Raw genomic sequence first — 45,659 nt, 5'->3', positions numbered from 1 at the left:
GCCCTGCCGTTGCGACAGCTGACACACAGCCGCCATCGTGTCGCCGCGGCGAGATCCTCGGACTCCCGGTGATCCGGATGGCGGGTCGGTCGTGTCGTGGTCGCCCGGTCGGACAGCCGCTACCTCGCCGTCGAGCTCGAGCTGTCGCGGCCGCTCGGACGCGGCTCGCGTTCGGTGAGGTGATGGACCTGACCGATCCGCCCTGACGGCACGATCATCGGCGAGCGCGCAGCGGGCCGGCCAGAGAAGGCGTGGCACTCGACCCCGGGGGCGGTACCGACATCTATGGTCGTCTTCATGGCCGTCGTTTTCGATGGCGAGCTGTGGATATGGGCTGCCCGGCGCGTCGACTTGACGATGAACTGGGCGATGAACACGAACGCGGCGAGCCGGAACACGATGATCCCGTTCCATGCCAGCGGACCCGTCCTGAAAAAGGGCAGCAGAACGGCGGAACGAAGGATGTCGGCGCCCAGATGTTCACGTAGGCCAGCCACCGAGGAAAAACAGGTACCTGGCGCTGGTCGGTGAGGATACCGAACGAGAACGAGAAGTTCTGGGCCATGAACGGAGGCCACGTTATGATCAGGACAATCCAGCTCATGTCGTCGAGGGTATGTGTGATCTCGATCGGGCGTTCGGGCTGGAACGCGGTGGCGGCGAACAGCATGGCGGGCATGAAGAACGTGAAGCAGTCATGCTTTCAGCAGGGTGCAGACGTCGATGTTGCGCTCGAGGCAGGCGCCGGCCTCGTCAAGGCCGAAGACGAACGGCGCGAAGTCGAGGAACCCGACCCAGGTGGCCCCGGCATTGATGTAGGTGAGCCAGTGGTCGGCGACCTGGCGGGCGTTGCCGTGGACGAAACTCCTGCTCTTCATGGCGCGGGAGACCCTGGCCATGACGGCGTCGTTCTCCTCCCTGGTCACCTCGTTGGGCAGCAGGTGCAGCGTGTAGTTGTAGTCGCGTGGACGCGCCAGCTCCACATCTGGCTCCAGCTCCCATTCAGCGTGCGCCATGCGGCCGTAGATCGATGCAAAGGACGTGACGAACTCGCTGTGGTCGATCGCCTTGTCGATCGCGGCCCGGTCCTCGTGGATCAGCGCGATGGCCTCGATGGCGAAGATGAAATCGTCGGGGTCCCGGCCGTACTTCTCCAGCGCGACCTTCATGTCCCTGACGGTCTGTGCGTAGTGCTCGATGTGCGCGAACGCCGCGGGCACGACCGTGAGCCAGCCGTCGGCGTAGCGCGCGGCGATGTCCAGCGCCCTGGGGCCGGCGCCGGCGACGAGCATCCTGGGCCTGTGGGTGCGGGCCCCGCCGATATAGGCGTTCCTGAAGTGCCAGAAGTTGCCCTCGAAGCTGAAGGGTTCGGTCTTCTCCCATAACAGCTGGTAGAGCCGGAAGTGGTCCTCCAGGCGAGCGAGGCCCTCCTTGCGGCTGTAGCCGAAGGGGACCGTGTTCTGCTTCTCTCCCACGCCGACGCACACGACCGAGTTGCCCTGGGACGCGTCCGCGATCGTCATCGCCATGCGCATTATCTCCGCCGGTCCGTTGCGGATGCCGTTCGTCGCTGACACCGAGAGCCCGAGGCTCTCGGTGGCGCCGCCCGCCAGGCCGAGCAGGGTGAACGGGTCGTAGAAGCTGTCGCCGTCGGGCAGGACATTGGCCACGGGGGAGAAACTCTCCCCCCAGGCCACCCGTGGAAGGATCCCGGTCAGGAAGTCCCACGTGAAGACCTGGTCAACTCCGGCCTGCTCGAGACGCTGGGCGTAGGGGATGATGCTCTTGGCGGGCACCCCGCGGACTCCCGGGAACCACACCGCGGTCTGGACGTTCGACACCGTTGTCTCCTTCGTCATTCCAGGGGCAACGCCCATGAGTCCATCGTCAGGGTCTGGGGCGGGCAAGAGTAATCCGCTACTCTCGCTGTGCATGCAGTACGACGCCGTCATGGAGTTACCCTGGCCGTTGACCGGGCGGGCCGCGGAGCTCGACCTCGTCCGGTCGTCCCTGACGTCTCATTCCCCCCGCAGCGTGATGCTCGTGGGGCCAGCGGGAGTCGGCAAGACCCGCCTGGCTCGCGAGGCCCGGCTGCTTGCGAGCAGGGCCGGGCTTTCCAGCGTCTGGGTGACCGCGTCGCACTCGATCGCCCGGACACCCCTCGGGGTGTTCGTACCCCTTCTGCCGGCCCTGGACAGGGAACCCGCTGGCACGGTGCACGACCTGCTCGAACGTTCGGCCCGAGCCCTGGTCAGCCGCGCCCGCGGGCGGGGTGTGGCGCTGTTCGTCGACGACGCGCACATGCTCGACGAAGCCTCGGCGGGTCTGTTGCACCAGCTTGTCGCGAACCACTCGGTTCTCGTCGTGCTCACCGTGCGTGCCGGCGAAGCGGCCCCGGAAGCGGTCACGGCGCTGTGGAAGGACGACCTCGCGCTCCGGTTGGAGCTCTCGCGACTGGACACCAGAGCCATCGACGCGTTGCTCACCGCGGTGCTCGGCCACCAGGTCGACCGCGCTGCCGTCGTCGAGCTCGCCGCGCGCTCCGGCGGCAACGTGCTGTATCTGCGCGAGCTGACCCTGGGCGCACTGGCGGACCGCACCCTGGTCAGGGACGTCGGGGTGTGGCGCCTGAAGGCCCCGCTGGCCCCCTCCGGGCGCATCATGGAACTGGTCGACACACGGCTGCGTGGCCTCGACGACGCGTCGATCGCCCTGCTCGAACTGGCCGCCTACGCGGAGCCCCTCGGCGGCGCCGAGGTGGCGGAGCTCGCCGACCCCGAGCTGATCGACGCGCTGCAGCGACAGGGCCTGCTGGCCAGCGGGTTCGAAGGTCAACGCCTGCAGGTGCGGCTCGCCCACCCGCTCTACGGGGAGGTCCTGCGAGCGCGCACGTCCGCGGTGCGGGTGTCGGCGATGAGCCGGGCGCTGGCAGACAGCGTCGAGCGCACCGGTGCCCGTCGCAAGGGCGATGCACTGCGGATGGGTATCTGGCGCCTTGATGGCGGCGGCGGTCAGCCCGCGCTGATGCTGCGCGCCGCCCGCGACGCACGATGGCACTATGACTTCGCCCTGGCGGAGAGACTGGCGCGCGCCGCTGGGCATGCCGGAGCGGGGTTCGACGCCTGGCTTCTCGCGGGACAGACGCTGGCGCTGCAGGGCCGGCCCCTCGACGCGGAGCGGGAGCTCGCCAGCCTCACCTGTCAGACCCGCGACGACCGCGATCGGGTGCGACTTGCCATCGCCCACATCGACTGTCTGTGGTTCTACCTCGGTCGCATGGACGATGGCCTTCGCGTGGCCCAACTGGCCGAAGCCTCGATCACCGAACAGTCCCTGCGAGACGAGGTGTCGGCCCGACGCGCCGGTCTGCTCCTTGGCAGCCAGGGGCCGGGTGCGGCCGCTGAGGTGGCGGTACCCATGCTCGCCGCCGCCAAAGGGCCGTCACTGGTCTGGTTGGGCCTCGTGGCGTCCTATGGCCTCGGGCGGCTGGGCCGCATCGAAGAGGCCCTCGACGCGGCCGACCGCGGCTACGACGCCGGCATCGTGCTGAGCGAACCGGACGACTGGTACCCCTGGTTCAACCTCTACGCCCGTTGCGAAGCCCTCGCGCACGCGGGCCGCTTCACCGAGGCCGAGGCGCTCGCCAGGCAGGAGCATCAGCGCGGGCTGGAGGAGGGCAGCAGCGAAGCGCGCGCGTGGTTCCTGTGGCACATGTGCCGCACCGCCAGGGACACGGGCAACGTGCAGTCGGCGGGCCGCGACGCCCGGGAAGCCATCGTGCTGCTCCGCCGACTCGGGCGCCTGGGTTTCCAGCACAGTCTCCTCTCCCTGCTCGCCCAGTCCCAGGCACTGTCCGGGGATCATCAGGGCGCACGCGCGACCCTGGCGAGAATCGACGAGCTGGGTGTCCAGCAACCCCGCTGGAGCTGGACGGAGTTCATCAGCGCGCATGCCTGGACCGCCGTCGCCGAGGGCCGGCTGTCCGTCGCGAGAGAGACGTTCGAACGTGCCGCGGAAGCCGGCGAACGTGTCGGCGACCGCACCGGAGCCTGCGCCGCCCTGCACGACATCGCACGCATCGGTGCGCCCCATGCCGTCGTCGACCGGCTCGTTGCTGTGGCTGCCACCGTGGAGGGCGAACTCACGGGCGCGCGCGTCGCGCACGTCCTCGCCCTGGCCGAGGCAGACCCACCAGGGCTTGCCGAGGTCTCGGACAGGTTCGAGGCCATGGGTGTGTTCCTGCTCGCCGCCGAGGCCGCGGCCGACGCCGCCGTGGCGTGGCGCAGGCTCGGCAAGCCCAGGAAGGCCGACGCCGAGCTGCACCGCGCAGCGATCCGGCTGAGCCGCTGCGAGGGAGCGAGAACTCCTGCCCTGGCCCCGATCAGCGTACGTTCACAGCTCACCCCAGCCGAGCGCGAGACCGCTCTCCTCGCCGCGAACGGGCTCACCAGCAAGGAGATCGCTGAGCAGCTTCGCATCTCCGCCCGGACCGTCGACAACCGGCTCCAACGCATCTTCCGGAAACTTGGCATCTCACGACGGGCGGAGCTGGCCGCTCTGATGCGGTAGGACCAGCGAAGCCTCACTCTGGATCCACCTGTGCCCTCATGTCATGTTCTCGGCCGTGAGCCGTGAGCCGTGAGCCGTGCGGTGAAGGTCGCGATCTCTGCGCGGACCGATGGTCGTTCAGCCCGGTGCGGGTAGGTCCGTTTCCGTGTGATCAGGCGGTGGTGCCACCGTAGGACGATGCCGGGGTGACCGGATCGCCTTTGCGCTGACACGTAGCGCAGAAGCCCTGGTCAGGGCCTACGGACGAGATCCGGGCACGGACAGGATTCCAGGATCCCGCGGGCGGACGTGAGAACATCGTCGCCGGAGGAGTCTCACGCAACGAGGCAGGGGATGGATCCGATGCATCGTGAACAGCGGGCGGTCGCCGACCGATTATCGCCCGCGCCGGCCGATCTGCCCCCGGCCGCCTGGCCCCTGATCGGCCGGGACACCGAACTCGACGCGCTGACCCACGCCCTCACCGGTGCGGCCCCGCACAGCGTCATCATCGTCGGCCCCGCCGGCGTCGGTAAGACTCGCCTGGCCCGCGAGGCAATGCTGATCGCCGCTGCGGCCGGCCACGAGGCGCGCTGGGTGACGGCGACGCGCTCCGTGGCGCGGGCTCCGTTCGGGGCCTTCGCACCCCTGTTGGCCGTGCCCGAGCCAAGGGACGGGCTCGGGCCGGCGGACTCGTTCGAGGGACTGCTGCGGCGGACGGCGTACGCCCTCGTCAACCATGGCGGCGTGGGCCGCCTGCTGCTGTTCGTCGACGACGCGCAGTTGCTCGACGAGGCGTCGGCGGGCCTGATCCAGCAGCTCGTGTCGGCGGACGCCGTGCTGGTGGTTGCCACGGTCCGGGCGGAAGAGCCGACGCCCGCGGCGGTGACCTCGCTGTGGAAGGACGACCTTGCGATCCGGCTCCGCCTGAGCGATCTGGCCGACAGCGTCATCGACGACCTGTTGACAGTGGTCCTGGGGGATCAGGTCGACCGTGCCACCGTCGCCGAGCTGACCGCTCGTTGCCAGGGCAACGTGCTGTTTCTCCGGGAGCTCGTGCGCGGCGCGCTGGCGGACGGCACCCTGGTCCGCCACGGTGGGGTGTGGCGGATGACCGGAGCGCCGGCGCCCTCGGACCGGATCGTCGAGTTCGTTGGCGCCCGCCTGGCCGGGCTCTCCCCCGATGCTCGAGCGCTGCTGGAGCTGACGGCCTACGGCGAACCTCTCGGGGGCGCGGAGCTCGACGCGCTGGGCGACGAGCGCCTGGTCGAGAAGCTGGAGCGAGAGGGTCTGCTTGTCAGCGCGTTCGACAGCCGCCGTCTGCAGATTCGTCTTGGCCATCCCATCTACGCAGACGTGCTGCGTGCGCAGACATCGGCCGTGCGGGTCGGCGCGATGGCCCGCGCCCTTGCCACCATCGTCGAGCGGACCGGCTGCCGCCGACGCGACGACCTCCTGCGGATCGGGCTCTGGCGCCTCGATGGCGGCGGTGGACAACCCGATGTGCTACTCGAGGCCGCGCGCGCGGCTCGGTGGCACTACGACTTCCCGCTCGCCGAGCGTCTGGCACGTGCCGCCGTCGAGGCGGGGACCGGCTTCGACGGCCGGTTGCTCGCGGCCCAGACGGCCGCCCTGCAGGGACGGGGGGAGGCGGCCGAGCAGGATCTCGCGGAGCTCGCAGGCTGCGTGGCGAACGACGAGGAGCGTGCGCGCGCGGCGATCGCCCGGATCGACGTCCTGTGGCTCTCGCTCGGCCGGATGCAGGACGGACTGCGCATCGCCGAGGATGCGGAGGCCACCATCGCCGACGTCGGCCTGCGGACGGAGGTCTCGAGTCACCGCGCAGGGCTGGTGCTGGGGAGTGAGGGTCCACGGGCCGCGGTGCGCGTCCTGGAGCCGCTGCTGGCCGAGGCGCGGGGACGGTCGCTCGTGTGGATGGGCGTCGTGGGCGCGTTCAGCCTCGGGCGCCTCGGCCGATTACGCGAGGGTCTGGACCTGGCGGACCGTGCGTATGCGGCCGGTGTCACCCTGACGGAACCTGACGACTGGTACCCGTGGTTCAACCTCCATGGCCGCTGCGAGCTCCTCGTGCAGGCGGGCCGGTTCGTGGATGCCGAGCGGCTGGCTCGCGAGCAGCACCAACGCGGCCTTGACGAGGGCAGTAGCGAGGCGCGGGCCTGGTTCCTCTGGAACTTGTCGCGTACCGTCCGCGATCGCGGCAACGTCCGGACCGCGACCCGCGACGCCCGGGAGGCGGCAACCCTGCTGCATCGGCTCGGGCGGCTGGGGGTCCAGCACACGCTGCTCTCACTCCTGGCCCAGGCACAGGCGCTCGCGGGTGACGCCGCCGCGGCGCGGCGCTCCCTCGCGGCCATCGACGCCCTCGGGATCGAGCAGCCACGGTGGAGCTGGACCGACCACCTCGCGGCCCAAGCGTGGACGGCCGTGGCCGAGGGGCGGATCACTCAGGGCCGCGATCTGCTCGCCCGCGCGACCCAGGTGGGCGAGCAGATCGGCGACCGTACCGGCGCAGCAGCCGCGCTCCACGACATCGGCAGGCTCGGGACGCCGCGCCGGGTCGTGGACCACCTTGTTGCTCTCGCCCGAGAGCTGGAAGGCGACCTTGTCGCGGCGCGGGCCGCGCACGTCGTCGCCCTCGCCGAGGATGATCCACGCGCGCTCGACGCGGTCGCCACGACCTTTGAACACCTCGACGCCGAGCTGCTGGCCGCCGAGGCCGCCGCCGACGCTGCGGTCGCCTGGCGCCGGGCAGGCGACGTCCACCGCGCGGATGCCGGGCTGCACCGAGCGGCAGCGCTCGCGGCGCGCTGCAAGGGCGCCGTCACCCCGGCACTCGCGCCGATCGAGTCGCGGGTGCAGCTGACCGACGCCGAGCGTGAGACCGCGCTGCTGGCCGCGGCGGGACACACCGACCGCGACATCGCGGCCGAGTTGCAGCTGTCCGTGCGGACTGTCGGCAACCGTCTGCAGCGCATATACCACAAGCTCGGCGTGTCCCGGCGGACCGACCTGGCGCGCTTTCTCCGCTGACCGCGCCGACGGGCAACACGCCGCGCGCATCGTCCCGCGTTCGTTCGTGGACGCCTGCTCGTCTGCGCCCAGACAGAGTATGTTCCTACTCTGTTGCGTCCGAAATGGCCGGTGTTAGCTTCCCGGCCATGGTCACCACGGAACACGCGCTCACAAGCGCTTCGGAGGGTGTGGAGCGGCGCATCGAGGAGCTGCGTCGACGTCATCCCGTCGAACCGGCCGTCGATGAGGTCCTCAGCACGAAGCTGCGACGTCGGGGGCACGACGTGCACACCGCCCGCAGCGTGGAGGACATCAGCGAGCGCCTCCACGCCTTTCTTGCCCACCGGCTGGACGGCCCCTTCACCATCAGCGGCCTTGCCCGACTGCCGGGCGGCGCGTCGAAGGAGCAGTTCGGCTTCGACCTCGAGTGGACGGAGAACGGCGAACCGCGCCGCGACCGGATGGTGCTGCGGATGAACCCGCCTGCGTCCGTCGTGGAGACGCACCGCGTTCGCGAGTTCCAGCTCCTGCGGGCTTTGGAGGGCGTCCTGCCCGTGCCGCGCGCCTACTGGGTGACCCAGGACCACGCCGAGCTGGGCGAGCCCGCGATGGTCTGCGGCTTCGCCCGTGGTGTCGCCGCGCCGACAAAGGGTGAGCACAGGGCGTCCGGGCTCGGCACGGTCTACGGGCCGAAGCTGCGGGCCAAGCTCGCCCCCCAGTTCGTCGCCCACCTGGCCACGCTGCACGCCCTGGATCCGTCGACCGTCGCTCTGGACGCATTCGGGGTGCCGGCGGCCGGCACGACGCAGGGGGTCGACTGGCGGCTCGGGATGTGGGACAGGGTGTGGGAGGAGGACTCCTTCGAGCCGCACCCGACGGTCACACTGACCCGCCAGTGGTTGTGGGACAACCGCCCGCCGATCGACCGGATCTCGATTGTGCACGGCGACTACCGCAACGGGAACTTCCTGTTCGACGAGGACACGGGCGAGATCACGGCGATCCTCGACTGGGAACTCAGCCACCTCGGCGATCGGCACCACGACTTGGCGTACGCGATGCTCGGCGGCTGGGGCCACCTGGATGACGAAGGCCGTTTTCTCTGTAGCGGCCTTGTCGACACGGAGACCTTTATCGCGGAGTACGAACGCATCTCGGGCCTCTCCGTGGATCCGGAACGGCTGCGCTACTACACCGTGCTGAACATGTACTGGGTGGTGGTAGCCACCAGCGCATCAGGTATCCGGATCACCGAGGACCGCATGACGCACCTCGACGTGATGATGAATTTCCTCAGCGGCCTCGGTGCGTCGTCCATGGCCGAGCTCAACCGTGTTCTCGAAGGAGCCTGAACCATGGTCCCTACCATCTCACAGCAGTTACGGGGCATCCGTTCGGCCATGGTCAAGTCGATTGTTCCGGCGCTGCCCGCCGACGACAGTTTCGTCCAGGAGCAGGCCGGTCTTGTCCTGGCGACCCTGGAGTGGGTGCTCGACGTCCAGGAGTCCGAGACCCTCTACGAGGCGACCGAACGCGATGAGTACCGCGAACTGCTCGACCGTCTCTCGGCCCTGTCGTCCGTCCCCACCACCGACGCGCACGCCGTCCCGGCCCCCGACCCCTCGGCGATCCCCGACCTCGCGCTCCTGCGGGCGGAGGCCCGGGCGCTGAAGGTGGCGGTCGACGCCCGTGTCACGGCGATCGCCGCCGACGGCAGCGCTGAGGACCGCGCCGCGGCTCGCGAGCTGCTGGTGGGCGTCGCCGCCCGCCAGAGCGCGCGCGAGCAGGCGTGGTTCCGGATGACCGGGTTTCCGAGCGAGGTCCCCGGCGACATCCGCTCCGTGCTGACCGGGAACGCCACGACGCCGGTGCGGGACGCGGAGTGAGCGGGCACACGCGAGAGAGGATCGCGCGAGAGAAGACAAGGAGCGGCGAGATCACCCCGGAGCACGGCACGGCGGGCGGCGGCTTACCGGAGCCGATCGACGAGCTCGGGATCTACCTGCTACCGGGCCGGGTGAAGGACCCGGCCCGGGCGATCACGGAGGCGATCGACGCGGAGCGCCTCGGCCTCACCTCGGCGTGGATCGCCGAGCGGCTGGACATGAAGGAACTCGGAGTGCTCTGCGGCGCGGTCGCCGCGAGCACGCAGCGGATCCGCCTGGGCATGGGCTCGATCGCCGCGGGGAGCAGACATCCGCTGATGACCGCCGCCGCGGGTTCCACGATGCAGGAGACGTTCGGTGACCGGCTGCTGCTCGGGCTTGCCCGCGGCCTCGGATCGGTCCTCGGCGACCATGGCATGCCTGTTCCGAAAATGGCCGCGTTCGAGGACTACGCGTCGATCCTGCTGCGCCTGTGGGACGGCGAGACCATCGACTACGACGGTCCGCTGGGACGGTTCCCGAACCTGCGCATGGTTGATCCACCGACGGCACCCCGGCCGCGGCTCCTCCTGAGCGCGTGGTCCCCCCTGCCGAAGGCGACGGCGCTCGCGGCCCGGTTGTTCGACGGTGTCTTCCTTGGCTCGGAGCTGACAGTCGAGGCCGTCGCCGCTGTGTCACGGCGCCTGGACGAGGCGTGTGAGCGGATCGGGCGCGACCCGCGGTCACTGAAGCTCTACGCGATCGTCATCACCGCTCCCGATCTGTCGCCGGAGGAAGAGCTGGCAGTCGTCAACGCACGGATGATTACTCACCTGGACTTCGGCGGGGTCGGCGAACTCATCATGCGTGAGAACGGGTGGGATCCCGAGCCGTTGCGCCGTTTGCTGCGGCAGGAGAAGCTGGATGGCGGCGGCACGGCCGATCAGAAATTCCACCGGAGCGAACTGCTGGAGCTCGGTACGCAGCTGCCGCGGGAGTGGGTGGAGACCGGGTGTGTCGTTGGGTCCGCCGCGCACTGCGCGGTGCGTCTGCGGGAGTATCTCGACGCCGGGGTGGACCACATCGTGCTGCACGGCAGCGGACCGAAGCAGCTTGAGGGGCTCGTGCGGGCGTGGCACGAGACGTCCGTATCCGGGACTCCGTAACAGAACTTGTTCGTTCTGCCGGAGCGCCGGCACGGTTACCTCACTTTGTCACTTCTGGTCGGCGACAGCCCCTCCACGCTCCCGTCTGCCGACTGTCGGCGCCGGTGTTACGACGCCGACCCGATCGCGGCGTCCGCGGCGGCGATGTCCTTGTGGAACCGCTTGTGGACGTTCAGCTTTTCGCCGGTCGCCTCCGTCTTTCCCCACAGGCCGCTGAGCGGTCCCAGCACGGTCTGTCGCGGCAGCCGCGCGAGCGGGGTGTCTCCCTTCGGCTTGCTCGGGACGAGCTTGCCGGCCCTGAGCACCAGAATGCTCTGGTCGGTGACGATCACGATTCTGTAGTCGATCCAGAAGATGATCAGTGTGGTGAGGAGGAAGAAGTACGGTGTCGGCCCGGTCTGCGCCAGAAAGACGTGTTGCACCTTCTCGCCGGGGGCGAGGTAGGGCTGGGCGCGCTCGGTGAGCTTGTCGCGGAGAGCCATCGGCGGCGATCCTTACTGTCCGTCAAAGATGATCAAATGATAAATCCGGACAATAGCGTTCTCATCGGACCAATCAAGGTCTCCCCGCGGGCGTAGTTTCTTCGCGGTGTCCTTGTTGTCCGGGCTGCCCTGCCGTTGCGACAGCTGACACACGGCGCCATTGTGTCGCCGCGACAACATGGTGTTGCTGCGGCAGGCGTGCACGCGCTGCCAGCATTCCTTGGCTGCCAGCTCGCGGACGAGCGGCTATTGATCTGCCGGATGATGGGTTCAGAGTGTGCTGATGTCCTGCCCGCGCAGGGTGCGTAGCCGGTGGGCCAGCTCGTTCGCTCTGGTCATCTGGTATCGACGCGGTCAGGCCAGGAGATCGTGATTCGGGCGCGTCGCTTGTTGAGGACGAGGGCGCCGGCGGGTAGCTGTTCGTCGGGGGTGCCCGCGGGGTAGGCGGTGATGCGGGCGTTCAGGCTGGTACCGTCCCAGGACCGGACGTGGCTGACCATCCGCTGTGCGATCCTCTCGGCGTCGGGGCCGTGTCCGTAGGCGCCGAACTCGAACCGCTCGCGTGCCGTGCTGGTGGCGCGGAAGGTCAGGTAGGCGAAGCTGGCACCGTCGAGGGCTGTCGGGATACCGAGACCCCAGGAGTGGGCGACCAGGCCACGTTTCCTGGCTTCTTTCGTCGCGGCCAGCAGGCCGAAGTCCGGCAGGGCCATGGACAGCCACAGGTGCAGGCCGTCGAACCTCGTGTTCTTGCCGACCGTCGTCCCGGACCATGCCTCTGCTCGTGGTGTGGTCAGGGCGGCCCGTAGCCCGTCGGCGTCGGCCTGCTGGTCGTCGTCGAGACGCAGGCGTATGTCCTCGCCGTGCAGCGAAACCAGCCGTTCCCGGCGTTCTCCGATGCCCTGCATGGGCACGAAGCCGCACAGCTCGTAGCCCCGGTCCGCCAGGTGGCCGTTCTCCCGCTCGAACACGATCGACCGGGTCAGTCCACGCATCCGCAGCGGGACGACGAGGCGGCCGCCCTCGGCGAGCTGCTCGCTCCACGCCGGAGGGAGATCCCAGGCGCCGACCGTGACGATGATCCGGTCGAACGGTGCGAGGTCGGTGACGCCGAACTCCCCGTCCGCGCACCGCACGGTCACGTCCGGATAGCCCGCGGCGGTCAGGCTCTGGCGGGCGCGGGCGACGACGTCCGGATCGATGTCGACCGAGACGACCTGGCCGGTGTCGCCGACCAGCTCCTGGAGCAGGGACGCGTTGTAGCCGCCAGAGCCGATCTCGAGTATCCGATGGCCGGGTTTCACCTGAAGCTGGTCGAGCATCGCCGCGATCACGGTCGGGGCGGACACGGAACTGATCGATACGCCGGTCTCGTCCCGTTTCAGGACGATCGCGTCCAGCGTGTAGGCCCGTTCCAGCGGCACTCCGGGCAGGAACAGGTGACGAGGCACCACCCGCAGCGCCGCCCGCACCTCGGCCGACACCGGCATGTCCAGCTCGGCAAGGCTGGTGATGACCTTCTTCGCCATCTCGGCCAGCAACACGGCAGGGTCCGAGGATGCGGCGGTGGGCTCCTCCTCCGGCAGCGGTTGCGTAGCCAATGATCACTCCTGGTGTGGCGGGACGCGGCTTGCCCTGGCCTGTCGGCGACGGCGCGGCGCGCCCAGGAAGCGGGAGGCTACCGACGTAACAAGGATGACCCAGTGTGACCGTACATGTCATTCCCTACTCGGCCCTGCGGGTGACACTGAATTTATGGTCGTCATTTATGGTCGTCGTTTTCGATGGTGAGCTGTGGGTGTGGGATGCCCGGCGCGCCGACAGATGGACGTTCGTCAGCCTGCCCGTCGAGGTGTCCGAGGAGATCCGTGACCTGGCTGGCGGGCTGCGTCGTGGCTTCGGGTCGCTGCGGGTGCGGGTCACGGTCGGTGGCAGCACATGGACGACCTCGATCTTCCCTGACCGCACTCGTGGCAGCTATGCGCTGCCTGTCAAGCGCGCCGTCCGCAAGGCCGAAGCCCTGGCCGCGGGTGACATCGCGACCGTGACCGTCGAGCTCCTCGACTTCTGACGACCGGCAGCCGGCCACCACCGGCGTGCGTCAGCGGTGGGGTCGGTCGGCTGTGAGGACGGCGAGGTCGTGGTGCTGCCAGGTGACGGTGGTTGCGAGGCCGGCCTGGTGGAGCCATGTGAGCTGGTCGGATAGCCGGCTGGGCCTGTCGTGGGCGCTGTTGACGGGGGTGACGGCGTCCTGGGGGTCGTCGGGCAGGATCACGTCCGCGAGCACGAACCGGCCGCCCGGCGTCAGGGCGGCGGCGACCCGGCGGAACAGGTCCGCCTTGCCCGCCGCGTCCAGGTGGTGCACGGCCAGCGCGGAGATCACCAGGTTGAACGGTCCGGCCGGTAGCGGGTCTTCGAGTCTGCCGACGCGAAGGTCCGCGTGGGGGAGACGGGGCCGGGCGCGGTCGAGCATCGCAGGGCTTTCGTCGAGTGCCACGAGGGCGGCGGTGGGATGGGCGGCGAGCACGCGTCGGCTGGTCTCGCCGGTGCCCGCCCCGAGATCGAGCACCCAGATCGCGCGCATGCCGGCCGTTGCCGCCGCCACCTCGTCCTGGAGTCGCTCGTAGCAGGGCACCTCGGCGAGGACCATGGCCAGGTAGGTCTGCGGGTCGAAGTGGAACTGCTCCATCCGTCTTCTTCTACGGGATGCCGGTGGAAAGCGACACCGGTTTTTCCGCTGGCGAGTGCGGACACTGGGACACGATGCGTGGCCCTCTTCACCAGTGGACGGATCACCTGTGGACGGATCATCTGCGATCACGTCTGGCCGGACGGGCCCCGCCAACACTCCGCCAGCAAACAGCCCCCGTTCAGCCGAGGGGATTCACGCCACGGGCTACGTGCGAGAGATCGGTGATCTCGGCCCAGCGTTTGGCGACGATCTCCATTGTGGGCGGCTCGTCGAAACGCACTCCGGAGTTCTGGAACAGCGCCACGCGCCGCACGAGACCGCCGCCGACGACGAACACCGCACCGGAGTCGGTGAGCTCTTCGGTCAGCAGGTGGCCCACCACCGGCGCGACCTGGGCAGCCGGGAGCGTGTCGAGAACTTCCGGGGGAGCGATGTCCGCGGTCATGCGGGTCGCGGCCAGTGGAGCGACGGCGTTCGCTCGGATGCCGTAGCGTTCCCCCTCGATTGCCAGGGTGTTGACAAGGCCGACGAGGCCGAGTTTCGCGGCGGCATAGTTCGCCTGGCCGAAGTTCCCGTAGAGCCCGCTCGTCGACGTCGCCACGACGACGCGACCGAAATTCTGCTCGCGGAAGTACGGCCACGCCGCGCGGATCACGTGGAACCCGCCGTAGAGATGGACCTTGATCACCGCGTCCCAGTCTTCGGGCGTTGTCCTGGCGAAGCTACTGTCACGCAGGATTCCCGCGTTGCTGACGATGCCGTGCACCGCTCCGAACGTCTCGACGGCCGTGCGCACGATCGCCTCGGCTCCCACCTGTGTCGCGACGCTGTCGTAGCTGGCGACCGCCTCTCCGCCGGCCGCGCGGATCTCCGCCACCACGCCGTCGGCCATCGCCGAGCCGCCGCCCGAACCGTCACGCGCACCGCCGAGGTCGTTGACGACGACCCTCGCGCCCTCGCGGGCGAGCAGGAGCGCGTACTCGCGCCCGAGCCCTCCGCCCGCTCCGGTGATGACGATGGCACGCCCTTCGACACCTGACATGAGAGCCCCTCCAGACCCGCGCTCCCGCCGGTGGTGTGACAGCCCGTCAGCCCTTGACGATGTCACAGCCGATGAGTTCTTTCATGACTTCGGTCGTGTCACCATAGATCGTCTGGACCCGGTGGCCGTTGATGACCAGCGGCCACGCTTCGTGATCAGGTGTATGTCTCGCCGCGTTCGGCCCTGGCCACCAGGGACGCGGGCGGGGTGAAGTGCTCGCCGTAGCGTTCGGCGAGCTCATGTGCGCGGGTGACGAACCCCGGCAGCCCACCCGGGTAGCCGTTGATGTACTGGATGACACCGCCGGTCCACGCTGGGAACCCGATCCCCAGGATCGAGCCGATGTTCGCCTCCGGCACGGAGCGCAGCACGCCCTCGTCGAGGCAGCGGACGCTCTCCAGTGCCTCGGCGAAGAGGAGACGCTCCTTGAAGTCCTCGAAGGGGATCTCGTGGCCGTCCTTGGTGAAGTGCTCGTGGAGGCCCTTCCACAGGCCGGTCCGCCGCCCGTCCACGTACTCGTAGAACCCGGCGCCGCCGGAGCGCCCCGGCCGGCCGAACTCGTCGATCAGCCGGTCGACGACCGTCTCGTACCCGCGCTCCCGCCACACGCCGCCGGCGGCCTGTACCGCGGCCTTCGTCTCCTGGCGGATCCTGCGCGGCAGGGTGAGGGTGAGCTCGTCGAGCAGTTGCAGCGGTGGGGCCGGGTAGCCGGCCTGTGCGCCGGCCTGCTCGACGGACGCGGGGTGCAGCCCCTCGCCGACCATCTCGACGGCCTCGTTGAGGAACGTGCCGATGACCCGGCTGGTGAAGAAGCCGCGGCTGTCGTTGACGACGATCGGCGTCTTGCGGATCTGCTGGACGATGTCGAACGCGCGGGCGAGCGCGGCGTCGCTCGTCTTCGCACCGACGATGATCTCCACCAGGGGCATCTTGTCGACGGGTGAGAAGAAGTGCAGGCCGATGAAGTCCTCCGGCCGCCGCACGCTCTGGGCGAGTGTCGTGATCGGCAGTGTGGAGGTGTTGGAGCCCAGCAGCGCGTCCGGAGCGACGACGTCCTGGATCTCCTGGAAGACCTTCTGCTTGAGCTCGGGGCTTTCGAACACCGCCTCGATGACGAGGTCGGCGCCGGCGAGGTCGGCCACGTCCGCGGTCGGGGTGATCCGGGCGAGCAGCGCGTCGCCGGCCTGCCGGGTCGTGCGGCCACGCCCCACCGCCTTGGCGACGAGGTTCTCCGAGTACCCCTTGCCCCGTATGGCCGCCTCATGGGTGACGTCCTTGAGGACGACGTCGGCGCCCGCCTGCGCGTAGACGTAGGCGATCGCCGCGCCCATCATCCCCGCGCCGAGCACCGCCACCCTGCTCGCCCGGAACGTCGGGTGCCCGGCCGGCCGGGCGGCGCCGGATTTGATGTGCTGGGTGTCGAAGAAGAACGCCTGGATCAGGTTCTTCGCGACCTGACCGGTGACGAGGTCGACGAAATAGCGTGACTCGATCACGGAAGCCGTGTTGATGTCGACCTGGGCGCCCTCGACCGCGGCGGCGAGGATGGCCGGTGGCGCCGGCAGGTTCGCGCCCCTGAGCTGCTTGCGCAGGTTCGCTGGCAGTGCCGGGAGGGTGGCGGCGAACGCCGGGGTGGACGGCGAGCCGCCCGGTATCTTGTACCCCTTGGTGTCCCAGGGCGCCGTCGCGTCCGGGTTGGCTTTGATCCATGCCTTGGCGGCCGGCAGCAGCTCGTCGACCGAACCGACCAGCTCGTGCACCAGGCCGAGCTCCCGCGCCCTGGCCGGGGTGTGTCGCTGCCCCTGCAGCAGGACGTTCAGCAGCGAGTCGACGACGCCGAGCAGGCGCACGGTGCGCACGATGCCGCCGGCGGCCGGCAGCAGGCCGAGGGTGACCTCCGGCAGGCCGAGCTGCAGGCCGCGGGTGTCGGCGACGATCCGGTGATGGGCGGCGAGCGTGATCTCCAGGCCGCCGCCGAGCGCCGAGCCGTTGATCGCCGCGACGACCGGGCGGCCGAACGTCTCCAGCCGGCGCAGCTGGTCCTTGACGACGGTGAGGCTGTCGAAGACGGCCTGCCGGTCGTCGGGGCCCGTCCTGATCAGATCACGCAGGTCGCCGCCGGCGAAGAAGGTCTTCTTCCCCGACGTCAGCACGACACCGGTGACGGTGTCCTTCTCCCGTTCCAGCCGCTCGACCACCGCGCCCATCGAGGCGATGTAGGCGGCGTTCATGGTGTTGGCGGACTGGTCCGGGTCGTCCAGCGTCAGCACGACGATGCCGTCGGCATCCTGTTCCCAGCGGATGGTGGTCAGCTCGGTCATCGGTGGTCTCTCGTCTCCAGGTCGTGAGCGCGTGGGTGGCGGGATGTCAGTGGCGGAGCCGGGCGTCAGACCAGCTCGACCAGCGTCGCGACGCCCATCCCAGCGCCGATGCACAGCGTTACCACGGCCCGCCGTCCGCCGCGCCGCTCCAGCTCGTCGATCACCGTGCCGACGAGCATCGCCCCGGTGGCGCCGAGCGGGTGCCCCATCGCGATCGCGCCGCCGTTGACGTTGAGCTTCTCGTCCGGGATGCCGATGTCCCGCTGGTACCTCAGGACGACGGACGCGAACGCCTCGTTGATCTCGAACAGGTCGATGTCGTCGACGCCGAGCCCGGTGTGCGCGAACAGCTTGCGCGTCGCCGGAGTCGGTCCGGTGAGCATGATCGTGGCGTCCGCGCCGGAGGTCGCCGTGGCCACTACCCGCGCTCGCGGGGCCAGCCCGAGCTCGACGCCCGCCCGCTCACTGCCGAGAAGGACCAGCGCGGCGCCGTCCACGATGCCCGACGAGTTCGCCGCGGTGTGCACATGGTCGATCTTCTCCACCCAGTGGTACTTCTGCAGCGCCACCGCGTCGAACCCGCCCTGCTCGCCGACCGCCGCGAACGACGGCGGCAGCGCGGCCAGGCTGTCGACGGTCGACTCCGGGCGTAGATGCTCGTCGTGGTCGAGCACGAGCAGGCCGTGGTCGTACACCGGGATCACGGAGTTGGCGAAGTAGCCGTTCTTCCACGCGTGGGCGGCGCGCTGCTGCGAGCGCACCGCATAGGTGTCGACGTCCGTGCGGGAGAAGCCCTCGATCGTGGCGAGCAGGTCCGCGCTGACACCCTGCGGCACGAACATCGTCTGGTAGTTCGTCGCCGGGTCGCTCGCCCACGCGCCACCGTCGGCGCCCAGCGGCACCCGGGACATCGACTCGACCCCGCCGGCGAGGACGATCTCGTCCCACCCTGAGCGCACCTTCTGCGCGGCGGTGTTGACCGCCTCCAGGCCGGAGGCGCAGAACCGGTTGAGCTGCAGTCCGCCGACCGTGTCCGGCAGGCCGGCGACCAGCGCCGCCGTGCGGGCGATGTCCGAGCCCTGGTCACCGACCGGGCTGACGACACCGAGCACCACGTCGGAGATCCGGTCGACGTCGAGGGTCGGGTTACGCTTGCGGATCTCGTCGATCAGCCCCACAACCAGGGAGACCGGCTTCACCCCGTGCAGCGAGCCGGTCTTCTTGCCGCGGCCGCGCGGGGTACGGATCGCGTCGTAGACGAAAGCCTCGGTACTCACGGTGACGCTTCCTTCCTGCCTGACGATCTGACAGGTTCCTGACGGGCCTGCCAGGGACATCGCTTCGAACGCCTCGAACAGCGCGGACGGCGCGGACGGACACGCCAGGCTCCGATTCCGCCTTTGGCGCGCCCGAGTCGTCGACCATGGGACACAGGGTCAGGACCGACCTGTTCGGCAGTCAACTCTGACTGTCAATCGGCAGTCAACCCTGACTGTCGCGGTCGGTCAAGAGAACACGTCCATCCGAACGCGGTGGCTCCGCGATCCCGGCCGCGCCGCCCGCCTTCGGCCCCGAACCCGGCCCCGGAGGCGGGCGCGGTGACGCATCCCCCGCCCATGGCGGAGCGTCGAGGCGGGCGGCGCAGCCGGTCGGTTCCGGGCACGCGGGCATACCGCCCACGGGCGGCAGGGTGGACAGTGGAGACAGATCAGCCAGGGAAACAAGTCAGCCGGCTGTGCCAGTCCAGGCTGTGCCAGCCGGAGTGTGCCAGTCAGGCTGTGCCAGCCGGAGTGCGCCAGCCGGGCCGTGTCCGTCTGGGTGTGTCGGCCAGGGAGGCGCTGTGGACGTGACGCTCGCCGAGTTGGTCGACGCGCTGCCCGCCGGCGTCGTCGTCACCGATCCCGACCTGCTGGAGAAGTACCGTCGCGACCGGGCGGGGGACCCGGCGGCGGGCGTGCCGCTCGCCGCCGTGCGCGCCGAATCGACCGAGCACGTGCGGGTGGCCCTCGGCTGGGCGGCGCGCCATCGGGTGCCGGTCGTCCCGCGCGGCGCCGGCACCGGCCTTTCGGGCGGCGCGACCGCCGTCGACGGCGGCATCGTGCTGTCGACCGAACGGATGCGGGCGATCGAGATCAATCCCCGCACCCGGATGGCGGTCGTGCAGCCGGGCCTGCTCAACGCCGAGGTGAAGGCGGCCGCCGCCGCTCACGGACTGTGGTACCCCCCGACCCGTCGTCCTTCGAGATCTGCTCGATCGGCGGCAACGTGGCGACGAACGCCGGTGGGCTGTGCTGCGTCAAGTACGGCATCACCACCGACTATGTGCTCGGGCTTGAGGTCGTGCTGAGCGACGGGACGGCGGTGCGTCTCGGCGGCCCGCGGCTGAAGGACGCCGCCGGCCTGTCCCTGACCAAGCTGTTCGTCGGCAGCGAGGGAACTCTCGGGATCATCACGGAGGTGACGCTGCGCCTCCTGCCGGCCCAGCCGCCGTCGAGCACCCTGGTCGCCACGTTCGCCAGCACCCGGCAGGCGACGGACGCCGTCCTGGCGATCACCGCTGCCCTGCGGCCGGCGATGCTCGAGTACATGGACCGGGTGTCGATCAACGCCGTGGAGGACATGCTCCACATGGGGCTCGACCGCGACGCGGCCGCGATGCTCCTCGCCCGGTCGGACAGCCGCCACCTTGCCGCCGAGCTCGAGATGAAGAGCATGGTCGAGGCGTGCCAGGCTCACGGCGCGACCGAGGTGCTGGCCACCGACGACCCGGCGGAGGGCGAGGCGTTCGTCGTCGCCCGCCGCAGCGCCATCCCGGCGGTCGAACGTCGCGGCACCGTCCTGCTGGAGGATGTCGGTGTGCCGCTGCCCAAGCTGCCCGAACTGGTCGCGGGCATCGAGGCGATCGCCGCCGCCCGCGCCGTGACGATTGCGCTGATCGCCCACGTCGGCGACGGCAACACCCACCCGCTGATCGTCTTCGATCCCGCCGACGCCGACGCGGCCGCTCGGGCACAGCTCGCGTTCGGCGAGGTGATGGACCTGGCGATCCGCCTCGACGGCACGATCACCGGCGAGCACGGGGTGGGCCGGCTGAAGAAGGCGTGGCTGGTCGACTAGGTCGGCGACGACGTCCTCAACCTGTCACTGCGGATCAAGCATGCCCTCGACCCACTCGGCATCCTCAACCCCGGCGCGATCTTCCCCTGGCCCCGCCCCACCCCCTGGGCTGAGCGCGATCCGCTCGCGGATCTTCCGTCGGGCCACGCGCTGGGCAGTACTTCGCTGTTCCCGGCGAGATCGACCAGGCCACCCGGCCCGCGAGCACCCAGCGCAGCGCCCACGCGAAACCCTGGATCCGGGACGTCCCGCTCCACCGGCCCGGAAGCTCCGTCGCCGGTTTGTTTACTGCTCTTGACGAACGCCGTATTAGCAGCGGATGACTGTGGCCGGTATGTCGGCGGCCTCGACGAGCCGCGCGATGTCACCCGGGTCGTTGGTCAGGATGCGGTCGCCCGGGCGTGCGAGCAGGGCAACGGTTGCGTCGACCGCGTCGCTGCTGCCGGCGCGTCCGAGCAGGACACCGGCGCGACGGCCGGTCTGCTCGTCGACCGGGCACACTTCCACGCTCCGCAGCAGGCCGGCCAGCGCTGCCTGCTGGCCGCCGCGGTCCCGCCAGACCTGGGCGACGACGACGGCGTTGCTGCGCAGGTCGATGCCGTGCCGCTGCGCGACCCGCAGGCGGGCGAGCATCGCCCGATCGCCACGGTCGACGGCGACGAACGCGCCGGCGTCGAGGACGAGCGCGGTCACGCGGCCGTCTGGCCGGCCTGCAGCCCCAGTTCGCGTTCGGCCTGGGCCAGCTCCTGCGGGGTCAGCGCGGGGTGCGCCGCCTCCCAGGAGTCAAGGAACTCCGTGAGGGCTTCGGCCCGCAGCTTCGCGGCGGCGGCCGCGGCCAGCCAGGCNGGCGGCCGCGGCCAGCCAGGCCGACAGCCCCACGCCCGCTCGTCGGGCGGCGTCCCGCACGGCCTCGCCGAGTTCTCCCTCGAACGAGACGCTCATCTTGTCGACTTTCATACGACGATCATACCGCGGTGCGAACTACCACGGTATGCCGCCACCGGTCCCAGTCGTCGGCCGCATTCCTCACCCAGATCGAAAAACTTGCCGCCGCCATCAGCACCGTTTCCGTGCCTGTGCTCCCACAGGCGGGCCGTCCTGCTCACCGCATGTCAGGATCATGATGTGGCGAAGCGATTTGACGATCTGGTCGCCGAGGCTGAGGCGGCGCCGGTGGATGGCTGGGACTTCTCCTGGCTGGATGGGCGGGCCAGCGAGCAGCGTCCGTCCTGGGGGTACGCGCGGGCGATGGGCGAGCGGATGGCCCGCGCCGCGGCCGGGCTGGACATCCAGACCGGTGGCGGGGAGGTGCTCGCCGGCGTGCCCCGGCTGGCGGCGCGGACGGTGGCGACGGAGTCATGGCCGCCGAACGTCACGCGAGCCGCCGCCCTGCTACGGCCTAGGGGGGTCGCGGTCGTGGCCGCTGGCGACGGCTCGGCGTTACCCTTCGCCGGCGACACCTTCGATCTCATCGTCAGCCGACATCCCGTGACCACCTGCTGGGAGGAGATCGGCCGGGTGCTCGCGCCGGGTGGCACCTATTTCTCCCAGCAGGTCGGCCCGGCGAGTGTCTTCGAGCTGGTCGAGTTCTTCCTCGGGCCCCAGTCCGTCGAGGTGCGCCGCGGGCGCCATCCGGACCGTGCCAGGGCCGCCGCTGAAGCCGCCGGGCTGCGGGTCGTCGACCTGCGGATGGAGTCCCTGCGCACCGAGTTCCTCGACGTCGGCGCAGTGATCTACTTCCTCCGAAAAGTGATCTGGATCGTTCCGGGGTTCACCGTAACCCGCTACCGCCCGCGGCTCGAAGCCCTGCACGACCGCATCCACGCCAACGGCCCCTTCATCGCGCACGCTACCCGGTTCCTCATCGAAGCGCACAAGCCAACCTGATCTGGTCATTACCCTCTCTCGAAGCTGCCAGCGGGTCGAGAGCAAGCACGTGTAGTCGTGTGGGAGATGACTGGCGGTGTACAGGTCGGATATTCGTAGCATTGCGGTGATTGCTGGAGGGGGACGCGCATGGGGGCGGCCACGGACAAGCTCTACGTGGGGATCGACTTCGGTACCACCAACTCGGCGGTCGGTCTGCTCGAGGGGGGCGAGGTGCGGCTGATTCCGAATGCCGAGGGAAGCTTGATCACGCCAAGCGTGGTCGCTGTCACCGCGGACGGTGGGGTCCTGGTGGGTGCGGCCGCGAAACGTCAGGCGGTGACCAATCCCGAGTACACCGTGCGGTCGGTCAAGCTGAAGCTGGGTACCGACTGGTCCATCGAGCGTGGCGGCACCCGCTACACGGCGGAGGAAATCGCGGCGTTCATCCTGAAGCGCCTGCACTCGGACGTGAAGGCTTACGCCGGCAGCGCCGTCCACGGCGCGGTTATTACTGTTCCGGCCTATTTCAACCGGATGCAGCGGGCAGCCCTTGTCGATGCGGCCAAAATCGCTGGTCTTCCGGTGGCGAGAATCATCAACGAGCCTACTGCCGCAGCCATCACCCACGGCCTGAACCGTGCGGACGACCAGACCGTCCTGATGTTCGATCTCGGTGGGGGTACCTTCGACGTCTCCCTTGTGGAGATTGGCGACGGAGTCTGCGAGGTCAGGGCGACCTCTGGCGACAACTTTCTTGGCGGGGACGACTGGGACCAGAATATTGTCGACCACCTCGTCCGCGTGACACGTGAACGGCACGGGGTGGACGTGGGCCACGAGGCAACGGCGCTGCAGCGGCTGAAGGAGGCGGCCGAAGCCGCCAAGGTCGAGCTGTCGTCGTCGACCTTCACGGATATCCGTCTGCCGTACCTCGCCGCCACCCGGGCCGGCCCCGTTCACCTGGACCTGCCCCTGAGCCGCGCGGAGTTCGAAGCCCTGAGCCGGGGCACGCTGGAGCGCTGCAGACGGCCCGTCGAACAGGTGCTGAAAGACGCGGGAACCGATTTCGAGCACATCGATCACGTGATCCTGGTGGGCGGCGCGACCCGGATGCCCGCCATCGGGCGCTTCATCCACGATCTCACGGGCCGGCCGCCGTACCGTGGGCTCGTCCCCGAAAGCGTGGTCACGGGCGCGACGCTGCAGGCAGGCGTCCTCGTGGGAGAAGTCAGGGACGTTCTCCTGCTCGACGTGATCCCGCTGTCGCTGGGAATCGAGACCCAGGGCAGAAACTACACCAGAATACTGGAAAGAAACACCACCATCCCCACCAGGCGCTCCACCGTCCTCACCACGACGGAGGATCGCCAGAAGAGCGTCGCCATCCACATTCTGGAAGGCGAGCGCGAAATGGTCGAGCACAACAGGACCCTCGGGGTGTTCGGGCTGACGGGGCTGCCCGAGGCACCCCGCGGAGCTCCGCGAATAGAGGTCCTTTTCGACGTCGACGCCAACGGCATACTCCACGTCAGCGCAAAGGATCTAGGCTCCGCGCGCGAACAGTCCCTGACCGTCGACCGGGCAAGCGCGGACGGTGCGGCACGGAGCAAGAAGTCGGCACACTGGCTACAGGTCGTCAGGAACCTTCCCCGCCCCGCTCCCGAGATCGACAGCGCGCTGGGCATCGAAACTCCTGGCGGATTCCACGAGATCATAGGACCGGGAACGGTCGTACCGATCCGGAGGTCCGGGACCTTCACCACCGTCGAGGACGGCCAGACGGCCATTGCCGTGCACGTCCTGGAAGTCCTTCCATCCGGGAAGGCGGGCGTGCGGCACCAGCGGCTCGCCCTGCTCGAACTGGTGAATCTCCCGCGAGAACCCCGCGGCATACCTCGCGTCGAGGTGAGTTTCGAGGTCGACGCCGGTGGCACGCTTCGGGTCGACGCCAGGGAGTTGGCCACCGGCCAGGAGCGCTCCGCCACCGTCGGCCTGTCCGAAACCAGAAAGGAAACCAGAAGGACAGTCCGCCTGAGGACCGTCGAGAATCTCCCCACACCGGTTGAGCCCACCGGCGTCGTGCACGGGGAGTAGATTACCGGCGACACGATGTTTTCCCGCCGTCATCCCGCCGTCATCCCGCAGTCCTCCCGTTACCCGGCCCGTAGCCGCCCGCGGAAGAGACGAGCGGGTCAGCGACTCCACAGACGTCGCGCTGCCGGAAACGCTCGTCCCGGACTCGGGCCTCCGCGGTCGGGCGGGGCTCAGGGGCGCGATCTGGGCGGCGATCTAGGCTCTTGGCCCATGAGGGCGGTCAGGGTGGGGGAGTGGCTGGTCGACACCTCCGCTCCGCTGGGCAGCGGGGCGTTCGCGGAGGTTCTGCCCGCCTGGCGGGAGCGTGCGGGAATGGCGGGTGTCCAGCGGGCCATAAAGATCTACAAAGCGGTGGGCGACGGCGAGCGGCAGCGCCGGGCGCTGGAGGAGATCCAGGTTCAGGAACAGCTGCTGGGATGTCCGTACGTGGTCGCCTATGTCGACGCGTTCCTCGTCGAGGACGGGCCCTACGACGGCTGCGTGGCCCAGGTGATGGAAATGGGTGACGTCTCGCTGGCCAGCCGGCTGGCTGCCGAGCGGTCGCCGCGGCGGATGACGGTCGGTGAGGTCGCCGAGATGCTGGGTGGCGTGGCCGAGGCACTCGACCACATCCACGCACGGGGCCTCGTCCACGCCGATCTCAAACCCGGGAACATCGTGCGCTGCCGTGGGATCTGGAAGATCGCGGATTTCAACGCCACCTCCGTCCTGGCTGGCGGCAGGGGACGCGACCAGGGCGGGACGCAGGCGTACATGTCGCCGCAACGGCTTGCCGCCGGGGGTTCCGGGAGTGTGCGCCGAGAAGACGACATGTGGTCACTCGGTGTCATCCTCGGCGAGTGTCTGCTCGGCCGGTTACCGCGCCGTTCCGACGGCTTGCGGGAGCCGGACGCCACCGCGCTCGCCGAACGGATCGCCGGGGAACTGGAGGACCTGGAAAGGCGCGAGGCAGATCCCGAACTGGTCGTTCTGGCCGGGGAACTGCTGTCGACGGATCCGGCGCTGCGCCCAAGAGCGGCGGCGACGGCGCTGCGACTGCGGGAGTTGGCGCACCGCGCGGCGGAGGAGGGGACCGACCTGGTGCGGTGGTCCGGCCTGGCGTGCAGCAGCTTCGGGAACAGCCATCTCGAGGTGTTCACCGCGAACCGTTCCGATGGTCTGCGGCACCGTTGGATCGTTCAGGGGTGGAGCGACTGGCACGGGATGGCCGCGCCGTGCGCCGTGCGGGCGATCGCGGTGGGCAGCCCGCGGGAGTTCGAGCAGAACCTCTGGCTGCTCGATCACGAGGGCGGGATCTGGGTGCGTAGCCTCGTGGTCGACCGCGAGACCTGTGCGCCCGTCGAGGACTGGTCGGCCTGGCAGCCCTGGCCTGCCCCGGCGGACGGCGTGACCGTCGTCGACCTGGCCGCCACGAACGCGCCGTGGGCTCAGCACTGCCTGCTTGCGGTCGACAGCCAGGGCCGAGCCTGGTGGAGGCCGTGGAACGCTCACGGCGGCTGGTCGAACTGGTGGGCGCTGCCGGACCCGCCCGAGGGCCTTGTCACGCTCCGGGCGGCGACGGGTGCCGTCGGCGTCGGCGCGCTCGACGGTCGAGGCGTCATCTGGCGCAGCCCGGGGCCCTACGCCCGCTCCTGGTACCGACCGCTGCCCGCGGAACAGCCGCCTGTCCGCGGGTTCGCCCTGCTGCCCGACGACGCGGTGGTCGTGCTGACCGGCGAGGGCGTGGAACTGCGCCCCGGGGGTATGCACACCGGCCCGCTCGCGCCCGCCCCCGCCGGCGACTACGTGGCGGTGGACGCGTCCTCCCGCTGGCCCGGGCATCTGGAACTGGTGCTCCGCGACCGTGAGGACCGGATCCTGCACACCTGGGCTCATCGATGGGACACCGGCTGGTGGGAATGGCACCCGGACTGGGCCGACCTGTCGGGATGACCCGACACGGACGGGCATCCCGGTCCGAGGCGGCCGGTGAACGGCGCGCTCCGGCGTCCTCACCGATGCCCGGCTGATGCCGGTGGACCCTGCCGTCGTGGGAGCGGATCTCAGCGGGTGGGGTAGATGTCGGTCTGTTCGGCCGCGTCGATCGACGACTTCTCCGGGGGCAGGAACCCGAGCTGGACGATCTGCCGGGGGGCGATCATGTCGAGGAGCCAGTCGGCCGCGACCCGGATCGTGTTGGTCCGTCCCGGCAGGGCGTGCAGATGGTAGCCGCGGGCCAGCGCGGCGGCGGGCAGGCCGGACAGGGTGACGCCGAGCGGGTTGGCGACCGCGGCGGTACCGCCGAGGTCGACGACGAAGCCGAGGTCACGGTGCCGGTAGGGCCTGGCGGTGCCGTGGCCGAGGGATGCCGCGACGGCACGGGCGGCCCCTGTCGCCTCGCGGACCGCGTGCTGCGCGGTCTGCGAGGCGGGCCGGCCGTCGTTGGTGCTGTCCGGGACCGCGGCGGCGTCACCGAGCGCGAACACGCCGTCGGCGTCGGGTACCTGGAACTCGCTGTCGACGACCAGCCGGCCTCGCGAGGTGGGCAGGCCAAGAGTGGAGATCAGCGGACTGGGGGTGATCCCAGCACACCAGACCACCGTGTGGGTCCGGATCATGTCACCGTTGGTGAGCCGGGCCCGGTCCGCCGCCACGTCCGACACGGACGTTCCCAGCCGGACGTCGACCTTCCGTGCGGCGAGCAGGTCCATGGCCCGGGTGGACAGGGCGGGCGGCAGTTCGGGCAGCACCCGGGGCGCCAGGTCCAGCAGGATCCAGCGGATGTCGTCGGGGGAGAGGCGGGGGTAGGCGTCGACCGCTCGGCGGGTGAACCGTGTCATCTGCGCGGCCAGTTCGGTCCCGGTGTAGCCGGCGCCGACGACCACGAACGTGCATCGCGCCCGGCGCCGGTCCGCGTCGGCGCAGGCGTCGGCCTGCTCCAGCTGGCGCAGCACATGGTCACGCAGGTAGACGGCTTCGGCCAGGTTCTTCAGGCCGAGCGCGTGGTCGGCCAGCCCTGGAATGTCCAGGGTGCGGGTCACCGCGCCGGGCGCCAGCACGAGCCGGTCCCAGCCCAGCGTCGTCCGCGACCCGTCGGCCCGGCGGATCGCCACCGTCCGGCCCGGCAGGTCGGCGTCGACGACGTGGCCGAGCAGCAGTGTGGTCCGCCGCAGCGCGGCCCTGGTCGCGACGGCGACGTGCCGGGGTTCCACCCCGCCGGCGCTCACCTGCGGCAACAGCGATGTGTACAGAAGGTGATCGATCGGTGATATGAGTGTGAGGTCGGCGGCGTCCGCCGGCAGGCGGCGTTCCAGATGCTGCAGCACCCCGAAACCGGCGAACCCGCTGCCGACCACCACCACCCGCGGCACCCGGGCCGCGGATTCGGCGGATTCGCCCGGTCCGCGGGCGGGCCGGGCCACGGTGCGCCCGCGCCGCCGAGACGGCGGCCCAGCTGAACGTCCACGCCACAAAGAGATCAGCTCGCCGTTCACCGTATCTTCCTCCGTTGCCCTTCCAGGCCGTCGTGGAAGCCGAGGTTCTCGGTAGTCCAGTTCCAGGCAGTCGGACGACCAAACCGCCGCGTCCCCCTGGTGGGCAAATGACAGTTTTACAAGAATTACGAAGAAACACAGAGTTGTGACACGAATGTACGGGCAGGCCGTTTCGGCGCGGGCGGTGACTGTCGTGATGGTTCATGGCAGTCACCGTTATGTCGTTCGGTGTTGTTCCGGCGCCCGCCGGGTAGCGGTCGGGTATGGCTGGTGGGGACGTTCCTGGCGACGGCCGGGCAGGGCGTGAGCCGCGCCGTGGCCCGCAGCCGCCTGGCCTGGGCCAGGGGCTGCGTGCCGACGAGCCGGCAGGCGNNCGAGCCGGCAGGCGAGGTGAGTCGGGAGGACGAGGCGGGTCGGGAGGAGCTGAGCCCGTGGCGGCCAGGGCGGTGACCCGTGCCGTGTCCGCCGGCCGGCACGAGGTGCGGATCCGCCGGCCCGACAAACCGCTGTTCCCGGACGGGACCACCAAGGCCGATCTCGCCGGCTACTACGAGCGGGTCGCCGGCACGATGCTGCCGCACCTGGCCGGCCGGCCGCTCAACCTGGAGCGCTACCCGGACGGCATCGACGGCGAGCGGATCGTCCAGCAGCGGGCCGGTAGGTACTTCCCCGACTGGATCCGCCGCGTCGCCGTCAGCAGGGAAGAAGCTGGTCAGGTCGAGCACGTGGTCGCCGAGGAGCCGGCGACCCTCGTCTACCTCGCCGGGCAGGCCTGCATCACCCTGCATCCGTGGCTGTCCCGCGCCGACCGGCTCGACCGGCCGGACCGCATGGTCATCGACCTCGACCCGGCCGACCAGCCGGATACCCCGACCAGCCCTGACGACCTTCGCCAGGTGGCGTCCGGGCTGGGTGAGCTGCTGCGTGATCTCGGCCTGCTCCCGTTCGTGATGACGACCGGCTCACGCGGCTACCACCTCGTGGTGCCGCTGCGGCGCGGCGCGGGCTTCGAGACGGTCCGCGGGTTCACGCGGGACGTCGCGCGGGTGGCGGTCGCGCGCGACCCGCGGCGGCTCACCATCGAGCAGCGTAAGGCCGCCCGGCACGGCCGGATCTACCTTGACGTCCAGCGCAACGCCTACGCCCACACCTCCGTCGCCCCCTACGCGGTACGGGCCCGTACCGGCGCCCCGGTCGCGACACCACTGACCTGGGAGGAACTCGCCGACCCGGCAATCCGGCCGGACGGCTGGACGCTGCGCAGCCTGCCCGACCGCCTGGAGCGAACCGGCGACCCGTGGCGCGACATCCACGCGCACGCCCACCCCCTCGGCCCCGCCCGTCACCGTCTGGACGCCCTCCTCACGGACATCTAGCGCGTCGGCCAAACAGCGCGAACCCCGTCCGTAACCATCCGCACAGACCATGATCGGCGCCGCTGGTAGGGGACGAGGCGCTCGCGGTGGGTTTGATCGAGTCGGCCCGCGCGGTGAACCAGCCACCGCATGCCAGGCTGTGCCGTAGCCTCGATTCATGACCAGCCCGACGACCGAGGCACGAGCGCTGCGTGCGGTGATCATCCGTCACCGTCCACAGGTTCAGGACGTGCTTGATCGGTACGGCGCGCGCAACCCACGGCTGTTCGGCTCTGTCGCCCGGGGCGACGCCACCGCCGCCAGCGACCTCGACGTGCTGGTCGACCTCGACCCCACGGGCGGTAACCCGTTGATGCGGCTGGCCGGGATCGCGGAGGAGTTGACCGCCCTGCTCGGCGTGCGGGTGGATGTCGTGGCAGAGCCGCTGCTGCGTGAACCGGTCGCGGCGACGGCTCGTGCCTGCCTTGTTCCGCTGTGAGCCGTGATCGTCGGCGGCATTGCCACGCTCATCGCCATCGCCTGCGTCGTGCTCTTCTTCGAGGATCCGTCGAATCCCGACTATCTCGAGCTCGATGCCGGCGGGCTGACCCTCCGGGGGCAGACACCCGGGCAAGGAGAATACCCACTCTCCTTGCCACTCTCAACGTATAGCGCACCGGGGGGCTTGCGGCAAGACCCGGGTCGTGCCGCAGAATCGCTGGCCGAGGCCAGAGCCTGCGGAAACGAGCCTGCGGAAACGGGGGTCACGACGTGCGTGTGCTGTTGTCGACGTATGACCACGCGGGATCGTCGAGGCCAGGAGCCGGAGCACCAGAACCCACAGGCCCTGGCGACCTGAACCGACAACGGCCACGGGATTCACGTCAGGCGGCGTGTCGCTCGTCATGGCCACCAGGTTCGTCACGCCGGTCCGGACGCCTTGCCGCGCGCAATGGTCGCAAGCGACCCCAGATCGGAGCTGATGCGTGAACCCCCTCACTACCAGCGCGTTCGACCTTCCCGACCGCCTCACCGCCAAGGCCGACCCGGCACTGGTCGCCGACGACGAGCGGCACTTCGCAGCCATCGCGGAAAGCCTCGAGCAGTCGATCGCCGACCTGTCCGACCGCCTCGATGCCGCGCGCAGGGCGCCCGGCGGCACCGGTCAGGAGGCGATGGACCGGGACATGGAGATCCACCGGCTGACCGCGCGCCTGCGTGCCCTGCGCCGCTTCGGTCTGGACCTGTGCCTCGGACGCATCGTCAGCACGGACAACCCCGAGCCGGTGTACGTCGGACGACTTGGCCTCTCGGACAGCGCGGGTCGTCGGCTGCTGCTCGACTGGCGCTCGCCGGCGGCCGAGCCGTTCTTCGGAGCGACCCACGCCAACCCGATGGGTCTGGCGAGCCGCCGCAGGTATCGCTGGACCCGCGGCCGGATCAGCGACTACTGGGACGAGGTGTTCACTGTGTTCGCCTCGGACGGGTTCGAAGGGCACGCCGCGCTCGACGACCAGTCCGCCTTCATCGCCAGCCTGGGCAGCAACCGGACGCCCCGGATGCGAGACGTGCTCGGCACCATCCAGGCCGACCAGGACGCCGTCATCCGCGCGGGCTCCGACGGCGCGCTCGTCGTCGACGGCGGTCCGGGTACGGGGAAGACCGTCGTCGCCCTGCACCGCACCGCCTATCTCCTCTACTCCGACCACCGCCTCGGTCACCGCCGGGGCGGCGTGCTGTTCGTCGGTCCGCACCAGCCCTACCTGGCCTACGTCGCCGACGTCCTGCCCAGCCTCGGCGAGGAGGGCGCGCAGACCTGCACCCTGCGGGACCTCGTCGCCGAGGGAGCCACGGCGACGATCGAGGCCGACCCGGCCGTGGCCCTCCTGAAGGCGTCCGCGGACCTGGTGACGGCGATCGAGACGGCCGTGAGGTTCTACGAGGAGCCGCCCACCAGGGGGACGACGGTCACGACCGACTGGTCCGACATCTGGTTGAGCGCCGACGACTGGGCCGAGGCGTTCGAAGCACCAGACCCCGGCACTCCGCACAACGAGGCGCGCGACCAGGTCTGGGAGGAACTACTCACGATCCTGACGGACAAACACGACGGCGACGACGTCCCGGCTGACCTGCTCCGCAAGTCGCTGCGGCGGAACAGGGAGCTGCTCACGGCCCTCAACCGGGCGTGGCCGCTGCTCGAAGCGGCCGACCTCGTCGCAGACCTGTGGTCGGTACCCGCCTACCTGCGCAGATGCGCTCCCTGGCTGCGCCCCGCCGAGGTTCAGCTGCTGCAGCGCGCGGACACCCAGGCCTGGACGGTGTCCGACCTGCCGTTCCTGGACGCGGCACGGCAGCGGCTCGGCGACCCGGAGGCGTCACGGCGCAGACGCCGGCGGGGCGCCGCTGTCGCCGCCGAACGCGAGCGCATGGCCAGGGCCGTCGACCACCTGCTCGAGGCCGACGACGACGGTGAAGGCGTGGTGACGATGCTGCGCGGACAGGACCTACGGGACGCCCTGGTCGACGAGGCCGCGCTGCCGAGCACCGACCCGGACCTGCTCGCTGGCCCGTTCGCGCACATCGTCGTGGACGAGGCTCAGGAACTGACCGACGCGGAATGGCAGATGCTGCTGCTGCGCTGCCCGTCCCGCAGCTTCACCATCGTCGGGGACCGCGCCCAGGCCAGGCACGGGTTCACCCAGTCGTGGCAGGAACGGCTCACCCGGGCCGGGCACGACCGGATCAACCTGGCTTCCCTGAGCATCAACTACCGGACGCCGGAAGAGGTCATGGCGGAAGCCGAGCCGGTCATCCGGGCCGTGCTCCCGGACGCCAACGTGCCGACCTCCATCCGCAGCGGCGGTGTCCCCGTCGTCCACGGATCCGCGTCGGATCTGGGCGCGATCCTCGACACCTGGCTCGCCGCGCACGCCGACGGGATCGCCTGCGTCATCGGCGATCCCACGTTCCAGGCGACGTCCCGCGTCCGGTCGCTGACCCCGGAGCTGTCGAAGGGGCTCGAGTTCGACCTGGTCGTCCTCATCGACCCAGAGGCGTTCGGCAACGGCATCGAAGGAGCGGTCGACCGCTACGTCGCGATGACCCGAACGACCCGGCAACTCGTCATCCTCACGAGCCCCTGACGCCGTCCAGGACAATATGATCGCCGTCTGGCGATTAGCAGGCGCTGTTGGGCGTGGGTGGGAACCGAACAGTCGGATGGCGGATTCGCGGTGATCGTCCCGAAAGCTGTTTGTTCCGGGACGATCACCGGTAGGTGGTGTGCGGGGAGCGGGGTTCGCTCATACGGTCATGAAATCATCATGATGAGCAGGTGTTGAGCATGCTCTGCAGCGCGGACTTCTCGCTGGCCTGCAGTTTCAGGCCCCAGTGGTATTTGGACCGGATCCACATCTTCGAGTAGGTGCACCGGTAGGCGGACAGTGGTGGCTGCCAGGTGGTGGGGTCCTGGTCGCCCTTGGCCTGGTTGACGTTGTCGGTGACGGCGATGAGCTGCGGGTAGTTCAGGTCGTTGGCAAAGGACTGCCGCTTGCTGGTGGTCCAGCTGTTGGCCCCGGACCGCCAGGCTTCGGCGAGCGGCACCACGTGGTCGATGTCGACGTCGGCCGGGTCGGACCAGGTGGCCCCGTCGTACGGGCTGTACCAGGAGCCGGAGGTCGGAGCACAGTTGCTGCCGACCGTCACGTTCGTGCCGTCGCGCTTGAGGACGGTCTCCCGGGTGTTACAGGTCCCGGAAATGGTGATCCAGTGGGGGAACAGGTCCCGGGAGTAGCCGGTCATGCTGCCCTCGGCGGCCACGGTCAGCGTGTTGAGTTCGGCCTGCGCGGTTGCTTTGCTGGGAATGTTGGGCGGGGTCGCCGACGCCGGGGTTGTCAGCGTCACCGACAATGCGACGGTGGTCAGGGCCGCGCTGGTCAGGACAACCCAGCGGCGACGTAAGCGGGCACGGGAACGGAACACGGCTCCTCCTCGCGGCGGGAAAATGAGCCTGTTAACCGTCCACTGGACAGATGATTATTCGGGTCTTGCTGTCTGACCGGCGAACGACGTCCACCGGAAGATTTCGGCCTGTCTGCCGTGGGTTTGTCGTCCGGTCAGCGGTTTGTCACCGGATAGTAGCCCGGAATGGGTTGCCGAGGTCGGGGAATGCACACAGGCCGACCGGTTGCCGTCCACGGCCCACCTGCAGGATTCCCGTGGATGCCCCCGACACCCCAGCCGGGTGTCGGGAGGGCCGGCACGGACGTTCCGTGTACAGCACGTTGGTGCCCCTCACCGAGCAGCCCGACGCCGACTTCACCGGCCGCACGCGCAGGCCCGCGCCGACTGGCCAACAACGGCATCCTGAACCTGGATTCTGGCCAGCCAGCCTCGCGCGTTCCCCTCTAACCGCGGGGTCTGAGCCGTCCGTTCGGTAGTTCGGGGGCGGGCAGGGTTTCCCTCCACTGGTTGGGGAAGCGTCCGTACCGGGACGGTTCGTTGCGCTCCTGGTGGGCGCGTTCGTGTTGCCACTGCGCCCGGTAGGCGACGATTTCCTCGAAAGTGCGTCCGATGAAGTTCCACCACATGATGATCTGTTCGCCGAGGGGCTCTCCGCCGAGCAGCAGCACCCGAGCCTGAGCGGTGCCGGAAACTTCGATCGTGAGCTGCTGGGAACCGGTGTCCTGGCAGACCAGCTGGCCCGGAGTTCCCGTGGCACCGGCGACGACCACCTCACCGGTGTCGACGAGAACGCCGTGCTCAAAGGCGGGATCAACGTCCAGGCGCAGCGTTGCGCCGGGCGGCAGGGTGATCTCCGCGCCGAGCAGCGGCGTATAGGTCCGCACCGGTGAGGTCTGACCGAGCAGGCTGCCCAGGAACACCAGCACCCGCGCCCCACCGTGGTCGAGAACCGGGGGCGCGTAGTTTTCGAATCCAGCGTCGACGAAACGGTGCTCGTCGGGCAGGGCCACCCACAACTGCACTCCGTGCAGCACCCTTGTGGCCGGTGTCGAGTACTCGGAGTGGGCGATGCCCGAACCGGCCGTCATCAGATTGAGTTCACCAGGTCGGATGTGGGCGTGCGCGCCGCTGGTGTCGCGGTGTTCGATCTCGCCGCTGAACAGCCACGACACGGTCTGCAGCCCGGTGTGCGGATGTCCGGCGACCTGCATCCCGCCGGTCGCGGAGACGTCGTCGGGGCCGTAGTGGTCGACGAAGCACCAGGCACCGATCAGCGACTTCGTGCGCTGCGGCAGGGTGCGGCGCACCGTCATCGCCCGCTGCCCACCCAGCGGGACGCTGCGCGGTTCGAGCACACGCCCGCGCACCGGTCCCTCGTCACCTCCGCTGACGCAGGTCAGCGCGGCCGGCGAGGTCTCCAGGGTGCTCATCGCACTCCCCACATGTCGCGGTCATGGTCGAAGCCGCGTGGCTCCGAGTGTAGCTGTGAGGCATAGTGGCGGCGTGCCTGACGAACCCACCAGCAGCACCAGCGGCGCGCTCGGTGACCCGCCCCAGCAGGACGTGTCGGTGACCAACGCGGCGCGGCAGCACCGCTACGAGATCAGCCTCGATGGCACCCGGGCCGGGTTCACCCAGTACCTGGATCGCGGCAACCAGCGGATCTTCTTCCATACCGAGATCGACGAGGCCTTCGCCGGGCTCGGGCTGGCCGGCAAGCTGATCTCCCAGGCGCTGACCGACACGCGCTCAACCGGTATGCGCGTCGTGGCGGTCTGCCCGTTCGTTGCCAGGTACCTCGAGAAGCACCACGACTTCGACGACATCACCGACCCGGTCACGCCGGAGGTGCTGGCCGCCGTGTAGGCGGGCAACACGTGACAACGCCGCGGATCTACCTCGACAAGCAGACACCGTCGGTATTCAAGGCCCTGCGGGCCACGGCCGCCGAGGTGCGAGCGCGCGCCGCCGAGGCAGGGCTGGCCCACATCACGCTGGAGCTGGTCAACCTGCGGGTCTCGCAGATCAACAGGTGCGCCTACTGCCTGGACCTGCACACCCACCTGGCGCTGCAGGCCGGGGAAACCACCCAGCGCCTTGCCGTACTGCCCGGTTGGCGCGACACGCAGCTGTTCAGCGAAACCGAACGCGCCGCCCTCGAGCTGGCGGAGGCCGTCACCCTGGTCGCCAGCGACCACCTCAGCGACGAAGAGTACGCGCGTGCCCGCGCGATCCTGTCCGACGACGAGATCTCCGTACTCCTCTGGGCCGCGATCACCATCAACGCCTTCAACCGGGTGTCGATCCTGTCCCGCCACGAGATCACCCGGCGCGACGTGCCACGCACACCATCTCAGTAGGCCCGACGTCGACCTGCCCCACCCGCACGCCATCACCCGCGGGCTCGGCCAGGAAATCCACGGGTGCGAGGAGCCCGCGCACGAGGGAGGATTGTGCGCAGGTACTACATGACGAGTCGCGGACCGTGGCCCCGATGCGCAACGCAACCTTAGGAGGAGTAGATGTCCGCCAGCGAAGTTGCAGAGCAGAAAGGTATCGACCACACCGCCATTCGCCCGTTTCGGGTCGGTTTTCCGGAGGCGGAGCTCGCCGAGCTGCGCAGGCGCATAAACGCGACCAGGTGGCCCGAGCGCGAGACCGTCACCGACGACTCGCAGGGCGTTCCGCTCGCGACGGTGCAGGAGCTCGCGCGCTACTGGGGGACAGACTACGACTGGCGCAGGTGCGAGGCGAAACTGAACGCCCTACCGCATTTCATGACCGAGATCGACGGGCTTGACATTCATTTCATTCACGTCCGCTCCCAGCACAAGAACGCCCTGCCGCTGATCGTCACACACGGGTGGCCCGGCTCGATCATCGAGCAGTTGAAGATCATCGAGCCGCTTACCAATCCCACCGCATATGGCGCGAGCGAGGCGGACGCGTTCCATCTGGTGATTCCCTCGTTGCCGGGCTACGGGTTCTCGGGCAAGCCGACCACCACCGGGTGGAATCCCGCCCGCATCGCACGTGCCTGGGTAGTGCTGATGAAGCGCCTCGGATACACTCGGTTTGTGGCGCAGGGCGGTGACTGGGGCGCGGCTGTCACGCAGGCGATGGGTGAGCAGGCAGCTCCGGAACTGCTCGGCATTCACTCCAACATGGCCGGTACCGCTCCAGCAGATCTTGCAAAGGCGTTCCAGCGCGGCGACCCGCCGCCATCGGATCTCTCTGCCGAGGAGAGCCGCGCATACGAGCAGTTGAGGAACTTCTATGCGATGCACGCGGCCTACGCACTCATCATGGCGACCCGCCCGCAGACGTTGTACGGACTGGCGGACTCACCCGTCGATCTGGCGGCGTTTGTTCTTGACCACGGCGACGGTACCGGCCAGCCCGGGCTCGTAGAACAGGTCGTTCAGGGACGCCCGCCGGGCGATCTTACACGAGACGACATCCTCGACAACATCACGCTCTACTGGCTGACGAACACCGGGGTTTCCTCGGCCCGTCTCTACTGGGAGAACAGGGCGGACTTCTTCGACGCCAAGAAAATCTCCGTTCCGTTTGCCATAAGCGTCTTTTCCGACGAGCTGTACCAGGCGCCACGGAGCTGGGCGGAGCGCGCGTATCCCCACAACCTCATTCATTACAACAAGCTCGACCGAGGTGGCCACTTCGCGGCCTGGGAACAGCCACAACTCTTTTCAGAAGAGATTCGCTCCGGCTTCAGGCCACTGCGCAGGGAGGCAGCATAGGAGCGGCCGCACTCGGCCCCGATCCACCGTCCCGACCATCTCTTCGGTCACCAGGGAACTTGCCTGTTCGAAGTGCGCCGGGACGGGCAGTTCCTGCGCAAGTTCGCCGGGAAGCTGCCCGTTCGGCCAGCTGCGGTGCGCCGTCCGACGAGCCGCCTCCTCGTCGGGGGCCCCAGCACACCTTCAGCACGCCGTGCCTGGGCTTGCCGCTGCCTCCGACGAACCCGAAGATCTTGATCAGGTCGGCGTCGGGCATGGTGGCGCAGGAGCCGTCGCCGATGCGCCCGGCCAGCTCCGTGGCCGCGGGGCCGAACCCGGAGACGAGGATGAGCGGGGGCTCGAGTCGTTCTGGGTCAGCGCACGGCGTCGCGGGCCCGGTCGATGATCGAGGCGACCGGGCCGACGGTCCACTGCGCCGCCGGTGACCCCGCGGTGGACGGGTGCGGATGGGTGGGTGCGATCTTCTCGGCGGTGCGTAGCCGGCGGCCCATGTGCTCGAGCTGGTCCTCGGTGCGGGCCGCGCGGACGCGTGGGAACTCCTCGCTCTCCTCGTGCTCGGCATGGCCGGCGACGGCCTGTTCGAACTCGGCCAGCTTCCGGTCGAACTCGCCGCTGTTGACGTCCATCTTCTCGAGCGTTTTGAGCACCCGGGTGGCCTCGTCCTCCTCCCGGTTGCGGGCCTCGGCGACGGCCCGGTCGATTTTCGCGGTCACCGGCCGCAGGACCATCTCCTCCGCCGTCTCATGGACCGCGAGCAACGCCCGCAGCTCGTCGAACGCCTGCCGCTTGTGCTCGCCCGTCGTGCTGCGCACATCGGCGAACAGGTCGCGGATGCGGGCGTGCTGGAGGAGCAGGACACCGACCACGTCATCGTCGGGCAGCTGGGCCGCACGGGCACGCTCGGCCTCGGCTTCACTCGTCGTCATGGGGACTCCTTGTCCTGGTGCCCCGTGCCGGATGCAGGGGCTTCGGTAGACAGATCTGGACGTGCCCCCGTGGCAACGCCCAAACCACCACCCGCGCGCCGGCTGCTCGCCGCTGTCCGCACTTCCCGACGGGCGGACGCCAGAAATCCGCGGCGGCGCGAGCCAGCCGCTGTCCGCCGTGATCCGTCGCGAGGGGCTGCGCCTGCTCCGGTGGCCTGCGCGGCTCGGCCGCGGGGGAGCGTAAGCGCGGCGACGACCAGCGCCGCCGCCGTCAGGCCGGCCGATACGAACAGGGTGAGCTGGCAGACGTCGGCGATCCGGTCGGCGGCCGCGGCCGCGCCGGTGACTGTCGGCAGTCCGCCTCCGGCGGCCACCACGCCGCGGCTGGCCAGGCCGGTGGCAAGCAGGACGGACGTCAGCGCGGTACCGATCACCGCGAGCACGAGTCGGCTGCGGGGGACTGCGGTCCACGGCGGTTTTCCTGGACGTCGACAACAACACACGCATGTATTTCGCTCCCCGCTCCGCGACGGCTCTCGTCGACGGTTCTTGTCGAATCTTCTTGAATCTTGTCGATTCTTCTTGAAAATCTTCTTGAAAAGCTTCTTGTGGGCAGTGTCGTGCTCGGAGCACGTCAGCGTGCCGAAGCGAGATTCTGAACCCTCACCCGGGTCTTGCCGCAAGCCCCCTATCTGCTATACATTCAGGTGGGAGGAAAAAATCTGGTCGCCTCCGGGGCCAGTCCTCCGCGAGTGCGGGAAGGTCGAAAGACAGCACCAGGACGGCATTGTCGGTCCCGCCCGATCACGTCACCGGTCCGGGTATTCGCTGTTCGACCCGGCTGGTACGACGCTGTGGATTGCGCCGTGATACCGTGCATCGCGACCTTTTGCGCGGACGTCACGGGAGCGTGACGGGGCGCCGGTGATCGCGCTGGCGGCGACATTGCCGGCGGCCAGGCCACACCGGCCTCGGGCTACCATCCCCACGATCACACCAGCCAGACCACCAAACCAGACCACCAAAATCGCCAATCGCCAACAGGATTGACATGGCAGACGGATGGCAGTGGGACAGCACCCTGTTCCAGGGAAGTGCGGCCTACTATGAGCGCGGCCGGCTGCCGTATGCTCCCCGCTTCGCCGAAACACTGGCCACAACCCTCAGCCTGGACGGTCGGGGCCGGCTCCTCGACGTGGGCTGCGGGCCGGGCACCGTGTCGCTCGCCATGGCGCGGTACTGCACCGAAGTGGTCGGCGTTGACCCCGATGAGGGCATGCTGGCCGAGGCCGAACGCCAGGCCACGCGGCGCGGGGTGGTCAACGCGCGGTGGGTGGCTGCCCGTGCCGAGGACTTGCCGGCCGGTCTGGGTGCGTTCCGGGTTGTGGTGTTCGCGCAGTCCTTCCACTGGACGGATCGCGACCGTGTCGCCGTCACCGTCCGGGACATGCTGGAGCCGGGAGGTGCCTTCGTCCACGTGAGCGACCACAAGAGCCCGCCCGCCGATCCCACGCCGCTGCCGCTGCCCTCTCCTCCCTACGCGGGGATCAGCCAGCTGGTCCGTCGATACCTGGGCCCGGTACGCCGCGCAGGACAGGGGATACTCGTCGACGGCACGCCGGATCGGGAGGACGCGGTCCTGGCAGGCGCCGGGTTCGAGAACGTCCAACGGCATGTCGTGCCTGCCGGGCAGGTGGTCCGCCGCGGCGCGGACGACATCGTGGCATGGGTGTTCTCCCGGTCCGACTCCGCCCCGCACCTGTTCGGCGACGGGCGCGACGACTTCGAACGGGACCTGCGCACGGTCCTGCGGCAAACGTCCCCCGACGGCCGCTTCGCCGAGCGTCTCCCGGCAACCGAAATCATGATCTGGCGGCGGCCGGACGGCGAGCGGAGACGGCACCGTCGCGACCGATAGTCAGACGGCCGCCCCTCTTCTATCGGGAGTCCTTCACCTTCCGGGCGAACCGCCCACCGACCGAGCGCGGGGGCCGTGCGCATCGTCCGGAGGTTCCGCCCGGTGCCTGACGCCTTGTGCCGACGCCGTCGACGAAGGGCGTGTCAGTGGTGGTGGCCGTGCCGGCCGAGAGTCTCCACGGGGGTCGCGCCGGGGCGGGTCCACTGCGGCACGGGGCGGCTGGTCGGGCCCCAGGTGGCGTTCCCGTCCGCGTCCGTGCGCCAGTACCAGCAGATCGGCGCGCCATGCCCACCGACTGGCGAGCCGGTTTGGGGGGCCTCGGGCCAGCCGGCGGGGTTGTCCTCCCACGCCTCGCGGCGGCCGTAGGGCGTCATGTCGAGCAGGCCGAGGGACCCGTTGACCGGCTCGTTGCCACGGCCCGTGGTGGAGTAGGTGAGGAACACGCGGTCGCCGTCGCGCAGAAAACAGGTGAGGGAACCCATGCTGCCGCCGACCGGCGCGTCCGCGTCGCGCACCGAGTACCAGGGCTGGGTGTAGCCCATGAACGCGACGTAGGAGGCCACCTCGTCCCACCGGCCCGTGGTCAGGATGGCGAACGAGACGCCGCGGGCGTTGAGGTAGACGGCGTCCTTCAGGTGCCAGGCCGTGGTGGTGCAGCCCTCGCACTGCCCCTGGTGCGGCGCGCCGTCGTACCACATGTGCTTGTAGACCACGAGCTCGTCGCGGCCGGAGAACAGGTCCAGGAACGGGACCGGGCCGTCAGGCCCGACGACCTCGACCGCCCCGTCGAGCTCCACCATCGGTAGCCGGCGGCGGGCCGCGGCGAGGGCGTCGCCCGCGCGGGTGTGGGCCTTCTCGCGGACCAGAAGCTCGTCACGGGCGGCCTGCCAGGTGGCCAGGTCAACGATGGGCGGGCGACCGGGCAGCGCGGTGGTCGGGTCGTCCGGCGTGGTTGTCATGGTGTCCTCCGTGGTGTCTCGTGCCGGGCAGCGTCGTCCGACGTCCTACGACGGTCACCAGAACAGACGCGCGACCCGGCCGGAACTCATCGCGGCAGGAGGCGCCCTCAGCCGAGCCTGCACGGACCACGTCGGGCTGACAAGTTCACAGACGCGCTCTCAGGGACGGTTGGTGGGGCGGTGGGACTCGAACCCACGACCGACGGATCATGAGCTGTCGTGTACTTCGTCCGCCTATGTCCGTTGACGTCCGCCAACGCAGGCCGGGTCAGTGCAGCGGGCCGACCAGCGCATATGAGCGCGATGCCGAGCTGGGACCGGTTGGTCTGCCGGACGTGGCAGTACTCGTACGGCCAGGCGTAGAGACCGGGCACTGCCCGGTGCAGAGTGCTGATATCCGCGGCTCGTCGAGATCGGCGGCGGCGTAGCGGTGCAGCAGGTCGATGCGTGTGGCGATAATGCCGTAGCCGAAGATGCGGGCAATGCGGTTCTCCTGGGTGAATACCGCGTCAATCGTCAGATCCTCCAAGGGAATTTGTCGGGGAGGACATTCTGGAGGGACAGAAAGAGGTCGGCTGACCGGGCACCGTCCTCCCTGGATGCGGCATTACCGGATGTGTCCGGCTTCCAATATGGCTTGGGTTGGTATGGCAGGACCGACAACGCCATGCGGTGGAGCGACACCGGCCCGCCGTTGCGGCTGTCGGCTGTCTTCGCCGAGCTCGCCCTGGCGGGCTGGGTCGCGGTTCGACGGTGTTTGTCGTGTCCTGATTCCGCTGGATGCAACAGATCCCTCTCGGTCCGTGCGCCGGGTGAATGTGGCGCGGTAGGCGCTGGGTGTGAGTCCGGTTCGTCTCGACAGGTGCTGGCGGAGGGAGTCGGTGGTGACGAGGCCGCTGAGCCGGGCGACCTGTTCCATGGGCAGGTCCGTGCTCTCCAGCAGTTCCCGCGCCCGGTTCACGCGTTGGTGGAGGAGCCATTGCAGCGGGCTGAGACCGGTCTCCGCGTGGAATCGACGCGTCAGGGTGCGGATGCTGGTGCGGGCATGGGCGGCGAGGGCCACGCGTGTGAGTGGTTCGTGCAGCCTTTCCAGTGCCCACTGGCGGGTGGCGGCCAGCGAGGTGCCGTTCTCGGGCGGCAGCGGCGATTCGATGAACTGCGCCTGCCCGCCGGGCCGCACCGGTGCCGCGACGACCAGTCGGGCGATGTGGTTGGCCACCGCGGCGCCGTAGTCGGTGCGCACCAGGTGCAGGCACAGGTCGATGCCGGCGGACAGCCCGGCGGAGGTCAGCACGTTGCCGTCCTCGACGTACAGCACGTCGGGGCGTAGGTCGACCCTGGGGAAGCGTCTGCGGAACTCGTCGGACTTGGCCCAGTAGGTGGTGGCGCTGCGGCCGTCGAGGAGTCCGGCCTGGGCGAGGACGAACGCTCCGGTGCAGATCGAGACGACGCGCCTGCCCGCGGCTGACGCGTGGCGCAGCGCCTCGAGGATGCGCGGGTCGATGTCCTCCCGGGCGCTGGTTCCGGTGACGATGACGGTGTCGGCGTCGTCGAGGGCCGCCAGCCCGTGGGGGACGGCGACCTCAAGGCTGCCGGTGGTGGCGACGGGTCCCGGCTGGACCGTGCAGATGCGCACTTCGTAGCCGGGGCGACCGTCCACGGTCATCTCACCGAGTACCAGTTCGGGGATTGACAGGTCGAACGTGGTGGCCGGGGGGACTGCGAGGACGGCGACCTGATGCATGGCCTGAACCTCCAGAAGTATGGCATTCAGGCCACTACCTTATGGCTCACTGCACGCGCAGGGTGGTGAGGACGCCGCCGCGGCCATCGGCCCGGTGGCCCCTACTCCACCTCCACGATCTGGGAGAGAACGCGTGTCCTTGCACGTCATCGTCGGTGCCGGAGCCACCGGATCAGCCACCGCCCGCCTGCTGGCCGACGCCGGTGAGCAGGTCCGTCTCATCACACGCCACGGTAGCGGGCCGGCGCACCCCAGGATCGAACGTGTCGCCGCTGACGCCACCAACACCACTCGGCTTGTCGAACTGGCCGCCGGAGCGGACGTGCTGTTCAACTGAGCCATGCCGCCGTACGACCAGTGGCCTGCCCTGTTCCCGCCTCTGGCCGCCGCGTTGCTGGCGGCGGTGGAACGCGCCGGTACGGACTACGTCATGCTCGGCAACACCTACGGTTACGGGCCGCTCGACGGCCCCGCCACCGAGGACCTGCCCATGGCGCCGACCAGCGAGAAGGGCCGTGTCCGGGCACAGATGTGGCACGACGCCCGCGCCGCTCACGACGCGGGCCGGGTACGCGTGACCGAGGTCCGCGCCAACGACTACCTTGGCGCCGGCGCCTACTCGCCGTTCACCCTGATGGTGGGGGCGCAGGTGCTGGCCGGTGTGCCTGCCTCGTATCCGGGCGACCTCGACGCGCCGCACAGCTGGTCCTACACCGGTGACGTGGCGCGCACGCTCATCGCCGCCGCCGGTCATGACGAATCCTGGGGGCGGGTCTGGCACGTGCCGTCCACGTCGCAGGCCGCGGTGCGCGAGCTGGCGGGCCGCCTTGCCGAGACGGCCGGTGTGCCCACCCCCCGGCTCCAGCGCATGACCCTGCGGGAACTCCAGGACATCGGGCGCACCGACCCTGTCATGGCGGAGGTTCCCGAGATGCTGTACCTGTACGACCGTCCCAACATCCTCGACGCGTCGTCGGCGGTGAAGACCCTGGGCGTAACGTCCACGCCGCTTGATGACGTCCTGGCCGAAATGGCCGCGGAGCATGCCCGATCCACGCGCTGACGGCTTGGCCATCTCTGGGCGGGACGGTCAAGGTCGTCGTCTGGTGGGTTTGGTGGACAGAAGGGGAATCGCGGCGTGAACGCGGTGGCAGAGCAGGCGGACGGGGCCGGGGACACTCCGGCGTTCGACGGGGGCCAGGCCGCCGTCCGCCTGGCCGGCCTGCACAAGATGTTCGGGGAGTACGCCGCGGTCAGACATGTTGATCTCACCGTCGCCGCCGGGTCGTTCCACGGGCTCGTCGGACCGAACGGCGCGGGCAAGACCACCGTCCTGTCGATGGCGGTCGGGCTGTTGCGACCCGACGGGGGACAGGCGCTGGTCTTCGGCGTCGACGTGTGGAAGGACCCGCTGCGCGCGCGTCAGCTCATGGGCGTGCTGCCGGACGGGCTGGCGCTGCCCGAGCGGCTGACCGGCCGTGAGCTGCTGACCTACGTGGGCAGGTTGCGCGGGCTCGACGCCGGAACGGTGACCGCGCGTGTCGACGAACTGCTCGCTGTGATGGAGCTCGACGGGGATGTCGAGCGCACCCTGGTCGTGGACTACTCGACGGGTATGCGCAAGAAGATCGGCCTGGCCACGGCGCTGCTGCACGGGCCGAAACTGCTCGTCCTCGACGAGCCGTTCGAGGCGGTCGACCCGGTATCGGCGGCGACGCTCAAGCGCCTGCTCGTCCGGTTCGTCGCGGCAGGCGGTTCGGTCCTGCTGTCCAGCCACGTGATGGCGCTGGTCGAGCAGCTGTGCGACACGGTCGCGGTCATGGCCAAGGGCCGGGTGGTCGCCGCAGGCCCGCTCGACGACGTGCGCGGCGGCCGGTCACTCGAGGAGACGTTCGTGGACCTGGTCGGCGTCGAGATCGGCGGCGGGGAAGGCCTGTCGTGGTTGGTGTCCTGATCCGCATGAAGCTGGCGATCCTGCGCCACTCGATCACCGGCACGCGGGCCACCTGGATGCTGACCGGCGGACTCGTCGGTCTCGGCCTGGCCATCGGCACGATCGCGGTCGCCGCCCTCGACTTCGACCAGCCGACCGCGCTGATGGACCTGCTCGCGGTCATGTTCGCCATCTGGATGTTCGGCTGGATGCTCGGTCCCGCGTTCGGTGGCGAACCGGTGCTGCGGGCCGAACACTTCGCCCTCGAGCCGATCCCCCGCGGCAGGCTGGCCCTTGGCCTGCTCGCCGCGGCCTGTGTCGGCATCACGACGGCGGTCACCTTCACCGCGTTCACCGCGATGGTCGTCTTCGCGGCCCGACTAGGCACCGTGTCGGTGATCGTGTCGATTCCAGCGCTGTTCCTGCAGGTCACCCTGGTCGTGCTGCTGTCGCGTCTGACCGCGCGGCTGTTCGGCGCGCTCGCGCGTTCGCGCACGGGCGGCGCCGTCACGGCGGTCATCACCGCGGCGATGCTCGTGCTGAGCCAGTCCGGTTGGATCGCGTTCACCGCCCTGGACGCCATCCTCAGCACCGGCTTCTCGCACGGCTTCTCGATGGTCGTGCGTTCCTTCCCGTCGAGCTGGGGCCTGCTGGCCGTCGAGGCTGCCGCCCGCAGCCACTGGATGTGGACCGTCGGCCCCCTGGTCGCGCTGGCGGTACTGGTCGTCGTGCTGCTGGCCCTGTGGTCGCGCCTGCTCGGCCCGCCGCGGCTGGCCCGCGCCGTGGTGCGCGGGTCATCTCGTGCGCCCGCACGCGAACGTGGCGCGACCGGCGCGGTGTACGTCAAGGAGATGCGCACCTGGCTGCGTGACCCCCTGCGTGTGCAGAGCCTGGTCGTCGCCCCCGCCTTCGCGATCCTCAGCGGTGTGCTGCCGTTGCTGTTCGATTCGACGGTGTTCCTGCCGTTCGTCGGTGCGCTCACCGCGCTCATGGGTGCGGTGAGCAGCGCAAATCTGTACGGGCAGGACGGCACGGCACTGTGGCTGACCCTGCTGGTGCCTGCCTCGGAAGAAGCCGACGTGCGCGGCAGGCAGTGGGCCTGGCTGACCCTGTTCGGGCCGTTGTCGCTGGTCCTGACCGTGGTCGGAACCGCCATGCACGGCTGTCTGTGGCCGTGGGCGCTGGCCGCCACCACAGCGGCGCTCGGCGCGGGTGCTGGCCTGCTGCCGGTCGTCGCGACAGATCAGCTCGTGCCCGGCCCCGACCCGCACCTCAACAGGAACTCGCCTTTGGACCGCGGTGACGTCACCGGCCAGGCGTTCGTGATGATGTTCCTGGTACTGGTCCTCACCGCACCCGCCCTCGGCACGGTCCTCGCGGGCGACAGGCTCGGCGAGC

The 45,659-nt window shown here is 69.6% G+C and carries 36 protein-coding genes and 2 pseudogenes; 21 read left to right on the top strand and 17 right to left on the bottom strand.

The window, feature by feature from the left end; all coding sequences use genetic code 11:
* Positions 1 to 119: 119 nt before the first annotated feature.
* Positions 120 to 497: a hypothetical protein gene (locus tag FrCorBMG51_RS16925; RefSeq protein ID WP_047224011.1), complete on the bottom strand. Its 378-nt coding sequence runs from the start codon at positions 495 to 497 to the stop codon at positions 120 to 122.
* A gap of 198 nt (positions 498 to 695) precedes the next feature.
* Positions 696 to 1,841 (bottom strand): LLM class flavin-dependent oxidoreductase, encoded by a 1,146-nt coding sequence (locus FrCorBMG51_RS16920; RefSeq protein ID WP_157180541.1) that lies wholly within the window; start codon positions 1,839 to 1,841, stop codon positions 696 to 698.
* A 34-nt stretch (positions 1,842 to 1,875) separates the two neighbouring features.
* Between FrCorBMG51_RS16920 and FrCorBMG51_RS16915 the strand changes: the two genes are divergently transcribed.
* The 5 genes from FrCorBMG51_RS16915 (at position 1,876) to FrCorBMG51_RS16895 (ending at position 10,612) form a co-directional block, all read left to right on the top strand.
* The gene (locus FrCorBMG51_RS16915) at positions 1,876 to 4,569 is read left to right on the top strand and encodes an AAA family ATPase (protein WP_235433663.1); all 2,694 of its coding nucleotides are present in this window, start codon (positions 1,876 to 1,878) and stop codon (positions 4,567 to 4,569) included.
* 342 nt (positions 4,570 to 4,911) lie between these two features.
* Positions 4,912 to 7,599 carry an AAA family ATPase gene (locus FrCorBMG51_RS16910; protein ID WP_235433662.1) on the top strand — a complete coding sequence of 896 codons (2,688 nt, stop codon included), beginning with the start codon at positions 4,912 to 4,914 and terminating at the stop codon, positions 7,597 to 7,599.
* A gap of 128 nt (positions 7,600 to 7,727) precedes the next feature.
* Positions 7,728 to 8,933: a phosphotransferase family protein gene (locus tag FrCorBMG51_RS16905; RefSeq protein ID WP_047224007.1), complete on the top strand. Its 1,206-nt coding sequence runs from the start codon at positions 7,728 to 7,730 to the stop codon at positions 8,931 to 8,933.
* Between the two features lie 3 nt (positions 8,934 to 8,936).
* On the top strand, positions 8,937 to 9,467 hold the full coding sequence (locus FrCorBMG51_RS16900; RefSeq protein WP_047224006.1) for a hypothetical protein: 531 nt from the start codon (positions 8,937 to 8,939) through the stop codon (positions 9,465 to 9,467).
* The gene (locus FrCorBMG51_RS16895; protein ID WP_052914765.1) at positions 9,464 to 10,612 is read left to right on the top strand and encodes a TIGR03857 family LLM class F420-dependent oxidoreductase; all 1,149 of its coding nucleotides are present in this window, start codon (positions 9,464 to 9,466) and stop codon (positions 10,610 to 10,612) included. Before FrCorBMG51_RS16900 ends, FrCorBMG51_RS16895 begins: the two co-directional genes overlap by 4 nt.
* A gap of 107 nt (positions 10,613 to 10,719) precedes the next feature.
* Here the strand turns inward: FrCorBMG51_RS16895 and FrCorBMG51_RS16890 are convergent, their stop codons facing one another.
* Complete coding sequence (locus FrCorBMG51_RS16890) at positions 10,720 to 11,094, bottom strand: hypothetical protein (protein ID WP_047224005.1); 375 nt, start codon at positions 11,092 to 11,094, stop codon at positions 10,720 to 10,722.
* Positions 11,095 to 11,429: 335 nt separating this feature from the next.
* Positions 11,430 to 12,692 carry a methyltransferase, FxLD system gene (gene fxlM / locus FrCorBMG51_RS16885; RefSeq protein WP_235433661.1) on the bottom strand — a complete coding sequence of 421 codons (1,263 nt, stop codon included), beginning with the start codon at positions 12,690 to 12,692 and terminating at the stop codon, positions 11,430 to 11,432.
* 104 nt (positions 12,693 to 12,796) lie between these two features.
* On the opposite strand from fxlM, the gene FrCorBMG51_RS16880 reads away from it, so the two are divergent.
* Positions 12,797 to 13,162, top strand: a complete 366-nt coding sequence (locus FrCorBMG51_RS16880) for a DUF1905 domain-containing protein (RefSeq protein WP_235433660.1) — start codon at positions 12,797 to 12,799, stop codon at positions 13,160 to 13,162.
* A 30-nt stretch (positions 13,163 to 13,192) separates the two neighbouring features.
* Here FrCorBMG51_RS16880 and FrCorBMG51_RS16875 read toward each other — a convergent pair whose 3' ends face one another.
* The 4 genes from FrCorBMG51_RS16875 to FrCorBMG51_RS16860 form a co-directional block, all read right to left on the bottom strand.
* Entirely contained in the window at positions 13,193 to 13,780 is a 588-nt protein-coding gene (locus FrCorBMG51_RS16875) for a class I SAM-dependent methyltransferase (protein ID WP_047224003.1), read from the bottom strand.
* Positions 13,781 to 13,961: 181 nt separating this feature from the next.
* A complete protein-coding gene (locus FrCorBMG51_RS16870; protein WP_047224002.1) occupies positions 13,962 to 14,825 on the bottom strand; it encodes an SDR family NAD(P)-dependent oxidoreductase in 864 nt (287 codons plus the stop codon).
* Between the two features lie 155 nt (positions 14,826 to 14,980).
* Positions 14,981 to 17,146, bottom strand: a complete 2,166-nt coding sequence (locus FrCorBMG51_RS16865) for a 3-hydroxyacyl-CoA dehydrogenase NAD-binding domain-containing protein (protein ID WP_047224001.1) — start codon at positions 17,144 to 17,146, stop codon at positions 14,981 to 14,983.
* 65 nt (positions 17,147 to 17,211) lie between these two features.
* A complete protein-coding gene (locus FrCorBMG51_RS16860; protein ID WP_047224000.1) occupies positions 17,212 to 18,423 on the bottom strand; it encodes an acetyl-CoA C-acetyltransferase in 1,212 nt (403 codons plus the stop codon).
* A gap of 413 nt (positions 18,424 to 18,836) precedes the next feature.
* Here FrCorBMG51_RS16860 and FrCorBMG51_RS34905 point away from each other — a divergent pair.
* Positions 18,837 to 19,459 (top strand): annotated as a pseudogene (locus tag FrCorBMG51_RS34905) (FAD-binding oxidoreductase); the annotation flags it as partial.
* Positions 19,460 to 19,468: 9 nt separating this feature from the next.
* Positions 19,469 to 20,263 carry an FAD-binding oxidoreductase gene (locus FrCorBMG51_RS34900; protein WP_476742188.1) on the top strand — a complete coding sequence of 265 codons (795 nt, stop codon included), beginning with the start codon at positions 19,469 to 19,471 and terminating at the stop codon, positions 20,261 to 20,263.
* A gap of 309 nt (positions 20,264 to 20,572) precedes the next feature.
* Here FrCorBMG51_RS34900 and FrCorBMG51_RS27055 read toward each other — a convergent pair whose 3' ends face one another.
* Positions 20,573 to 20,956: a hypothetical protein gene (locus FrCorBMG51_RS27055; RefSeq protein ID WP_047224042.1), complete on the bottom strand. Its 384-nt coding sequence runs from the start codon at positions 20,954 to 20,956 to the stop codon at positions 20,573 to 20,575.
* Positions 20,957 to 21,388: 432 nt separating this feature from the next.
* On the opposite strand from FrCorBMG51_RS27055, the gene FrCorBMG51_RS16845 reads away from it, so the two are divergent.
* The 3 genes from FrCorBMG51_RS16845 to FrCorBMG51_RS16835 all read left to right on the top strand — a co-directional run bounded on the left by FrCorBMG51_RS16845 (position 21,389) and on the right by FrCorBMG51_RS16835 (position 26,158).
* On the top strand, positions 21,389 to 22,150 hold the full coding sequence (locus FrCorBMG51_RS16845) for a class I SAM-dependent methyltransferase (protein ID WP_083731045.1): 762 nt from the start codon (positions 21,389 to 21,391) through the stop codon (positions 22,148 to 22,150).
* 129 nt (positions 22,151 to 22,279) lie between these two features.
* A complete protein-coding gene (locus FrCorBMG51_RS16840; RefSeq protein WP_086055513.1) occupies positions 22,280 to 24,226 on the top strand; it encodes an Hsp70 family protein in 1,947 nt (648 codons plus the stop codon).
* A gap of 210 nt (positions 24,227 to 24,436) precedes the next feature.
* A complete protein-coding gene (locus FrCorBMG51_RS16835; protein ID WP_162233235.1) occupies positions 24,437 to 26,158 on the top strand; it encodes a protein kinase domain-containing protein in 1,722 nt (573 codons plus the stop codon).
* 110 nt (positions 26,159 to 26,268) lie between these two features.
* Here the strand turns inward: FrCorBMG51_RS16835 and FrCorBMG51_RS16830 are convergent, their stop codons facing one another.
* On the bottom strand, positions 26,269 to 27,627 hold the full coding sequence (locus tag FrCorBMG51_RS16830) for an NAD(P)/FAD-dependent oxidoreductase (RefSeq protein WP_047223998.1): 1,359 nt from the start codon (positions 27,625 to 27,627) through the stop codon (positions 26,269 to 26,271).
* A 503-nt stretch (positions 27,628 to 28,130) separates the two neighbouring features.
* Between FrCorBMG51_RS16830 and ligD the strand changes: the two genes are divergently transcribed.
* From ligD to helR, 3 genes are all read left to right on the top strand, one after another.
* Entirely contained in the window at positions 28,131 to 29,075 is a 945-nt protein-coding gene (gene ligD / locus FrCorBMG51_RS16820) for a non-homologous end-joining DNA ligase (RefSeq protein WP_047223996.1), read from the top strand.
* Between the two features lie 157 nt (positions 29,076 to 29,232).
* Positions 29,233 to 29,553, top strand: a complete 321-nt coding sequence (locus FrCorBMG51_RS16815; RefSeq protein ID WP_047223995.1) for a nucleotidyltransferase family protein — start codon at positions 29,233 to 29,235, stop codon at positions 29,551 to 29,553.
* A gap of 487 nt (positions 29,554 to 30,040) precedes the next feature.
* Positions 30,041 to 32,200, top strand: coding sequence for an RNA polymerase recycling motor ATPase HelR (gene helR, locus FrCorBMG51_RS16810; RefSeq protein ID WP_047223994.1), 2,160 nt, complete (start codon positions 30,041 to 30,043; stop codon positions 32,198 to 32,200).
* A gap of 178 nt (positions 32,201 to 32,378) precedes the next feature.
* Here helR and FrCorBMG51_RS16805 read toward each other — a convergent pair whose 3' ends face one another.
* Positions 32,379 to 33,038, bottom strand: coding sequence for an HNH endonuclease family protein (locus FrCorBMG51_RS16805; protein WP_047223993.1), 660 nt, complete (start codon positions 33,036 to 33,038; stop codon positions 32,379 to 32,381).
* A 425-nt stretch (positions 33,039 to 33,463) separates the two neighbouring features.
* Positions 33,464 to 34,450: a pirin family protein gene (locus FrCorBMG51_RS16800; RefSeq protein ID WP_047223992.1), complete on the bottom strand. Its 987-nt coding sequence runs from the start codon at positions 34,448 to 34,450 to the stop codon at positions 33,464 to 33,466.
* A gap of 73 nt (positions 34,451 to 34,523) precedes the next feature.
* Here FrCorBMG51_RS16800 and FrCorBMG51_RS16795 point away from each other — a divergent pair, with 73 nt between their 5' ends.
* From FrCorBMG51_RS16795 to FrCorBMG51_RS16785, 3 genes are all read left to right on the top strand, one after another.
* Positions 34,524 to 34,886: a GNAT family N-acetyltransferase gene (locus FrCorBMG51_RS16795; protein ID WP_235433657.1), complete on the top strand. Its 363-nt coding sequence runs from the start codon at positions 34,524 to 34,526 to the stop codon at positions 34,884 to 34,886.
* 11 nt (positions 34,887 to 34,897) lie between these two features.
* Positions 34,898 to 35,380: a carboxymuconolactone decarboxylase family protein gene (locus FrCorBMG51_RS16790; protein WP_047223991.1), complete on the top strand. Its 483-nt coding sequence runs from the start codon at positions 34,898 to 34,900 to the stop codon at positions 35,378 to 35,380.
* 162 nt (positions 35,381 to 35,542) lie between these two features.
* On the top strand, positions 35,543 to 36,781 hold the full coding sequence (locus FrCorBMG51_RS16785) for an epoxide hydrolase family protein (protein ID WP_052914764.1): 1,239 nt from the start codon (positions 35,543 to 35,545) through the stop codon (positions 36,779 to 36,781).
* Positions 36,782 to 37,134: 353 nt separating this feature from the next.
* Here the strand turns inward: FrCorBMG51_RS16785 and FrCorBMG51_RS16780 are convergent, their stop codons facing one another.
* Positions 37,135 to 37,707: a hemerythrin domain-containing protein gene (locus FrCorBMG51_RS16780; protein ID WP_047223990.1), complete on the bottom strand. Its 573-nt coding sequence runs from the start codon at positions 37,705 to 37,707 to the stop codon at positions 37,135 to 37,137.
* On the bottom strand, positions 37,704 to 38,141 hold the full coding sequence (locus FrCorBMG51_RS29775; protein ID WP_235433656.1) for a hypothetical protein: 438 nt from the start codon (positions 38,139 to 38,141) through the stop codon (positions 37,704 to 37,706). The genes FrCorBMG51_RS16780 and FrCorBMG51_RS29775 overlap by 4 nt, the downstream gene beginning before the upstream one ends.
* Before the next feature lie 617 nt (positions 38,142 to 38,758).
* On the opposite strand from FrCorBMG51_RS29775, the gene FrCorBMG51_RS16770 reads away from it, so the two are divergent.
* On the top strand, positions 38,759 to 39,625 hold the full coding sequence (locus tag FrCorBMG51_RS16770; RefSeq protein WP_047223988.1) for a class I SAM-dependent methyltransferase: 867 nt from the start codon (positions 38,759 to 38,761) through the stop codon (positions 39,623 to 39,625).
* A 143-nt stretch (positions 39,626 to 39,768) separates the two neighbouring features.
* On the opposite strand, the gene FrCorBMG51_RS16765 is transcribed toward FrCorBMG51_RS16770, so the two are convergent.
* The 3 genes and pseudogenes from FrCorBMG51_RS16765 to FrCorBMG51_RS16755 all read right to left on the bottom strand — a co-directional run.
* Positions 39,769 to 40,584 (bottom strand): DUF899 domain-containing protein, encoded by an 816-nt coding sequence (locus FrCorBMG51_RS16765; RefSeq protein WP_047223987.1) that lies wholly within the window; start codon positions 40,582 to 40,584, stop codon positions 39,769 to 39,771.
* Between the two features lie 268 nt (positions 40,585 to 40,852).
* Positions 40,853 to 41,113, bottom strand: coding sequence for a hypothetical protein (locus tag FrCorBMG51_RS16760; protein ID WP_047223986.1), 261 nt, complete (start codon positions 41,111 to 41,113; stop codon positions 40,853 to 40,855).
* Positions 41,114 to 41,392: 279 nt separating this feature from the next.
* A pseudogene (locus tag FrCorBMG51_RS16755) lies at positions 41,393 to 42,328 on the bottom strand (GlxA family transcriptional regulator); the annotation flags it as partial.
* Positions 42,329 to 42,461: 133 nt separating this feature from the next.
* Between FrCorBMG51_RS16755 and FrCorBMG51_RS34895 the strand changes: the two are divergent.
* The 3 genes from FrCorBMG51_RS34895 to FrCorBMG51_RS16745 all read left to right on the top strand — a co-directional run bounded on the left by FrCorBMG51_RS34895 (position 42,462) and on the right by FrCorBMG51_RS16745 (position 44,282).
* Positions 42,462 to 42,665, top strand: a complete 204-nt coding sequence (locus tag FrCorBMG51_RS34895; RefSeq protein ID WP_235433655.1) for an FAD-dependent monooxygenase — start codon at positions 42,462 to 42,464, stop codon at positions 42,663 to 42,665.
* Between the two features lie 3 nt (positions 42,666 to 42,668).
* Entirely contained in the window at positions 42,669 to 43,391 is a 723-nt protein-coding gene (locus FrCorBMG51_RS16750) for an NAD-dependent epimerase/dehydratase family protein (RefSeq protein ID WP_235433654.1), read from the top strand.
* Positions 43,392 to 43,466: 75 nt separating this feature from the next.
* Positions 43,467 to 44,282 carry an ABC transporter ATP-binding protein gene (locus FrCorBMG51_RS16745; RefSeq protein ID WP_235433653.1) on the top strand — a complete coding sequence of 272 codons (816 nt, stop codon included), beginning with the start codon at positions 43,467 to 43,469 and terminating at the stop codon, positions 44,280 to 44,282.
* Positions 44,283 to 45,659 lie beyond the last annotated feature (1,377 nt).

It is taken from the genome of Protofrankia coriariae, from assembly GCF_001017755.1.
Taxonomy (GTDB): domain Bacteria; phylum Actinomycetota; class Actinomycetes; order Frankiales; family Frankiaceae; genus Protofrankia; species Protofrankia coriariae.
This window is presented reverse-complemented; position numbering and strand designations above follow the sequence as displayed.

Excerpts from the sequence above, each read along its gene's own strand:
- FrCorBMG51_RS16910 (WP_235433662.1), top strand. The coding sequence starts at position 4,912 with ATGCATCGTGAACAGCGGGCGGTCGCCGACCGATTATCGCCCGCGCCG.
- FrCorBMG51_RS16750 (WP_235433654.1), top strand. The coding sequence starts at position 42,669 with ATGCCGCCGTACGACCAGTGGCCTGCCCTGTTCCCGCCTCTGGCCGCC.
- FrCorBMG51_RS16800 (WP_047223992.1), bottom strand. The coding sequence starts at position 34,450 with ATGAGCACCCTGGAGACCTCGCCGGCCGCGCTGACCTGCGTCAGCGGA.
- FrCorBMG51_RS16815 (WP_047223995.1), top strand. The coding sequence starts at position 29,233 with ATGACCAGCCCGACGACCGAGGCACGAGCGCTGCGTGCGGTGATCATC.
- FrCorBMG51_RS16840 (WP_086055513.1), top strand. The coding sequence starts at position 22,280 with ATGGGGGCGGCCACGGACAAGCTCTACGTGGGGATCGACTTCGGTACC.
- FrCorBMG51_RS16875 (WP_047224003.1), bottom strand. The coding sequence starts at position 13,780 with ATGGAGCAGTTCCACTTCGACCCGCAGACCTACCTGGCCATGGTCCTC.
- FrCorBMG51_RS16770 (WP_047223988.1), top strand. The coding sequence starts at position 38,759 with ATGGCAGACGGATGGCAGTGGGACAGCACCCTGTTCCAGGGAAGTGCG.
- FrCorBMG51_RS16835 (WP_162233235.1), top strand. The coding sequence starts at position 24,437 with ATGAGGGCGGTCAGGGTGGGGGAGTGGCTGGTCGACACCTCCGCTCCG.
- FrCorBMG51_RS16865 (WP_047224001.1), bottom strand. The coding sequence starts at position 17,146 with ATGACCGAGCTGACCACCATCCGCTGGGAACAGGATGCCGACGGCATC.
- FrCorBMG51_RS16915 (WP_235433663.1), top strand. The coding sequence starts at position 1,876 with ATGAGTCCATCGTCAGGGTCTGGGGCGGGCAAGAGTAATCCGCTACTC.
- FrCorBMG51_RS16905 (WP_047224007.1), top strand. The coding sequence starts at position 7,728 with ATGGTCACCACGGAACACGCGCTCACAAGCGCTTCGGAGGGTGTGGAG.
- FrCorBMG51_RS16785 (WP_052914764.1), top strand. The coding sequence starts at position 35,543 with ATGTCCGCCAGCGAAGTTGCAGAGCAGAAAGGTATCGACCACACCGCC.
- FrCorBMG51_RS16900 (WP_047224006.1), top strand. The coding sequence starts at position 8,937 with ATGGTCCCTACCATCTCACAGCAGTTACGGGGCATCCGTTCGGCCATG.
- FrCorBMG51_RS16765 (WP_047223987.1), bottom strand. The coding sequence starts at position 40,584 with ATGACAACCACGCCGGACGACCCGACCACCGCGCTGCCCGGTCGCCCG.
- FrCorBMG51_RS16780 (WP_047223990.1), bottom strand. The coding sequence starts at position 37,707 with ATGACGACGAGTGAAGCCGAGGCCGAGCGTGCCCGTGCGGCCCAGCTG.
- FrCorBMG51_RS16890 (WP_047224005.1), bottom strand. The coding sequence starts at position 11,094 with ATGGCTCTCCGCGACAAGCTCACCGAGCGCGCCCAGCCCTACCTCGCC.
- FrCorBMG51_RS16870 (WP_047224002.1), bottom strand. The coding sequence starts at position 14,825 with ATGTCAGGTGTCGAAGGGCGTGCCATCGTCATCACCGGAGCGGGCGGA.